Origin of the sequence: Sphingomonas sp. Root710 (assembly GCF_001429065.1) — a bacterium.
In the GTDB taxonomy this organism is placed as follows: domain Bacteria; phylum Pseudomonadota; class Alphaproteobacteria; order Sphingomonadales; family Sphingomonadaceae; genus Rhizorhabdus.
In genome coordinates, this window is the sequence record NZ_LMIB01000016.1 from 128,282 (window position 1) to 185,602 (window position 57,321).

The 57,321-nt window shown below is 64.6% G+C and carries 52 protein-coding genes (2 of these 52 only partly in view); 18 read left to right on the forward strand and 34 right to left on the reverse strand.

Going from position 1 to position 57,321, the window contains the following annotated elements:
* The 3 genes in view from ASE00_RS17925 to ASE00_RS17935 are tightly spaced (at most 51 nt apart) and all read left to right on the forward strand, a layout consistent with a single transcriptional unit that may run on beyond the window.
* Positions 1–588, forward strand: the 3' portion of a protein-coding gene (locus ASE00_RS17925; protein WP_056382874.1) for an MFS transporter. It extends 750 nt beyond the left edge of the window; the window shows 588 of its 1,338 coding nt (coding positions 751–1,338); its start codon lies beyond the left edge, outside the window; its stop codon occupies positions 586–588.
* Positions 578–1,681, forward strand: coding sequence for an o-succinylbenzoate synthase (menC, locus tag ASE00_RS17930; protein WP_056382875.1), 1,104 nt, complete (start codon positions 578–580; stop codon positions 1,679–1,681). Before ASE00_RS17925 ends, menC begins: the two co-directional genes overlap by 11 nt.
* A gap of 51 nt (positions 1,682–1,732) precedes the next feature.
* A complete protein-coding gene (locus ASE00_RS17935) occupies positions 1,733–2,614 on the forward strand; it encodes a VOC family protein (RefSeq protein ID WP_200957964.1) in 882 nt (293 codons plus the stop codon).
* Positions 2,615–2,649: 35 nt separating this feature from the next.
* Here the strand turns inward: ASE00_RS17935 and ASE00_RS17940 are convergent, their stop codons facing one another.
* The 4 genes from ASE00_RS17940 to ASE00_RS17955 all read right to left on the reverse strand — a co-directional run bounded on the left by ASE00_RS17940 (position 2,650) and on the right by ASE00_RS17955 (position 8,437).
* Complete coding sequence (locus tag ASE00_RS17940) at positions 2,650–3,579, reverse strand: LysR family transcriptional regulator (RefSeq protein ID WP_082594830.1); 930 nt, start codon at positions 3,577–3,579, stop codon at positions 2,650–2,652.
* Between the two features lie 53 nt (positions 3,580–3,632).
* The gene (locus ASE00_RS17945; protein ID WP_162256495.1) at positions 3,633–4,874 is read right to left on the reverse strand and encodes an MFS transporter; all 1,242 of its coding nucleotides are present in this window, start codon (positions 4,872–4,874) and stop codon (positions 3,633–3,635) included.
* A gap of 26 nt (positions 4,875–4,900) precedes the next feature.
* A complete protein-coding gene (argE, locus tag ASE00_RS17950) occupies positions 4,901–6,085 on the reverse strand; it encodes an acetylornithine deacetylase (RefSeq protein ID WP_235538731.1) in 1,185 nt (394 codons plus the stop codon).
* A gap of 84 nt (positions 6,086–6,169) precedes the next feature.
* Positions 6,170–8,437 (reverse strand): TonB-dependent receptor, encoded by a 2,268-nt coding sequence (locus tag ASE00_RS17955; RefSeq protein WP_162256496.1) that lies wholly within the window; start codon positions 8,435–8,437, stop codon positions 6,170–6,172.
* 15 nt (positions 8,438–8,452) lie between these two features.
* Here ASE00_RS17955 and ASE00_RS23765 point away from each other — a divergent pair, with 15 nt between their 5' ends.
* From ASE00_RS23765 to ASE00_RS17985, 7 genes are all read left to right on the forward strand, one after another.
* A complete protein-coding gene (locus tag ASE00_RS23765) occupies positions 8,453–8,674 on the forward strand; it encodes a hypothetical protein (protein WP_162256497.1) in 222 nt (73 codons plus the stop codon).
* Between the two features lie 164 nt (positions 8,675–8,838).
* Positions 8,839–10,458 (forward strand): tannase/feruloyl esterase family alpha/beta hydrolase, encoded by a 1,620-nt coding sequence (locus tag ASE00_RS17960; RefSeq protein WP_200957965.1) that lies wholly within the window; start codon positions 8,839–8,841, stop codon positions 10,456–10,458.
* 42 nt (positions 10,459–10,500) lie between these two features.
* The gene (locus ASE00_RS17965) at positions 10,501–11,259 is read left to right on the forward strand and encodes a DJ-1/PfpI family protein (RefSeq protein WP_056382886.1); all 759 of its coding nucleotides are present in this window, start codon (positions 10,501–10,503) and stop codon (positions 11,257–11,259) included.
* A 70-nt stretch (positions 11,260–11,329) separates the two neighbouring features.
* Positions 11,330–12,580 (forward strand): MFS transporter, encoded by a 1,251-nt coding sequence (locus ASE00_RS17970; protein WP_056382888.1) that lies wholly within the window; start codon positions 11,330–11,332, stop codon positions 12,578–12,580.
* Positions 12,577–14,043, forward strand: coding sequence for a mannitol dehydrogenase family protein (locus ASE00_RS17975; protein ID WP_056382890.1), 1,467 nt, complete (start codon positions 12,577–12,579; stop codon positions 14,041–14,043). The genes ASE00_RS17970 and ASE00_RS17975 overlap by 4 nt, the downstream gene beginning before the upstream one ends.
* Positions 14,044–14,153: 110 nt before the next feature.
* The gene (locus tag ASE00_RS17980; protein WP_162256498.1) at positions 14,154–15,692 is read left to right on the forward strand and encodes a tannase/feruloyl esterase family alpha/beta hydrolase; all 1,539 of its coding nucleotides are present in this window, start codon (positions 14,154–14,156) and stop codon (positions 15,690–15,692) included.
* A 6-nt stretch (positions 15,693–15,698) separates the two neighbouring features.
* A complete protein-coding gene (locus ASE00_RS17985; RefSeq protein ID WP_056382895.1) occupies positions 15,699–16,673 on the forward strand; it encodes a carbohydrate kinase family protein in 975 nt (324 codons plus the stop codon).
* 6 nt (positions 16,674–16,679) lie between these two features.
* Here the strand turns inward: ASE00_RS17985 and ASE00_RS17990 are convergent, their stop codons facing one another.
* From ASE00_RS17990 to ASE00_RS18025, 8 genes are all read right to left on the reverse strand, one after another.
* Entirely contained in the window at positions 16,680–17,843 is a 1,164-nt protein-coding gene (locus tag ASE00_RS17990) for a dipeptidase (protein ID WP_162256499.1), read from the reverse strand.
* 35 nt (positions 17,844–17,878) lie between these two features.
* The gene (locus ASE00_RS23770; RefSeq protein WP_056382898.1) at positions 17,879–18,637 is read right to left on the reverse strand and encodes a hypothetical protein; all 759 of its coding nucleotides are present in this window, start codon (positions 18,635–18,637) and stop codon (positions 17,879–17,881) included.
* A gap of 52 nt (positions 18,638–18,689) precedes the next feature.
* Complete coding sequence (locus ASE00_RS18000) at positions 18,690–20,141, reverse strand: tannase/feruloyl esterase family alpha/beta hydrolase (RefSeq protein WP_056382900.1); 1,452 nt, start codon at positions 20,139–20,141, stop codon at positions 18,690–18,692.
* Between the two features lie 106 nt (positions 20,142–20,247).
* Entirely contained in the window at positions 20,248–21,165 is a 918-nt protein-coding gene (locus ASE00_RS18005; RefSeq protein ID WP_082594835.1) for an alpha/beta hydrolase, read from the reverse strand.
* Between the two features lie 530 nt (positions 21,166–21,695).
* Positions 21,696–22,478 carry a 3-oxoadipate enol-lactonase gene (gene pcaD, locus ASE00_RS18010; RefSeq protein WP_056382902.1) on the reverse strand — a complete coding sequence of 261 codons (783 nt, stop codon included), beginning with the start codon at positions 22,476–22,478 and terminating at the stop codon, positions 21,696–21,698.
* Positions 22,479–22,495: 17 nt separating this feature from the next.
* Positions 22,496–23,386 (reverse strand): dioxygenase, encoded by an 891-nt coding sequence (locus ASE00_RS18015; protein WP_056382904.1) that lies wholly within the window; start codon positions 23,384–23,386, stop codon positions 22,496–22,498.
* Between the two features lie 27 nt (positions 23,387–23,413).
* Complete coding sequence (gene catC / locus ASE00_RS18020; protein WP_056382906.1) at positions 23,414–23,704, reverse strand: muconolactone Delta-isomerase; 291 nt, start codon at positions 23,702–23,704, stop codon at positions 23,414–23,416.
* A 4-nt stretch (positions 23,705–23,708) separates the two neighbouring features.
* A complete protein-coding gene (locus ASE00_RS18025) occupies positions 23,709–24,869 on the reverse strand; it encodes a muconate/chloromuconate family cycloisomerase (RefSeq protein ID WP_056382908.1) in 1,161 nt (386 codons plus the stop codon).
* Positions 24,870–24,959: 90 nt separating this feature from the next.
* Between ASE00_RS18025 and ASE00_RS18030 the strand changes: the two genes are divergently transcribed.
* Positions 24,960–25,862 carry a LysR family transcriptional regulator gene (locus tag ASE00_RS18030; RefSeq protein WP_268801363.1) on the forward strand — a complete coding sequence of 301 codons (903 nt, stop codon included), beginning with the start codon at positions 24,960–24,962 and terminating at the stop codon, positions 25,860–25,862.
* A 91-nt stretch (positions 25,863–25,953) separates the two neighbouring features.
* Here the strand turns inward: ASE00_RS18030 and ASE00_RS18035 are convergent, their stop codons facing one another.
* On the reverse strand, positions 25,954–27,222 hold the full coding sequence (locus ASE00_RS18035) for an FAD-dependent oxidoreductase (protein WP_056382910.1): 1,269 nt from the start codon (positions 27,220–27,222) through the stop codon (positions 25,954–25,956).
* Between the two features lie 219 nt (positions 27,223–27,441).
* On the opposite strand from ASE00_RS18035, the gene ASE00_RS18040 reads away from it, so the two are divergent.
* Together ASE00_RS18040 and ASE00_RS18045 are read left to right on the forward strand one after the other, a co-directional pair.
* A complete protein-coding gene (locus tag ASE00_RS18040) occupies positions 27,442–28,587 on the forward strand; it encodes an aminotransferase class I/II-fold pyridoxal phosphate-dependent enzyme (protein ID WP_056382912.1) in 1,146 nt (381 codons plus the stop codon).
* Between the two features lie 91 nt (positions 28,588–28,678).
* Positions 28,679–30,952 (forward strand): NADP-dependent malic enzyme, encoded by a 2,274-nt coding sequence (locus tag ASE00_RS18045; protein ID WP_056382914.1) that lies wholly within the window; start codon positions 28,679–28,681, stop codon positions 30,950–30,952.
* Positions 30,953–31,006: 54 nt separating this feature from the next.
* On the opposite strand, the gene ASE00_RS18050 is transcribed toward ASE00_RS18045, so the two are convergent.
* Positions 31,007–31,795: an IclR family transcriptional regulator gene (locus tag ASE00_RS18050; protein ID WP_082594836.1), complete on the reverse strand. Its 789-nt coding sequence runs from the start codon at positions 31,793–31,795 to the stop codon at positions 31,007–31,009.
* 106 nt (positions 31,796–31,901) lie between these two features.
* Here ASE00_RS18050 and ASE00_RS18055 point away from each other — a divergent pair, with 106 nt between their 5' ends.
* Genes ASE00_RS18055 through dmpG form a run of 3 tightly spaced genes read left to right on the forward strand, consistent with a single transcriptional unit; the run spans position 31,902 to position 34,752 of the window.
* Complete coding sequence (locus tag ASE00_RS18055; RefSeq protein WP_056382919.1) at positions 31,902–32,843, forward strand: acetaldehyde dehydrogenase (acetylating); 942 nt, start codon at positions 31,902–31,904, stop codon at positions 32,841–32,843.
* Positions 32,840–33,697, forward strand: coding sequence for a fumarylacetoacetate hydrolase family protein (locus tag ASE00_RS18060; RefSeq protein ID WP_056382920.1), 858 nt, complete (start codon positions 32,840–32,842; stop codon positions 33,695–33,697). The genes ASE00_RS18055 and ASE00_RS18060 overlap by 4 nt, the downstream gene beginning before the upstream one ends.
* Positions 33,698–33,714: 17 nt before the next feature.
* Positions 33,715–34,752: a 4-hydroxy-2-oxovalerate aldolase gene (gene dmpG, locus ASE00_RS18065; protein ID WP_056382922.1), complete on the forward strand. Its 1,038-nt coding sequence runs from the start codon at positions 33,715–33,717 to the stop codon at positions 34,750–34,752.
* A gap of 132 nt (positions 34,753–34,884) precedes the next feature.
* Here the strand turns inward: dmpG and ASE00_RS18070 are convergent, their stop codons facing one another.
* Together ASE00_RS18070 and hisC are read right to left on the reverse strand one after the other, a co-directional pair.
* Complete coding sequence (locus ASE00_RS18070; RefSeq protein ID WP_056382924.1) at positions 34,885–35,790, reverse strand: prephenate/arogenate dehydrogenase family protein; 906 nt, start codon at positions 35,788–35,790, stop codon at positions 34,885–34,887.
* The gene (gene hisC / locus ASE00_RS18075; RefSeq protein WP_056382926.1) at positions 35,790–36,893 is read right to left on the reverse strand and encodes a histidinol-phosphate transaminase; all 1,104 of its coding nucleotides are present in this window, start codon (positions 36,891–36,893) and stop codon (positions 35,790–35,792) included. The genes ASE00_RS18070 and hisC overlap by 1 nt, the downstream gene beginning before the upstream one ends.
* Before the next feature lie 87 nt (positions 36,894–36,980).
* Here hisC and metX point away from each other — a divergent pair, with 87 nt between their 5' ends.
* Together metX and metW are read left to right on the forward strand one after the other, a co-directional pair.
* Positions 36,981–38,102 (forward strand): homoserine O-acetyltransferase MetX, encoded by a 1,122-nt coding sequence (metX, locus tag ASE00_RS18080; protein WP_056382928.1) that lies wholly within the window; start codon positions 36,981–36,983, stop codon positions 38,100–38,102.
* Complete coding sequence (metW, locus tag ASE00_RS18085; protein WP_056382930.1) at positions 38,099–38,686, forward strand: methionine biosynthesis protein MetW; 588 nt, start codon at positions 38,099–38,101, stop codon at positions 38,684–38,686. The genes metX and metW overlap by 4 nt, the downstream gene beginning before the upstream one ends.
* 204 nt (positions 38,687–38,890) lie before the next feature.
* Here metW and ASE00_RS18090 read toward each other — a convergent pair whose 3' ends face one another.
* The 18 genes from ASE00_RS18090 to ASE00_RS18170 all read right to left on the reverse strand — a co-directional run.
* Positions 38,891–39,688, reverse strand: a complete 798-nt coding sequence (locus tag ASE00_RS18090) for a PEPxxWA-CTERM sorting domain-containing protein (protein WP_056382932.1) — start codon at positions 39,686–39,688, stop codon at positions 38,891–38,893.
* A gap of 173 nt (positions 39,689–39,861) precedes the next feature.
* The gene (locus ASE00_RS18095; protein WP_056382934.1) at positions 39,862–40,128 is read right to left on the reverse strand and encodes a DUF1467 family protein; all 267 of its coding nucleotides are present in this window, start codon (positions 40,126–40,128) and stop codon (positions 39,862–39,864) included.
* 10 nt (positions 40,129–40,138) lie between these two features.
* Positions 40,139–41,719 carry a ribonuclease J gene (locus ASE00_RS18100; protein ID WP_056382937.1) on the reverse strand — a complete coding sequence of 527 codons (1,581 nt, stop codon included), beginning with the start codon at positions 41,717–41,719 and terminating at the stop codon, positions 40,139–40,141.
* 87 nt (positions 41,720–41,806) lie between these two features.
* Entirely contained in the window at positions 41,807–42,589 is a 783-nt protein-coding gene (locus ASE00_RS18105; protein WP_056382938.1) for a type III pantothenate kinase, read from the reverse strand.
* A 30-nt stretch (positions 42,590–42,619) separates the two neighbouring features.
* A complete protein-coding gene (locus tag ASE00_RS18110) occupies positions 42,620–43,279 on the reverse strand; it encodes a biotin--[acetyl-CoA-carboxylase] ligase (protein WP_056383369.1) in 660 nt (219 codons plus the stop codon).
* 171 nt (positions 43,280–43,450) lie between these two features.
* Complete coding sequence (gene nuoN, locus ASE00_RS18115; RefSeq protein ID WP_056382941.1) at positions 43,451–44,890, reverse strand: NADH-quinone oxidoreductase subunit NuoN; 1,440 nt, start codon at positions 44,888–44,890, stop codon at positions 43,451–43,453.
* Positions 44,890–46,524 (reverse strand): NADH-quinone oxidoreductase subunit M, encoded by a 1,635-nt coding sequence (locus tag ASE00_RS18120; protein ID WP_414819864.1) that lies wholly within the window; start codon positions 46,522–46,524, stop codon positions 44,890–44,892. Before ASE00_RS18120 ends, nuoN begins: the two co-directional genes overlap by 1 nt.
* A 4-nt stretch (positions 46,525–46,528) precedes the next feature.
* Positions 46,529–48,607 (reverse strand): NADH-quinone oxidoreductase subunit L, encoded by a 2,079-nt coding sequence (nuoL, locus tag ASE00_RS18125; RefSeq protein ID WP_056382943.1) that lies wholly within the window; start codon positions 48,605–48,607, stop codon positions 46,529–46,531.
* A gap of 49 nt (positions 48,608–48,656) precedes the next feature.
* On the reverse strand, positions 48,657–48,962 hold the full coding sequence (gene nuoK / locus ASE00_RS18130; protein WP_056382945.1) for an NADH-quinone oxidoreductase subunit NuoK: 306 nt from the start codon (positions 48,960–48,962) through the stop codon (positions 48,657–48,659).
* Positions 48,959–49,570: an NADH-quinone oxidoreductase subunit J gene (locus ASE00_RS18135; RefSeq protein WP_056382947.1), complete on the reverse strand. Its 612-nt coding sequence runs from the start codon at positions 49,568–49,570 to the stop codon at positions 48,959–48,961. Before ASE00_RS18135 ends, nuoK begins: the two co-directional genes overlap by 4 nt.
* Before the next feature lie 154 nt (positions 49,571–49,724).
* Positions 49,725–50,210, reverse strand: coding sequence for an NADH-quinone oxidoreductase subunit NuoI (gene nuoI, locus ASE00_RS18140; protein ID WP_056382949.1), 486 nt, complete (start codon positions 50,208–50,210; stop codon positions 49,725–49,727).
* Between the two features lie 5 nt (positions 50,211–50,215).
* Positions 50,216–51,343 (reverse strand): NADH-quinone oxidoreductase subunit NuoH, encoded by a 1,128-nt coding sequence (gene nuoH / locus ASE00_RS18145; protein ID WP_056382951.1) that lies wholly within the window; start codon positions 51,341–51,343, stop codon positions 50,216–50,218.
* Positions 51,340–53,343 carry an NADH-quinone oxidoreductase subunit NuoG gene (gene nuoG / locus ASE00_RS18150; protein WP_056382953.1) on the reverse strand — a complete coding sequence of 668 codons (2,004 nt, stop codon included), beginning with the start codon at positions 53,341–53,343 and terminating at the stop codon, positions 51,340–51,342. Before nuoG ends, nuoH begins: the two co-directional genes overlap by 4 nt.
* 18 nt (positions 53,344–53,361) lie before the next feature.
* A complete protein-coding gene (locus ASE00_RS18155) occupies positions 53,362–54,075 on the reverse strand; it encodes a hypothetical protein (protein ID WP_056382954.1) in 714 nt (237 codons plus the stop codon).
* Positions 54,072–55,373 carry an NADH-quinone oxidoreductase subunit NuoF gene (gene nuoF, locus ASE00_RS18160; RefSeq protein ID WP_056382956.1) on the reverse strand — a complete coding sequence of 434 codons (1,302 nt, stop codon included), beginning with the start codon at positions 55,371–55,373 and terminating at the stop codon, positions 54,072–54,074. The genes ASE00_RS18155 and nuoF overlap by 4 nt, the downstream gene beginning before the upstream one ends.
* Positions 55,373–55,522, reverse strand: a complete 150-nt coding sequence (locus tag ASE00_RS23905) for a hypothetical protein (RefSeq protein WP_200957966.1) — start codon at positions 55,520–55,522, stop codon at positions 55,373–55,375. The genes nuoF and ASE00_RS23905 overlap by 1 nt, the downstream gene beginning before the upstream one ends.
* Positions 55,519–56,196 carry a complex I 24 kDa subunit family protein gene (locus tag ASE00_RS18165; RefSeq protein WP_056382959.1) on the reverse strand — a complete coding sequence of 226 codons (678 nt, stop codon included), beginning with the start codon at positions 56,194–56,196 and terminating at the stop codon, positions 55,519–55,521. The genes ASE00_RS23905 and ASE00_RS18165 overlap by 4 nt, the downstream gene beginning before the upstream one ends.
* Positions 56,196–57,321: the 3' portion of an NADH-quinone oxidoreductase subunit D gene (locus ASE00_RS18170; protein ID WP_056382961.1), read on the reverse strand. Its footprint extends 95 nt past the window's final position; the window shows 1,126 of its 1,221 coding nt (coding positions 96–1,221); the start codon falls outside the window, past its right edge; the stop codon is at positions 56,196–56,198. The genes ASE00_RS18165 and ASE00_RS18170 overlap by 1 nt, the downstream gene beginning before the upstream one ends.

Below are 57,321 nucleotides of genomic sequence, written 5' to 3' on the forward strand. Positions count from 1 at the left end.
TTGGGCATGGTGCTTTTCTGCCTGTTGTGCGGGCTCTACGCGATCAGCTTCTGGATGCCGACCCTTTTGAAGGAGAGCGGTACGCTGACGAACACGCAGATCGGCTGGCTGAGCGTTTTCCCAAATCTGCTGGCGCTGCCGACCATGTATTTTCTCTCGACGAGCTCCGATCGCCGGAATGAGCGTCGGTGGCACGTCGCCACCGCGGCCTTCGTCGCGGCCGGCGGATTGGCGGGCAGCGTGTTGTTCGGCTCGAACGTCCTGCTCTCGCTTCTCTGTCTCTCGATCGCTTCGGCCGGCATCGTCAGCGCCCTGCCCCTGCAATGGACCTTGTTGAATCTCGGCCGTGGCGGGGCTGCTGCGGCGGCCATCGGCCTGGTCAATTCGCTCGGAAACCTGGGCGGTGCCGTCAGCCCGCCATTCGTCGGATGGCTGAAGGACGCCACGCACAGCCTCACCCTCGGCATATATTTCATGGCGGCGCTGCTTGTCGTCGCAGGGTTGCTCGCCCTCATGATGCCGAAGCCGCCCAGCGCACGGACTACCCATCCCGATTCACAAGAAGTGGCGACGGTCGATGCGGATTGAAAAGATCGAACTCTTCCATGTCGCGATGCCGCTGATTTCACCGTGGCGGACGGCCTATGGCGAAGATCATGTCATCGAGTCTGTGCTGGTGGCAATGCACGCGCAAGGTGAGGTCGGCTGGGGGGAGGCAGGGCCGCTTGCGACCCCCACCTACAGTCCCGAATATGCCGCGGGCGTCTTCCACACCATGAAAAGCTGGCTCGCTCCCTGCCTGATCGGAAAGGATATACGGACCGGCCAGGAGCTCGGCGCGCTGCTGGACTGGGTCAAAGGCAATCCCTTCGCCAAGGCGGGCCTTGACATGGCTTGGTGGGATTTGTCCGCCCGGCAGGCAGGACGCCCCCTGTGCACGCATCTCGGCGGGAGCAGCGCCCCGATCAGCGTAGGCGCCGATTTTGGCATTTGCGATTCGATACAGCAGCTCGTGACGAGCGTGGCGGGAGCGGTCGCCGCTGGTTTCCCGCGCGTGAAGCTGAAGATCCGCGAGGGTTGGGATCTCGCGGTCGTGCAGGCGGTGCGGCGCGAATTTCCCTCGCTCACCATGCATGTCGACTGCAACGGTGGCTATCGTCTGGATGATCGAAGGCTGTTCGAAGCGCTGGACGAACTGGGCCTCGAGATGATCGAGCAACCCCTCGCCCACGACGATCTGCTCGATCACGCCCAGCTTCAAAGCGCTCTGCAAACGCCGATCTGCCTCGACGAAAGCATCACCGGCACGAGCAAGGCGCGCAAGGCGATCGAAATCGGCGCATGCCGGTACGTGAACATAAAGCCCGGGCGCGTCGGCGGCATGAGCAACGCGATTGCGATCCATGATCTGTGCCAGGATAAATCCATCCCGTGCTGGGTCGGCAGCATGCTGGAATCGGCTATCGGCGCATCGCAGTGCCTGGCGCTCGGTACCCTTCCGGGATTTACCTATCCCGCCGATATGTTCACGGCGGGTGTCCTCTACGCCGAGGATATCGGCAGCCCGGAGATTGGACTTTCGGCCCCGGGCACGGTCGAGCCATCGTCGCTGCCCGGCATCGGCGTCCGCCCCGACCCGGCACGCCTTGCGGCACGCACGCTGTCGCAGGCGAGCATTTGACGGTCGTCACCCGGTTCGACTGAAATCGATTAGGATGTGAGTGGGTGGCGCATGCCTCCGCTCGAGATGGAGCAAATAGTGGAATCCAGGCTTCGTAATCTTGACCATATCGTGCTGGCAGTCCGCGACCTGGAGGCCGCGGCCAGCTTTTTCGAACGACTGGGCTTTCAGATCGGTGCACGCAATCGCCATCCCTGGGGAACGGAGAACCGGCTTATTCAGTTCGACGGTTCCTTCATCGAGCTCATCACAATTGGGTCCGACCCGTCGAAAATCCCGCCGCATGGCGCAGGGCAATTCAGTTTCGGCGCCTTCGTGCGCGATTATCTTGGCCAGCGCGAGGGTATCGCGATGCTGGTGCTGACCAGTGACGACGCCATCGCCGATGCAGGACGCTTCGACCGAGCCGGAATCGGCAGCTTCGACCCCTTCTACTTCGAACGCATGGGACGCCGTCCCGATGGCAGCGCAGCGCTTGTAGCGTTCACGCTCGCCTTCGCTACGAACGCGAATGCCCCACTCGCGGCATTTTTCGTATGCCAGCATCATTTTCCGAGAAACTTTTGGAATCCCGCCTTCCAGCGGCACTCCAATGGTGGCCGATCGATCCTGTCCGTCGAGATGGCGGTGCCTGACCCGTCGATCCATGCGGCTTTTTTGTCCGATTTCACGGGAAGGCCGGCCGCGCGCGAGGCGCGCGAGTTGCACTTCCAACTGGGCAATGGCTGCTTGCGCGTGGCCGCGGATGCCGTTCGGGGCGCCATTCCGCGCCATCACGCAGTCTCGATCGAAATGCCGGATATCGCTAGCTTCGTTGCCCGCCTCAACGCCGAGGGCATAGCCTATGACGCGATCGAGGATGGCGTGTGCCTGCCGGCGGAAAGGAACTTCGGGACCGAGCTCCGCTTCCGGCGCAAAGCAGCGGATCGCTGACTGGCCCAGGCTTCACTGCCTGAAGCGGGCAAAGGTCATCCGAAAAGATATCGCCCATTCTTGCGGAAGTCGGTGTTGAGAAAATCGAGCAGCATGCGGGTGCGGCGGGAGCTGTTGGTTTCCTCATGCGAAACGACCCAAAGCTCGCCGCGATCGGCGAGTTCCATCGGCATCTCGACCAGATCGGAATAATGGTGGCGATAGAAGGACGGCAGAAGGCCGATGCCGATGCCCGCGCGCACCGCGATCACGTAAACCGAGATCGAACTGGTGCGCAGTTTGATGAGATCCATCGCCTGCACCGCCTCCATCAGCGAAGCACTCCAGCGCTGGATGACATGCGTGTCATATTGCAGAAAATGGTGGCGTCCGATCTCCTCGATATCGCTCAGCATCCCATAGGTCGCGACATATTCCTCGCTGGCGAACAACCGAAAGCTGACAAAGCCCATCCGGCTTCCCACCAGGCGCGGTTCGGTGGGGCGGTGCCATCCGATTGCGACATCGATGCCGCTGGTCAGCAGATCATATTCGCCGTGGCTCGGGATGATTTCCAGATTGATGTCGGGGTTGTCCCGGCAAAATTCTGCCAGGCGGGTGGTCAGCCACAGGTTCGCGAGACCTTCGGTCACGGAGAGTTTGACGGTACCGCTGGGGCGGACATCGAGGGCGCGAACGCGATCGTTTATTTCCTGCGTCAATTGTTCGACCGCGACGGCGCGTTCGAAAATTTCGGAGCCCGGACTCGTCAACCGAAACTCTTGACCGAACCGCTCGAGCAATTTGGTGCCGAGCGTCTCTTCCATTCTTCTAAACCGGCGTGCAACCGTGGTTTGGTTGGTCCTTAGGATACGGGCCGCCCCCTGGAAGTGCCCGCCGCGCACGACGGCCAGGAAAAGCCGAAGATCGTCCCACGCCTTGATCCCGTATTCAGACGGGAGTGGAGGTCTCCGATCGTCTGCCACCAGCTACGTGTCCATCCGCAATGACTGGCCCTTCTCGCCCTGAGGCAGCTAGGCTAAACTCGAGCCATCCCGCGATCAAGCGCGTTCATACGGCGACACAGCAGGAGCGACGCGAGGCTGACCGCGCCGGCAAACACGACATAATAGCTGGGCGCGTGGATCGATCCGGTCATGGTGATCAATAAAACGAAGATCATTTGCGCGAAGCCGCCGCCGGTGGTGACCGCCACATTATAGGAGATGGCGAGACCCAGAGACCGGTTACGCGTATCGAAAAGCTCCGCCAGGATCGCGGGCAAAGGCCCGACATACATCGCCGTGGCAATCGACAGGGCGAGCTGACAAAGCAGGATCGTGCTCTCGTCAGGGCTGGCGATCATCAGCGCGAAGACCGGGTAGGTTATCAGGATCACGGCAGCCGCGGCCAGGATACCGTGGCGTAGCGCGCCGATGCGATCGGCGATCATCCCCGCGATGGGGGCTACGACCAGCAACGTGCCCCCCGAAATCACCGCTGTCGTATAGGCGATTGCGGGCCCTGCGCCGAGCGAAGTTTGGGCGAAGGTCGGCACATAGACGAGAAAGTAGATCGTCACCGTGCATGCCAGCACAGCGCCGGCGCCCATGGCGCATCGCCCGAGAAACGGCGCTAGCCTGAAATGTTCCTTCGTCGACGACTCCGCTTCAGCGGCCAGGAATTCGCTGGTCTCGTCGGCGTTGCGCCGGATGATGTAGACGATGGGGCCCAGCATCGCGCCGATCACGAACGGCACGCGCCAGCCCCATTCGACGAACTCGGCATCCGACATGAGCGAGCTTAGCGTCAGGCCGACCAGCGCGGCCGACAACATGCCGAGCCCCTGGCTGGCGAACTGCAAGCTCGAATAAAGCGCCCGGCGGCCTTCCGACTGTTCGGCCAGATAGGCGGCGGCGCTGCCGAATTCACCGCCTACCGAAAAACCCTGCATCAGGCGCGCGACGAGCAACATGATCGGGGCGATCATGCCGATCGTTTCAAAAGAGGGGAGCAGGGCGATGATGGCCGTGCCGAGGAACATCAGCGCGCTGGCATAGACGAGCGCAGTACGGCGCCCCACGCGATCAGCGATCCTGCCGAGGACGATGGCGCCGAGCGGACGTGCCACGAACGACAAGCCAAATGTGCCATAGGCGAGGAGCAACGAACTGGCGTTGTCCGATGCGGGAAAGAAGTTCGCGGCGATCGCCTTTACGAAATAGGCGTAAACCAGAATGTCGAACCACTCCACGGCATTGCCGAGAATGGCCGCGGCCACATTACGATTTCGCCGCGAGCGCGAATTCATGCGACAGTCGCGGGCTGACGCATCAGCGCGAACAGCCTGTCCAGAAAGCGCATGCATTTCTCAATTTCGGAAATCTCCACGAACTCGTCCGGCTGGTGTCCCTGATCCATCGATCCAGGTCCACAAATAACGGTGGGGAACCCCGCCGCCTGAAACTGTCCGGCTTCCGCACCATAGGACGCCGTCAACATTCCGCCATTGTCGCCATTGGCGGCACGCACCATCCGCTCGGCTTCCCCTGCGCGGATGAACGACAGTGGCGGGACTGAAGCCCCCGCCTTCACGACGATGGTTGCTGTGGGATACGCCTTGCGCAGCGCCTCCACCTCGGCTTGGAAGGGGCGCAGAATCTCGTCGGGTGACTCGCCGGGCAAACAGCGCAGATCGAACACGAAGTCGGCTTCGGTGGCGAGGATGTTTGCGGCCGTCCCCCCTTTCATCGTCCCGACGGTCAATGTCGTGAAAGGTGGCTCGAACGCCGCATCCTGCGGACCATCCTTTGCCAGCGTGTCGGCAATATTCATGAGCACACCCATCAGCCGGATCGCCAGCGCGTTGGCGGAAACCCCCTGATGCACGGCGCTGGAATGGGCGGCAACACCCGTTACGCCAACATTGAACAAATGCATGCTCTTATGGCTTCCGACGATCCGCATCCGTGACGGTTCGCCGATGATCGCCACCGCCGGCGCCTCCACTTTGGAAACGAGCCGCTCGATCAGACGTGGCGCGCCGAGACAGCCGATCTCCTCGTCATAGCTGAACGCCAGATAGATCGGCCGTGCCAGCAAATCGAGGTCGGCATATTCCAGCGCCGCCAGCACGCAGGCGATGAACGATTTCATGTCTGCCGTTCCGCGGCCATAAAGTTTGTCTTCATGACGCGTCAGGGAGAAGGGATCAGTGGTCCACGGCTGGTCTGCGGTCGGAACGACGTCGGTATGCCCCGAAAGGATGACGCCGTCCGGCTTTGCCGGGCCTGTCATCGCGAACAGATTTGCCTTTTCCCCTGTGTCGTCCAGCAGGATCTCAGCTGAAATCCCCCGCTCATTCAGGAGCGTTTCAATATAGCGGATCAACGCAAGGTTACTGTTGCTCGAAACCGTGTCAAAGGCAATCAAGTCAGCCAATATTTCAATGGCGCGTGCAGACGCCTCGGGTGCACTAACGTCGTCTGTCACGTTTGAGCCCTTAATCATCGAATATGGTAAAGTTGTTGTGGGCGGAGCCTATGATCAGGCGCCCGCCCACAACATTGTCCAGCGTCAGAAATTCGAGGCTAGCTGGATGCCGAAGGTCCGCGGCCGTGTGCGGAACTGCGTGCTATAGGAGAAATCGGGGATCGTCGTTCCCTGCCAGTTGGTGATGTTCGTGGCATAGAGCGCGATCGATTGCTGCCGGTTATTGGAGATTTCCAGACGCGTGTTCAGGCTGAACGGCGCACCGCTGCGATAGCAGTGGTTGATGTTCCCGCCTGAGGCGTTGCACTCCTTATAATCGACATCTTTCTCCCTGAGGTTGAGAGCAGCATAATCGCCGGGCGCCAGGATCTGCGTCGATGCAGAGCGATAGGTCGCCGATATCTCATAGCGGGCATTCATGTTTTCACTGAGCGCCCAGGAATAATTGATATAGGCCGAGGCCGTATAGCGTGGCGAGAAAGCCAGGCGATTACCCGCGAAATAGGTGGCGGGAGTGTTACTGCCGGGGCCCCCGGCCAAGATGTCGTCATCCAGCTTCAGATCATTGCTGCTGAGGCTGCCTCCGATATTCAGCCCACGGATCGGGTGCAGGCCAAGCGACAAGTCGAAACCTGCGCCGCTCGCCGACGTACCGTTGATGACCGCGCCGACGGGCACGCATTCGCCCTTCGCGTTGCAGAACTGAACGGTCGCGCCCTGCTGAACGTCCTTCCACTTGATGTAGTACACGGACAGATCATAGGTGATCAGGCCGCTGCCGAGGTTGCCCTTGGCGCCGACTTCATAATTGTGGAGCTTGTCGGGTCCCGCCGGAGGGTAGGTCGGATCGACGGCAATGGACAAGGGCTGCTGGTTCACGCCGCTGCGGAAACCGACCGAATAGGTCGCATAGATGTTGGTATTCTTGTCGGGCAGCCAGGCCAGAACAACGCGGGGCGTCGTCGCCTTCGCGACATTCTTAACATCGACCACCGGCAAGATATTCGTCGGATTTACGCGCGTCTGGGTTCCATATTTATCATGGAAGTAGCGCAAGCCGCCCGTCAGCTCGAAATGGTCGTCGGCAAAAGCATAGGTGGCCTGCCCGAACACCGCGTAGGATTTCGACGTGTCGCGGAACGACGTGTTGTTTCCGGCGCCGAACGCCAAGGGCAGGGTCTGGTAGGTATCGTTCTGCGCGTCACGATAGAAGGCGCCGACCTGCCACCGCAAATTCGTGCTGTTCGAGGAGTTGACCAGGAATTCCTCGGTAAACACGCGAGCGGGCAATCGGCTGAAAAGGCGCCCGTTATCAGGATCCGCCTGAATGAAGATCAGCGCATTGTCCGTGTGGGTAAACACGGTCTGCTTGAATCTCAGAAGGCTTGTGGAACTGGAAATCGACGCGAACGGCAGGTCGTAAGCAATCTTGGCGTTATAAGCGCCGAAGCGAACTTTCGACGGGATCGGCCTGGGAGCAAGCTGCTGAACCCCGTTCTTGCCGAAGGACGGAGCGCCTTCCTTGATCGAGGAAAGCCATGCGCCCAGATCGATCTTCAGATCCTCTGTCGGATGATAAGCCAGCTTGGCGCGGATATAACCATTGTCGGTGTAATTCGCATTGCGCTTGCTCTGAAGCGGCTGGTCGATCCAGCCAGCGTCGTGATTGAAGCCGCCGACGAGGCGGATGGCCAGCACGTCCTGGACCAGCGGCACGTTGATGGCGGCATCACCCTGATAGCTTATCCCACCGCCTTCGGTCGTCGCCGTGCCAACCCGGGCCTTTGCCTCGAATTTCGACGGATCGGCTTGACTGGTTACGATATTCACCACGCCGTTGAGGGCCGATGCGCCATAGAGCGTTCCCTGAGGCCCGCGCAGCACCTCGATACGCGACAAGTCGAAGTCCCCGGCATTCGGGACGCCCGCGGACCGGCCCAAGGCAAAGGGAACGCCGTCGATATAATAGCCTGTGGTGCTCGATGTGAGACCGAACGGAACGGCAGGCGAGACGCCACGGATCGAAATCTGGGTCACGCCGCCAAGATCGCTCGTCTGACCTGATACGCTGGGCGTGGTCTGAAGTGCCTCCAGAACGCCGCCGGCGGACTGCTTGTCGAGCAACTTGCCGTCGAGAACCGACACGTTGATCGGAACCTTCTGCAGCGGCTCTTCACGCTTCTGTGCAGTTACGACGATCTCATCGCCGATGACGGTATTTGGCTGCACCTTCTGCGCCATGGTCGGACATGTCGCGATCGACGACGCAAAGATGGTCGTCGCGAGCAGTAATAAGCGACGATTTTTGAGGTCGGATACGCGGGGACGACAGATTGCGGAAATAGCGTTCATTAGATTTCCCCCCAAATGAGCTTTCCCGAGCGCTTGCCGAATTATCGGGCTTTGCCAGGCGTCATGAAACTGACTTCGAATGCGCCTATCGGTAAATCTGCATTTTCGCAGGGTGCATTTGCTGAAATGTACGCGCCGCCAATTGGCGTCGGCGCCAATGAGGAGCATGCGCCAGCCGACGATGCACGCGCCCATAGTGAAAGCCGCGCCTGGCGGAACCGCATATTTCGCTCATAAGCGCAAAATATCCTTAGCCGCATGTATTCAGCTTCCGCGCGCGTGCGCTATTTGCCGGATGCCGACTATGCGGCATGACGAAGGCACCTTGCAATAATGCAGGTCGCAGCAAGGAAATCCAAAGTCCATCATGTGCCGAAGGCAGGGCACATGGAGGGAGTGGAATGTTGGGTAAAAATGGTCGCGCGGCGCTGATGGGGGCGGGCGGCGTTTGTTTTGCGGCGGGCCTTTCGATCGCCGTGTTTTCCGGATCGACTGCCACCAACGCTGCGACGCAAGGCGCCGCACCAACCAGCGACAAAGCCACGTCGATCACCGCGGAGCAGGCCTGTACGCGCCTGTCCGGCAAGACCGTCGATGGCACCACGCTCAACACCGCTTTGATCGCGCAAAGTGGTGCCACTCCCGCTTATTGCCAGATCACCGGACTGATCGCACCTGCGCTGAACTTCGAACTTCGCCTTCCCGCCGACTGGAACGGCAAATTCTATTATAGTGGCGGTGGCGGCTTCAACGGAGCGATCCGCCGCGTCCCCATTGCGCCGCTGCTTCAGGGATATGCCGTGGCGGCCAGCGATTCGGGCCATCAGGGCGAAGAGGCGTCCGCCGCTTTCATCGAAGGCAATGACCATGCGGCCGAACTTTTCGGCAGCAAGTCCGTGCCGACGGTGACCGCGATGGCCATGAAGATCTTGAAGGCCGCCTATGACAAGCAGCCGGTCCGGCGCTATTTCGAAGGTTGTTCGACGGGCGGCCGCGAAGCTTTGGTTGCGGTGCAACGCAATCCGGATCTGTTCGACGGCGTCATCGTGCGTGCGCCGGCCCATAATCTCGTCGGTCTGTTCGGCCAGTTCAATCTGGTGGCCAAGACTCTCAACATGCCCGGCGCGAGCTTCTCGCCGGCGAAGTCGGCTCTTCTGGCGGGCCATGTCCGGAAGGTTTGCGACGCTCTCGACGGCATTTCCGATGGCGTTGTGTCCAACCCGGCCGCCTGCACCGCGAAGAAATTGAATATCGCGGCGATGCGTTGTGCCGGCGGAAAGGATAGCGGCAATAGCTGCTTCTCCGATCAGCAGCTCGCGGTCATCGATGCCTGGACCAAGGATGTGAGCTTCGCCGGCGGAGCTTATACCAGCCAGGGCTACAACCTGACCGGCAACGAAGATGATGAGATGAACTTCCGCCTCTGGGCCGCGGGCAATGGCGACGTCCGGAAATCGGTGCAGTACGGCATTTCAGACAGCGTGGTAAAATATTACATCGCCGGCGACCCGAAGGTCGATTCGCTGACCTATGCACCATATGACAAGAATCGTGCGGCGCTCGACCGGATGGCGCAGCTCAACGATGCGACCCAGGCCGACATCCGTCCTTTCCTCAACAGGGGGGGCAAGGCGATCTTCTGGCACGGCGGTGCCGACGCCGGTCTCAGCGTCAATGCGACCATCGACTATTTCACCAAGATGCGACGCGCGGTTGGTTCGGCCAAGGCCAATAGTTCCACGCGACTTTACGTCGCGCCTGGCGTGAACCATTGCGCGGGTGGAGCAGGCGCGGACGAAGCCGATCTGTTGACCGCGTTGGACAACTGGTCGACCAGAGGTACCGCGCCGAATGTGCTGACGGCGGTCAAACGCGATACGAACGGCTCGGTGATGTTCAGCCGTCCTTTGTGCCAATATCCGCGCTACCCACGCTATGTCGGGCCGGCCGGCAACTCCACCGCGGCCCGGTCGGCGGCAAGCTATGTTTGCACATTGCCTGCGCAGATGGCGAAGCGCTGAGGGGGGCGGACCGTCGATCGCGTCGGCTGGGAGGGATAGGAAATGAAGCGCGTCGTTTTCGGATATCTTCGCAAGCTGGGTATCGCCCTCCTCGCGATCAGCGGTTCCATGGCGTTGTCCGCTGCCCCGCCCTCGTCACCCGTTGCTGCCCAGCATGTGGAGAATCAGGTGTCGCTCGCACCCCAGCCGTCCCACAAGCCGAAAAAGATCGGAATCGTTCTTTTCGATGGGTTCGAAACCCTCGACGTTTTTGGTCCGGTGGAGATGTGGGGCCGCCTTCCCGATTATGAGATGGTGATGGTTTCGCAACATGGCGGGCCCGTCAAATCCGCCCAGGGCATCGAGACCATCGCCCCGCTATCATTCGCGAACGCGCCTCAGTTCGACATATTGATGGTCCCGGGCGGCGCGGGCACGCGAACCGAGGTCAACAATCCCGAGCTGCTGGCTTTCCTGCGGAAGCAGGATCACGGGACCGAATGGACGACGTCGGTCTGCACAGGCTCGGCGCTGCTGGCCAAGGCCGGCATCCTCGATGGCCGCAAGGCTACATCCAATAAATTGGCGTTCCGATGGGCGGCCAGCCAATCGGATAAGGTGTCGTGGCAGACACATGCGCGCTGGGTGATCGACGGAAAATATATCAGCTCGTCGGGCGTATCGGCAGGCACCGACATGGCGCTCGCCCTGGTCGAGACGCTCTACGGGCGCGAGCTGGCCGAACATACCGCGCATTTCACCGAATATGTCTGGAACGACGATCCTTCCAACGACCCGTTTGCCGTCAACGAAAAGCCCTAGGATTGGCCAGGTCGAACGGGAGACTTACGGTCCTGCCGAGGGATTAGAATAACCGAGGGGAGGGAATTCGATGGAAACGCGGGCTCAGATAACATTGCTCGACAGGATCGGCATACCGACGACTTTTTTCTGGGGTTATCTCGGCCTGCTGCTCTTCATGATCGGCGACGGCGTAGAGACCAGCTTCCTGTCGCGGCTGTTCGTCGACCAGGGCTTCGATCAGTCGCAGGTCGGCGTCATCTTCACCGTCTACGGCATCACCGCTGCGATAGGCGCTTATCTGGCGGGTGCGTTGTCGGACCTTTGGGGCTCACGCAAGGTGATGGCGGCGGGCGCGATCATCTGGCTGGTCCTCCACTTGGTGATGCTGACCATCGCGCTGCCGACACGCAATTACGCGCTGCTGGCCGCGTCATACGGCCTGCGCGGCTTCGGCTATCCGCTTTTTGCCTATGGGTTCATGGTCTGGCTGATCGCCGGGTCGCCCAAGGAACGGCTGAACACCGCGCTGGGCTGGTTCTGGTGCTGCTTCACCGCCGGCTATCCGGTCATTGGGTCGCTCCTGGCGGCGGCGTTCCTGCCGGTCCTGCACCCTGTGGGTCTGCTGTGGCTATCCTGGGCTCTGGTCGGGGCCGGCGCCGCGATCGCCCTGCTCCTGATCGCAGATAGGACCGGGCGCCAACCACTGGCTGCGCCCGAAGCACGCGATCTCAAGTCGATCTTGCTCGGCGGCATCACCATCATGTTCACGGTGCCGGCCGTTGGACGCGGCGCGATCGCGCGGGTCATCAACACCACCTCGCAATTCGGCATGTGGGTGTTCTTCCCCATCTTCTTCACGCAGCAGCTCGGCCTGCCGATCGAACAATGGGCGACGCTGTTGTCGATCATGATGGGGGCGAACATGGCGGCAGTGATCGTGGTCGGCATGATCAGCGACCGCTGGAGCTGGCGGAAGTCCACGGCCCTGTTCGGCGGCGTGTTCTGCGCGGTCGCCTGCGTGGTGCTTTATTACACCTTGCTGGTCGCGTCTTCGAACTTCCTCGCCATCGCCGCTGCCGCCGTCCTCTACGGCGTCGCGGTCGCGGGATATGTCGCCCTGCCCCCGATGATGACGGCTCAGGCGCCCGAGCGGCAAGGTCAGGCCATGTCCGCCTACAGCCTTGGCGCTGGTGCGTCTGCCGCGGTCGGGCCGCTCGTCGGCACGCTGTTCATCGGTTCGCTCGGCCTCCAGGGCGTCGTCTGGATCTACGCCGCGCTCCACCTGGCGTCCGCCTTCCTCTGCCTCTCGATCAGGTCGCCCGGAGACGGCAGGCCGTGAAACTCAACCGGAGCACCCTGAACACGCTCCCAGTGGAGATAGGCCGGCCCGGCTATGGACCGGGCGATCTCCGCGCTGGCATCCTGCATTTTGGCGTCGGCAATTTTCATCGCGCGCACCAGGGCAGCTACCTGGATCGTCTGTTTTCGCAGGGGCTCTCGCGCGACTGGGGAATCGTCGGTGCAGGCGTCATGCCGGCAGAACAACGCATGCGGAACATTCTGATCGAGCAGGACTTTCTGAGCTTGCTGGTCACGCGGTCCGCCGAACGGGACGAGGCGCGGGTCATCGCGCCGATGGTGGATTACCTGCCGATCGGCGATCATGCCTCCATCATCGGGCGGATGACCGATCCCGCGATCCGGATCGTTTCCCTGACGGTCACCGAGGGCGGATATTTCCTGGACGGCGATGGCCGTTTCGATTGCAGTCATCCCGACATCCAAGCCGATGTCGCGCGCGAGGATCGTCCGCACACGGTGTTCGGCATGATCCTGGCGGCACTGGACAGGCGGCGCGCGGCAGGCCTGGCGCCTTTCACGGTGATGAGCTGCGACAATCTGCCGCACAACGGCCGGGTCGTGCGCGGAACGGTGACGGGCATGGCCCGGCTTTCCGATCCCTCGCTTGCAGACTGGATCGACCGCCATGTCGCCTTTCCGAACGGAATGGTCGACCGGATCACCCCCGCAACCACGGATCGTGAGCGCCTCATCGCAGCGGAGAAGCTCGGCTGCGAAGATCAATGGCCGGTCTTCTCCGAAGACTTCATCCAATGGGTGCTCGAGGACGACTTTCCCCAGGGACGGCCGGAACTGGAGGCGGCCGGCGTCACCTTCACGAAGGACGTGACGCGCTACGAGCATATGAAGCTCCGGGTTCTCAATGCCAGCCATGCCATGATCGCCTATCCGGCCGCGCTGATGGGGATCGAATATGCGCATGAGGCCGTGATCCATCCCTTGATCGCGCCCATGCTGGAGAAGGTGCAGCGTGACGAGGTTCTGCCGGCCCTGACGCCAGTGCCCGAAATGGCGCCTGACCGCTATTTCGCGATCGTGCGCAGCCGTTTCGCCAATCCCAAGATCGCCGATACGATCGCACGCCTCTGTCATGACGGCGCCAATCGGCAACCCAAATTCATCGTGCCGGCCATCCGCACGGCGCTCGATGAGGGCCTGCCCGTCAATGGGCTCGCCCTCGCCTCGGCGCTGTGGTGCCGCTATTGCGCCGGCACCCGGGACGATGGCGCAGCGATCCTTTCCGAGGATCCCCGCTGGCCGCAGCTCAACCGGGTCGCTCGAGCCGCCAGGTCCGAGCCCGGTGTCTGGCTCGATCAACGCGACATCTACGGTTCGGTGGGTGAGAATCCTGTTTTTCGCGAGGCCTTCGCGCGCGCGCTCCGCCGGATCTACGGGGCAGGCGTCGCCGCAACCCTCGCCTCCTTCGCGGCAGCATCATGATGTGCCGCGCAAAGCCATTTGGCGAGATTTTCAACCGGCATTGTCGAAGGAAAGGTGCGTCTATGCAGGGGCTGGCAAAACGGTTGGTCCATCTCGTCCTATGCGCGGGAATGTGTTTGATCGCACTGTCGCTGACGACGGAGGCCGAAGCCAGGGCGCCCGCACAAGCGGCGCCCTCCAGTTCCCAGTGCGAGGCATTGATGGCCGCCGACCTGATGGCCGTGCCCGACGCCCCGACGCACGTCACATCGGCGAGACTGGTCGCAGCGGCTGGCGGCAAGCCGGCCTATTGCGAGGCCGAGGGCATGGTAGCGCCACAGGTCGGCATCCTCATGTGGCTGCCGGCACAGTCCTGGAACGGCAAGTTCCTCATGGCCGGTTGCGGCGGCTATTGCGGCATGTTCACCTTCATGGCGATGTGCCAGGAGCCGCTCAAGAGAGGCTATGCCTGCATCACCACCGACATGGGCCATAAGGGCCAGGAGCTCGGTGGCCTGGAATGGGCCTATAACAATCCGCAAGCCGTCACGGACTTCGCCTATCGGGCAACCCACGTCACGGCCCTGGCCGGCAAGGCCATCATACGTCAATTCTACGGAAAATCCGCTGCCCGGTCTTATTTCATCGGCTGCTCGTGCGGCGGACGGCAGGCGCTCATCGAAGCGGAACGTTTCCCTTACGACTTCGACGGCATCGTCGTTGGCGCTCCGGCAATCAGCTATGTCGATATCACGCTCGATTTCGGGATGCGTGCCCAGGCGCTGTATGAAAACGGCAAACCGCTCTTCGACAAGCAGTCGATCGGAATCCTAGGCAATGCGGTGATCGCCAAATGCGACATGAACGACGGCGTGAAGGATGGCCAGATCGGCGACCCGCGGCTGTGCAAGTTCGATCCGAAGGACATCGTCTGCACCGCGGATGCAAGGTCCAATTGCCTCAGCGCGAAGCAAGCCACCGCCGCGGCTGCTTTCTACGCTGAGCAGAAGTCCGCCTCGGGTGTGACCCTGGGCCAGCGCGCCTTCCCGCCCGGGACGGAGACGAGCACGCTGGGGATGGCTGATACGCCGATCCTCAAGCCGACCTTCTACGAGGATTTCTACAAATATCTGGCCTTCGTGCCGAACCCCGGCCCTGCCTGGCGGTTCGAGCAGTTCGATCCCAACGCGGACTATAAGCGAATGGGAATGACAAGGACGCTGATGGATGCGGGGAATCCGGACCTGTCGCGTTTCAAGGCGGCCGGTGGCAAGCTCATATTCCATCATGGTTGGGGCGACGGCGGCTTGTCGCCGTTCAACTCGATCGACCTCTACAACAAGATCGAGCGGACGATGGGGGGCCGCGCCGCAACCCAGGAATTCCTGCGCCTGTTCATGGTTCCCGACGCGGACCATTGCTCGGGTGGCAAGGGCCCCTGGTCGATCGACTTTCTCACCTATATCGAAAATTGGGTGGAACGGGCCGAAGCGCCCGAGCTGCTGATCGGCGCGCACTATGCCGATAGTGCCCCTCTCGGCACTTCATTCGGCAACGCCAAGCCGCAATTCACCCGTCCGATATTCCCCTATCCGATGGCGGCGCGGTACAGCGGCGCGGGCGATCCCAACGACGCAGCCAACTTCAAGGCCGTCCCGATCGAGGATTGACGCACCATGTATCTGATCTGTGGTGAAGCCCTCTACGACGTGTTCGTGGAGCAGAGCGAGGACGCGACCGACGTACCGCTGAAGGCCATTGCCGGCGGCTCTCCGTTCAACGTCGCGATCGGCCTGGCACGCCTTAACATTCCGACGAGCTTCGGCACCGACATCGCCACCGACGTCCTCGGCGAGCGGATGGCCCGGCTGCTCACCGCCGAAGGCGTTGACCTTCGCTTTGCACGTCGCGGCGCGCCGAGTACCCCGCTCGCGCTGGTGGCGACCGATGAAGCCGGCGTGCCGGCCTACCGCTTCCTGGGTCTCGAATATGGGACCTATGCTCCCGACCTGGGAAAGCCTGGCGCATCGGTTTCGGATATCGTCGGCCTGCATGTCGGATCGGTGGCGCTGGTCATGCCCCGCTCCGCTGCAACCCTGCTCGAGCTTTCAGAACGATTTGCGGATCAGGGCCTGGTCAGTCTCGATCCCAATGTTCGCCTGTCGATCGAGCCGGACGTCGCCAAATGGCAGGCCGCGATCGATCGATTCCGGTCGCACGCGCATGTCGTCAAGGTGAGCGACGAGGATATCCGCGCCTTATATGCAGGCTCGGACGCCGATGAAATCTGCGAAAGCTGGTTGAACGAACGCACGGCGATCGTCGTCCTGACGCGCGGGTCGGCGGGTGCATCCATCTTCAGCCGGAAGCATGGCCGCATCGATATTCCCGCGGTCGAGAGCGCCGTCGTCGATACGATCGGCGCCGGCGACAGTTTCATGGCCGCTTTGCTCGCCATACTCTCCCGCTGGCAACTTCGTACGTCGAACGCATTGAGAACGATCGGGCGGGAGGAGTTTCTCTATCTGGGCCAGTTCGCGGCAACCGCCGCCTCGCTGACCTGCTCCCGCCGCGGCCCGTCGCTTCCCGATTTTTCGGAGGTCGATGCCGTTGTCGGGCTGCCCGCATCTTATCTGAGGGCCAGCGCATAGCTCAGGTCAATCGGGCCATATCTGGTCGAACACGCGAAGGAAGTTTCGGCCGAGGATCTTCTCGATCACCTGATCCGAACATCCCGCGCGGGAAAGGTCCCAGGCGATGATCTCCAGGCGTCGCGGACTGTTCAATCCTGGCACCATGAAGGGTTGAACCCCTTCCGAAGGCGACGCGCTGCCATCCCGGCGGCGGCCCGCCACGAAGCTTTCAAGAGCATCGAAATAGCCGGCGTCGAGTTGGAGCGGCGTTATCGAATTGTCGCTGCCGATCCCGACATGGTCTTCGCCGCAGACATTCAGCGCGTGAAGCAGATGGCGGGTCACCAGATCGCGTGACGCCGATCGCGGCTCGCTCCCGAGGAAGGGCATGAGGTAGATACCGAACACGCCGCCCGATCCGGCGACCGCGCGCAGCACCTCGTCGGGGTGGTTGCGGGGGTGGACGTGGAGCGCGTGGCATCCGCTGTGCGACACGATCACCGGCTGTGACGACGCTTCCACCGCATCCAGCGCGGTCTGCGGATGCGAGTGCGAAAGGTCGACGACTGCCTGGCGCCGGTTGACGCCTTCGACCACCGCCTTGCCGAGTGGCTTCAGCCCCGGTGTTGCCGCGGCCGAAAGACAACCGGAGCCCAGGTCGCTTTCCTGATTATAGGTAGGCTGCATGATCCGGACGGAAGATGCCGCGAAATGGTCGATCAAAGACAGGTCCTGCGTCAGGAACTCCATGCCCTGAAAGCCGAGGATTATGCCCAGCTTTCCCGCAGCCTTTGCCGCAAGGATGTCCGAAGGCCGCTCGATAAGCATCAATGTGTCCGGATGCCGGGCGATATCGGCCTTCATCCATCCGATCTTCCTCTCATGATCGGCCACATCGACGGCGAAGATGGTGTGGTTGACGGCGGTGATACCGCTCCGGCGGACATTTTCGAGCTGCTCGCCGCTCAGTTCCGGCGCTGCCGGAGGATAATCGACGTTGAACGTGTTGGGCGTGGCCAGCGCATCGATGACGATGGCGCGGCGATAAAGCTCGAGGATCGCTTCGGGAACAGCCACATGATCGACGAACGGCGAACTATCGCCGGCCGCGGCGCCGAGAAGATTGGCCTCCGCACAGCTTCGGCATCCCATCGTCAATGTGGACGCGAGGCGATCCTCTTCGGCCATTGCGATATCCTTGTGCGACGTTTCGCCCATGCTCGTCATGACGACCTGTTGCGGTCTGCGGTCATCGCCCCTTCGACCACGGCCACGGCGTGGTTCAGTGTCCAGCGCGGAACTGTGCGCATGCGGTCGAGGCCCTCGAAAAGCCCTGCCAGGCCACCATCTGGCGCCATATCTTGCAGCGGTTCGGCAAATAGCGGGCCGAACCCTTCGAAACCATCGGTATCGACCTCGCTCAGATGGATCTGATTCCATTCGACCGTCAGTCGCCGATCATGGTGCAGGACCGCCGCAGTCTCCATGCTCTGAAATGCGCCGATCCTGTCCGTCTGGACGAGACCAGCGGCGGCAGGACCGAAATAGCGCCGCATCAGATCGCGATATTCGCCGAGATGAGACGGCCGCACGTCGATATATTCGATCGACGTCCGCCATTTGGTATCGCGCGGCTCCTGCCGGCAGCATGGCAGAATGAAGCTCGACGGGGTCATCAGCAGGATTTCCGCTCGGAGCAGGTCGGCCCCCTCCAGCCGCGCATCGACGACCAGATCGCGCATGACATCAGCGGGCAGGATCTTGCTGAAATAGGTCAGCTCGAGGTGGCTCCAGACGGCCGCGTCGGAAGAGCCCCGGAAAACGGAATCGTGGCGATACAGCGCCCTGCCGAGGCATGCGTCCCCGAAACGCTTCCAATCGACCGCGTACTGCTCGAGCGATGCCGCCGCCGCAGCGTCATAGGCCTGGATCGTCCGGGCGAGCACGACGACGCGATCGTCCGGCTCAATCCGCGTTACCATGGTGTCAGAAGGGCTTTCCGCCGCAGTTGGTCTCATCGCCTGCTGGCCGTCTCTAATCGACGAACGGTTTGATTTCGCGGGAGAATACCGGCTTCCCATCCGCATCGGGATGGACCGCCCTGACCACATCCGGCGCAACGTCTCTGCTGACCCAGGCATCGAGAATGTCGAGCCAGTCGACGTCATAAGCGCCATCGCCGCCGGTGCAGTGATTCATGCCCGGGATCATGAACAGGCGATAGAAATCCTGCGTGTCCTTACGACCGCCCATCAGACGTTCGACCGTCCGATAATAGTCGATCGTCGCGGCTATGCCGCCGATCGCGTCGCTCCAGCCCATGAACGACAGCAGCTTGCCGCCATTGGCCTTGAAGCGCCGCAGGTCCGGATTGGTCGCCGCGATGATCGCATCCGATGCCCCTGCCCGCCGCACATAGTCCGCGAGCTGGTTCTCGTCCGGCACGAAATCGGGGCCGGCCGGGGGCGTGAAGGTCTGGAACCGCATCACGCTGTCCGAATAGGGTCCTACGATGGAGAAGGTGCTCCACGTGAGTTCCGAACCAGGCATCGCACTCGAAGATGCAATCACTTTCCCCTCGGGCGTCCTCGGCCCGTCATAGATTTCTTGCGCGACCCTGATCTGGTCCTGGGTCAGGCAACCTGATTCGGCCTTGGCCTGGCACGCTATCTTCGCAAGATCGGGACGGCAACGCCTGGGGTCTTCGAGAATAGCGTCGCGCCGCCCGTCCAGATGATCGCATTGCGCGATGACGGCAGCGTGCAAGGTACGGAGCGCCGCGTCGTTCAGGACAGGATTCGGACCGGCAAAGCGCCGGCCTGCCCAGCCCAGCGCAACGAACTGATCGCTCCAGAACAGCGATGGCGCAGCAGCGATGATGCCGTCATATTCGTAAGGATATTTCTGCGCCATCTGAAGAGCTTCGCGCCCTCCATTGGAACAGCCCGAATAATAGACACGCACAGCGGGAGAGTTGAAGGCTCTGCGAACGATCTCGCGTGCGACCAGACCGGCGACATGCGGCGCGCGAAACCCGTAATCGAGCAGCGCGCTTTCATTGTCATAGGACCATTGCGCATCCAGGCCACCGGATAGATGGCCGCCATTATGTTCGGCCGTCGCATAGCCCTTTCGGAGTGCCGCACCTGTCCGTGAATCCCGGATGACGGGGTCGTCCACGTCAATGCTGCCCGCCTGGCCGCCGGTCCCGAATACCACCAGCTTGCCGTTCCACCGCTCGATCGGAAAGCGCACCCGAAACTCGACGTTGCGCCAGCCATAGCCCTTCACTTCGCAATAGTTCGGGACGCCGGCGGCCGGCTTGACCAGCCGGGCGCTCAGGATGATTGCAGGCGCGTCGCGAAGTTTCGAAAGATCGCTGCGGGCAAGTTCCGCGCATCCAGGACGATCGGCCGTCGCGGGAGGTTGGGCGCTTGCGGCAACAGCGACCGGGCTACCCATGATGGCGAAAATCAGAAACGCCATGAGGCCGTGAAGAGCGCCGAGAGCGCTGCGGCATCGTCTGCGGATCGCAATGGACACAGTCACGCCCCCCAAAATACTGTGCGCGGTTTCACGCTTCTTGCGCACCCTATCCCGCGCGTCCAGCCGGGGCCTTCACCAGACCTCGTGCTTCCATCCACCACATGAACTCGTCGAACCAGTGATCGCTCGGCGCGCCCTTCGGCGTCAGGTCGAAACCATGGCCGCCCCGCTCATAGACGTGCAGCTCGGCCGGCACGCCCGCCTTGCGCCATGCGGCATAGAGCAGCATGGGGTCATCGGGCTGAAACTCGTCATCCGCGGCACCGGCGATGAAGGCAGGCGATGCGTCTGCGGGAACCGGCGTGCGCAGCCCGCCGTAGATCAGACCGACGAAGTCAGGCCGCGATGCCTTGTCTCCTATCGCGAGGTCGGCGGCGAGATAGCCGCCGGCGGAAAAGCCGAGGACGCCGACCCGCTTGGGATCGACGCCCCACTCGGCGGCGCGCTGCCGCACGATTGCCATGGCACGAACGCCATCTTCCACCGCGTGCGCCTCTCCGGCGAAGCGGGGCACCTCGACGGGAACGCCGCTCTTTGCCCGCGCCATGATGCCCTCCATTTCCTTCATATGGACGGGGGGCATCACCGCGGGATCGGCGCTCAAGATGGTGCGATATTTGAGCACGAAGGCGGTGACGCCGCGCTGCGCCAGCGCGCGCGCGACGGCGGTTCCTCCCGCCTCATAACCCAGCGCCACGAAGCCGCCACCCGGCGCGACAATGACGGCCGTGCCGTTGGCGCTTCCCGGCGCCGGACGGAAGACCTCCAGCGTGGGCTCGCTCACGTTGAAGATCAGGGTTTCGCCATGGTGGCTGTCCTTGACCTCCGGAACGCCCAGGGATGCGACGGTGCCCTTCGGGTAGAGCATGATGACCGAGCTGCCTGCGGGCGTTTGCGCTACTCCCGCGGTAGCGAAAAGTGCAGCGGCCAGGCCCAGGCTCATCAGTCGAATAGAAGATTTCATCGTTCCGTCCTTACAGCTCGACCCGCTGGTTACCCGTTAGCGTGCGTGGAGCACCAGGCTGGATCCAGTAGAGCGAGAATTGATGCGTGGAGACGTAGTAGCGCTTGTCGAAAAGGTCAGTGGCGATATCGAACCGCCGAAACCGAAGTCGGACGAGACGCCCGCGACGTTGCGCAACGCTTCGCTCAGCGTGATCGCATTCTGGTCCTGCCGTACGTCGCGATAGTTGGCTCATGCCCTTTTTCATACTTCCTTATTCTGGTGGCGAAGCGTGCCGAGACGCCTTCCGTCGCAACGCGAAATAAGGTCATCGAACCGCCCGTTAGAAAATCTGCGTTTTCGCAAGGCGAATTTGCGGAAGTGAGACGGCCAATGGTGAGAGCACAGCAGGAAGGACTGCCCGCGGGCGCAAACTTCGCAGCCCGACGCGAGGTGGACCAGGAAGTCGGGGAAGATGTTCGGGAACTCGACCTGGAAGTCGGTGCCGGCAGACTGACCGGGGGAGCCTGCGGGACGGGATCGGAAAGGAGTCAGCTGAAATCGAGGACCGCCCTGGCGAAGCCCGCAGGTTGCTCGACATTGGAGAGATGCGCCGCGTCGAGGCTGACCAGCCGCGCCCCCGCTATGCCTCGCGCCAGTTGCTCGGCATGCTCGATCGGGGTCGCCGGATCGGCATGGCCGGCGATGACCAGCGTCGGCGCGGCGATCAGCGGCAGAATCGGGCGCTGGTCCATGTCGCGGATCGCGGCGCAGCACCCGGCATAGCCTTGGGGCGGGGTCGCGAGCAGCATCGCGCGGACCGGCGCCACCGCCTCGGGAGCCTCGGCCAGAAAGCCGGGCCGGAACCACCGCTGCAGCACCGGCTCGGTCATCGCCGCCATGCCGCCGGCGGCGACGGCGCCGATGCGCGCGTCCCAGCTCTCTGGCGGCCCCATATAGGCGGAGGTGTTGGCGAGGATCAGCCGGTCGAGCCGCTCGGGCGCGCGCCAGCCCAGCCATTGGCCGATCATGCCGCCCTTCGACAGGCCGCAAAAGGTCACCCGGCCGATGCCGAGCGCATCGAGCAGTTCGATGGCGTCGCGCCCGAGCCGATCGATCGAATAGCTTCCCGCCGGCGCATCGGACCGGCCATGCCCGCGGCTGTCGTAGCGCAGCACCCGGAAACGCTCGGTGAAGGCCGCCATCTGCGGCTCCCACATCGCCATCGCCGTGCCCAGCGAGTTCGACAGCAGCAGCACCGGCGCATCCGCGCGGCCCTCGAGCCGATAGGCGATGCGGCAGCCGTCGCCGGTGATGATCGCGCGCTCGTCCATGTCGCCGTGCAACCTGCTCAGGCGGCAGCGCGGGCGCGCGCGGAGAAGCCTTCGTCCGATGCGGACTGGGCGCGCTGCAGCACGAAATCGAAGGCGATATAGGCGCTGTCGCCCTGGCGGTTCGGGACGGGCAGCAGTCCTTCGCGCGTGCCGAAGGCGAAATCGTCGGCAGCGAAGGGATCGTCGCCAAAATTGATCTGCGTCGTCAGCGTGCGATAGCCCGGCGCCTCGACGAAGAAATGGACATGGGCCGGGCGGTTGCCGTGACGGCCGAGCGCCTGCATCAGCTGATCGGTCGCGCCGCCCGGGGGCACGCTGTAGCCGTTCGGCATCTTCGACTGGAAGGAATAGCGGCCATCGGCCCCCAGCTTGAGCCGGCGGCGATTGTTGAACGGGGTCTGCTCGCCGGTCGGATCGAAATGCGAATAGAAGCCCTTGGAATTGGCGTGCCACACATGAAGGACGGCATTCGGCACCGGCTCTCCATCGGGTCCGGAAATGCTGCCCGACATATAGAGCATGCCGGTGTCGTCGGGATCGGAGGTCAGGCTCGCGCCATTCTCGACGAGCGGTGCATTCTCGACATAGAGCGGCCCTTCGATCGTGCGCGGCGTGCCGCCGTCCCGGCCCGCCTCGGCGTCCTTGGCGTCCATGTAGAGATCGAGGAAATGCTCCAGCCCGATGCCCGGCATGATCAGGCCGAACTCGCCCGCCCCCTTCTGCAGGAAGCTGACCGCCTGCCACACTTCGCTTTCGCTGATGTCGTGCTTGACGATCAGCGCCATCAGCGCTTCGAGCAGGTCGCGCATGATGTGCTTCAACCGCGCATCGCCTCCCTCCCCGTCGCTACCGGCGGCGCGGTCGAGGAGCTTCTGTACGGCGGGGGTGTGGATGAAATCAGGCGTCATTCGACCTCTCCGAAAAAGGGGGCGACCTTAGCGGTCGTCATCGTGCAGCGATGAGGGGTGGCGGCACAGCGCGGCCACCCGAACATCCATGAAGGGATAAAGCGGCAGGCTCATCATGATGTCGTGCAGTTCGGCATTGCTTGCGACGTCGAAGATGCTGACGTTGCTGTACTGGCCGACCACGCGCCAGATATGCCGCCAGGTGCCCGCCCGCTGGAGCTCCTGAAAACGTTCCTTCTCGGCCTGTTTCAGCGCCGCGAAGCGTTCCGGGTCATAGTCTATCGGAACGTTCACATCCATTTCGACCTTGAACAGCATCGGCTCAACCTCCCTGCGCTGCGGCGATGGAAATGGTGGGACGCGAGGCCGCGTCGCGGCGCAGGAACCGGATGCGGTCCTCGTCGAGCGCGATGCCGAGGCCGCGGCCTGCGGGCACATCCAGCATGAAGTCGGAATAGACCGGCGGCGTCTCGAGAATCTCCTCGGTCAGCAGCAGCGGGCCGAACAGCTCGGTGCCGAAGGCCAGGGTCGGAAAGGTCGAGAAAAGATGCGCCGAAGCGATCGTGCCGACTCCCGCCTCGAGCATCGTCCCGCCATAGAGCGCGACGCCCGCCGCATCGGCAATGACCTGAACCGCCTTGGCCGCGAACAGCCCGCCCGACTGCTCGATCTTAACCGCGAACACGTCGGCGGCGGCGGCACGGGCGAAATCATAGGCGTCGTCGGGCCCGCGCAACGCCTCATCGGCCATGATCGGGACGCGCGACGCGGCGCGCAGCCGCGCCATCCCGTCGCGATTGGCACGGTCTATCGGCTGCTCGACGAGATCGCATCCGGCATCGGCCAGCATGGCGACCCCGCGCCGCGCGGTGGTTTCATCCCACGCCATGTTGACGTCGACGCGGACCGAGGCCCTGTCGCCCAGCGCCTTCTTGATCGCGCTCACATGCGCGACGTCGTCGGCAAGCGCCCGCTTGCCGATCTTGAGCTTGAACGCGTCGTGACGGCGGCGATCGAGCATGTCCTCGGCCTCAGCGATGTCCTTGGCGGTATCGCCGCTGGCCAGCGTCCACAGCACCGGCAGCCTGTCGCGCACCCGCCCGCCCAGCAATTCGCTGACCGCCAGCCCGGTGCGCTTGCCCTGCGCGTCGAGCAGCGCGGTCTCGATCGCACATTTGGCGAAGTGATTGCCGACCACCGAACGGCTGATCGCCGCCATGATCTTCGCCGGATGGGTCGCATCGCCCGCCTTGAGCAGTGGCGCGATATAGGTGTCGATGGCAAGCTTGATGCCCTCGGGGCTTTCGTCGCCGTAAGCGAGGCCGCCGATCGTGGTCGCCTCGCCGATGCCGGTGACGCCATCGGCGCAGTGCAGACGGACCAGGCACAGCGTCTGGCGGTACATCGTCGCCATCGCCAGCACATGCGGCCGGATCGTGGGAACGTCGACGATGATCGTCTCTACCTGCTCAATCGCGACCATCTCGGCTCCATACCCAAAGCGTCGCTAGGATAAACGCTCCTTGGAGCAGAATACAAAGACTTGATTGGTCTGTTTCCATACCCTACGAGTATGGATGTGGACTTACGGCACTTGCGCTATTTCATGACGGTCGCCACCGAACGCAATTTCACGCGTGCGGCGGACCGGCTCGGCATGGCCCAGCCGCCGTTGAGCCGGCAGATACGCGAGCTCGAGGAAGAGCTTGGCGCGACCTTGTTCGTCCGCAACAGCCGCCCGGTCGCTTTGACCGATGCGGGCCGCCTCCTGCTCGAACATGCCCAGGACACGCTCAACAGCGCCGACCGTCTCAAACAGGCGATGAAGCGCTTTACCGAACATCAGCGGCGGCGCTTCGTTATCGGGTTCGTCGGCTCCACGATCTACGGGCCGGTGCCCGCCATGATCCGGTCTTTCCGTGCGCGTGCGCCCGAACTCGACGTCGATCTGGTCGAAATGAACACGCTGGCGCAGATGAAGGCGCTGAACGACGGGCGGATCGATGCCGGCATCGGCCGGCTGGTCTTCGACGACGCGGCGATCGGCCGGCTGATCATCCAGCGCGAGCCGCTGGTCGTCGCGCTGCCGGCAGAACATCCCCTGGCGCGGGATTCGGCGCCGGTCTCGCTACAGGCGCTGCTCGACGACACGCTGATCCTTTACCCCAGCGAACCGCGCCCCAGCTATGCCGACCAGGTGCTCGCTCTGTTCCGCCAGCATGGCGCCACGCCCCGCGCCATCAGCGAGGTCCGGGAGCTCCAGACCGCGCTCGGGCTCGTCGCGGCCCAATCGGGCATATCGGTGGTGCCGAACGCCATTCAGCGCCTGCGGCGCGACGACATCGTCTATCGGCCCATCGTGGAAGCGGACGCCGTCTCCCCGATCATCCTGAGCTGGCGCGTCTCGGATCAGACGGCCGGAACCCATCTCCTGCGCGAGATCTGCACCGATCTTCAGACCGCCCGGTCCGGCTGATCCGGACGGCGCTCGGCAGAGGTCCGTCCACCCCTTCCTTGACCCACCGCATCTCGGGCATCCCGGCGATGCCCCTGGAAGCCTCTATGCGTCAGCCGTGCGCCTTGTGCGCCGCCAGCATGAGATCGGGCACCGCCGTGCCGGTGCCGAAGGCGAGATCGGCGAGATAGCGGCCCACCGCCGGGCCATGTTTGAAACCATGGCCGCTGCCGCCGCCCGCCAGCCATGTGTTCGCCCAGGCGGGATGCCGGTCGATCAGCAGATGGCCGTTGTCGCTATTCTCATATTGGCAGACCTCCGACGCTGCGAGGGGCCGCTTCGCCAGCGCCGGGAAACGCCGGGCGAGATAGGCGCGGACGTCGGTCAGCCCCTGGTCGGTGATCCGCCGGTCGGCCGTGTCGGGATCATATTTCGGCCCATGGCGATCGAGAGCGATCTTGAAGCCGCGCGATTCGATGTCGGGAAAGCCATAATGGAGGTCGGGATCCCCGGCATCGACCCAGGCGGGCATGTGCGGCGCGGCGAAGCGGGTATCGCCAGCCTCGGGCGCGAAATAGAAGACCTCCTGCCGCGTCGGCACGATCCGCGCGCCGACGACGTCGGGGAACAGCTTGGGAAGCCACGGCCCGCAGGCGAAGACGAAGCGTTCCGCGCGCAGCGTCTCGCCATCGGCGCCGCTGATCGCCTCCAACGTGTCGCGGCCGGACATCGGCGGCGCCGCAGCGAAGCTGCGGAAGCTGCCGCCCGCCTCGAGAAAGTCGGCTACGAGCAGCTGGACGCTGCGCCGGGCCATCAGCGCACCCATCGTCGGCTGCAGCACCCCGACGCTCACACCGTCCAGGCCGAGCTGCGGCCAGCGCGCGGCCATGCCGGCGGCGTCCAGCTTTTCGATGGGGATACCAAGCGAGCGCTGGAGCGCGATGCTCCCGTCGATCCTGGCGCTGTCCTGCGGATAGAGATAGAGCGCGCCGACCTCCTGAAAGATCGGGATGTCGTGCCGCCGCCCCAGCGCATGCCACTCGGCGAGCGATTGCCAGGCCCAGCGTGTATAGAGCTCGTTGCCGGCATATTCGGTGCGGATCAGCCGCGTCTCCCCGCCCGAGGAGCCGCGCACATGGCCGGCGCCCCAGGCATCGACCAGCAACACCTTCTGGCCACGCTGCTGCAGGGTCCACGCCGTCCACGCGCCGAACACGCCCGCACCGACGACGATGACGTCCCAACCGCCGGGCTTTGCCGCTCGCACCGGCGTGGCGGCGGCGCCGGCCAGTGCGCCCGCCGTCGCCAGCCCCTTGAGAATATGGCGTCGCGAAAGCGATGCTTCCGGCCGTCCGCCGCCCTTGTTCACCCGATCTGCCATCGCGAAAGGAATATTTGCGGCCCCCACGGCCAACAAGGCGGTTTCGGGGTAAGGCACGGGCGGCGATGGGTATGGCACGGATCGGCTCGGTTGCTTGTGCCCCGACGAGCACTTACCCGCTTTCCCGCTGATCCCATGCTCGCTTGACGGAAGCGGTCCTCACTCGGCAAATGCGCGCACCCGGCCGATCCGCGCCGGGTCAGGGAGTTTTCACAAGCCATGGTCGCGCAGGTCGAGCCTTTCCACGCCATCGCGATCAGCCGGCTCGCCCATCAGCTGCGCAGCGAGGGGCGGTCGATCATCCATATGGAGTTCGGCCAGCCGTCGACCGGCGCCCCCGCCGCCGCCATCGCCGCCGCGCATGACGTGCTCGACAATGACGCGATGGGTTACTGGGAAAGCGTCCCGCTCAAGCAGCGGATCGCGCGCCATTATCTCGAAACCTATGGCGTAACGGTCGATCCCGAGCAGATCATCCTGACCTGCGGCGCGTCCCCGGCGCTGGTGCTGGCGCTGTCCTGCCTGTTCGAGCCCGGCGCGCGCGTCGCCTTCGCCCGGCCGGGCTATGTCGCCTATCGCAATACGCTGAAGGCGCTCTATCTCGATCCGGTCGAGCTGGCCTGCGGGCCCGAGGATCGGTTCCAGATCACTGCGGCGGCGCTCGCCGCGATCGACCCCGCGCCGCAAGGGGTGATCATCGCCTCGCCCGCCAACCCGACCGGCACGATCATCCCGCCCGACGAGATGCGCGCGATCGCCGAGGTCTGTAGCGCCCGCAACATCCGCATCGTCTCCGACGAGATATACCACGGCCTCTGCTATGAAGGCCGCGCGCGATCGATGATCGAGGACGCGCCCCGCGCGCTGATCGTCAACAGCTTCTCCAAATATTTCAGCATGGCGGGCTGGCGGCTCGGCTGGCTGCTGGTCCCGCCAGAGCTGATCGACGTGGCGCGCGCGCGGATGGGCAATCTCTTCCTGACCCCGCCCTCGCTCGCCCAGCATGCCGGGCTCATCGCCTTCGACAGCCGCGACGAGCTCGAACGCCATGTCCAGAGCTATGCGCGCAACCGCCGGATGCTGCTCGATGCGCTGCCCGCGCTCGGCCTGGGCAGTATCGCGCCGCCCGACGGCGCCTTCTACATCTATGCCGATGTCCGTCATCTGACCGGCGACAGCATGGCCTTCTGCAAGCAGCTGCTGCTCGACACCGGGGTCGCGATCGCGCCGGGGATCGATTTCGATCCCGTCGACGGGCAGGGCTATATCCGCTTCAGCTTCGCGGTCTCGACCGAGCTGGTCGCGGAAGCCTTGCGCCGGATCACGCCCTGGTTCGCCGAGCGGCAGCACATGGCAGCGCCCTGAGCCGCGCAAGACGCTTCCCCCCGCGACGATAGCATAATAGGAGGCAGTCCGGTCCCGTCCGGGGCCGTCCCTTGCTTTGACAGGTATCGCCATGGACGACACGCTGCGCCGCGCCGCGCTCGACTATCACCGCTTTCCGCAGCCCGGAAAGATGCGGATCGAGCCGACCAAGCGGATGATCAACCAGCGCGACCTCGCGCTCGCCTATTCGCCGGGCGTCGCCGCCCCGTGCGAGGAAATCGCCGCCGATCCCGACAAGGCGCTCGACTATACCGCGCGCGGCAATCTGGTTGCGGTGATCACCAACGGCACCGCCGTCCTCGGCCTTGGCGCGATCGGCGCGCTGGCGTCAAAGCCAGTAATGGAGGGCAAGGCGGTCCTGTTCCGCAAATTCGCCGGGATCGATGTGTTCGACATTGAGGTCGACACCACCGATCCCGAGAAATTCGTCGAGGTGGTCGCGCATCTCGAACCGACCTTCGGCGGCATCAACCTCGAGGACATCAAGGCCCCCGAATGCTTCGCGATCGAGGCCGCGCTCAAGGCGCGGATGAACATCCCCGTCTTCCACGACGACCAGCATGGCACCGCCATCGTCGTCGCGGCGGCGGTGCGCAATGCGCTGGTGCTGCAGGGCCGCACCCTGGCCGATGCGCGGCTGGTGACCTCGGGCGCGGGCGCGGCGGCGCTCGCCTGCGTCGATCTTCTCGTCTCGATGGGGCTCCGGCCGGACAATGTGACGCTCACCGACAAGGACGGCGTCGTCCATAGCGGGCGCACCGGCATGGCGCCGAACATGGCGCGCTATGCCCGCGACACCAACGCCCGCACCCTGCCCGAGGTGCTGCCGGGGGCCAGCGTCTTCCTCGGCCTATCGGCGCCGGGGGTGCTCAAGCCCGAATGGCTGCCGCTGCTCGCCGACAAGCCGCTGATCTTCGCGCTCGCCAATCCGGAGCCGGAGATATTGCCCGAGGTCGCCCGCGCCGCTCGCCCCGACGCGATCGTCGCGACCGGACGTTCGGACTATCCGAATCAGGTCAACAACGTTCTGTGCTTCCCCTATATCTTCCGCGGCGCGCTCGATGTCGGCGCGACCGCGATCAACGAGGCGATGAAAGTCGCCGCCGCCGAGGCGATCGCCTCGCTCGCCCGTCTTCCCGCGCATGACAGCGTCGCCCAGGCCTATGGCGGCCGCAAGCTGGTGTTCGGCCCCGACTATATCATCCCGACTCCCTTCGACCCCCGGCTGATCGTCGAGATCGCGCCCGCCGTGGCCAAGGCCGCGATCGACAGCGGGGTCGCCCGCCGCCCGCGCGAAATCCCCGCCTATCGCCGCGAGCTCGAACAGGCGAACACCCGCTCGACCCAGTTGATGATGCCGGTGTTCGAGGCGGTGCGCCATTCGCGCACCCGGATCGTCTATGGCGAGGGCGAGGACGAGCGCGTCCTCCGCGCGATCCAGGACGCGCTCGACGAGGGCATCGTCCAGCCGGTGATCGTCGCGCGCCGCCGTATCCTGGCGGATCGCCTTCCCGCGCTCGATCTGCGCTTCGACATCGACAAGGATATCGAGGTGATCGATCCCGAAACCGATCACGCGCTGCTCGCCCCGCTGGTCGAAGCCTATCAGGCGATCGCCGCGCGCAAGGGCGTGCCCGCGGCGGAGATCGTCCGCCACGTCTATCGCCGCCCCACCGTCACTGCCGCGATGCTGTTGCGGACCGGCCATGTCGACGCCGCGGTGGTCGGCGGCAATTCCGAATATTGGGGGCAGATGAAGCATGTCCTGCGGATCATCGATCGCGCGCCGGGCATCAGCCGCGTCTATGCGCTGTCCGGACTGATCCTCGAAGCCGGCGCGCTGTTCATCACCGACAGCCATATGGTCCCCGACCCGACCCCCGAGCAGATCGCCGAGGCGACGATCCTAGCCGCCGCCGAGATGCGGCAGTTCGGGCAGGAGCCGCGCATCGGCCTGCTGTCTCATTCGAATTTCGGGGCGTCGAACAGCCCGAGCGCGCGCAAGATGCGCGCCGCCGCCGCACTGGTGCGGGCGAAGGCCCCCGAACTGCTCGTCGACGGCGAAATGCACGCCGACGTGGCGCTGTCGCAGCGGCTGCGCGAGCGGCTGGTTCCCGACAGCCGCTTCGAGGGATCGGCGAATCTGCTGGTCATGCCCAATCTCGATGCCGCCAACATCACCCTGACCGCGCTCGCCGCGTCGTCGAGTTCGCCGACCGTCGGGCCGATGCTGATGGGCCTGTCGAAGCCGATCCACGTCCTGACCCCGGGCGTCACCGCGCGCGGCATCCTCAACCTGACCGCGATCGCCGCCGCCGAGGCTGCGCAGCGGAATGGGCGATAACGATAAGCAACTGCCCGCTCATCCTGAGGAGGGACTGAGCCTGGCGAACGAGCGCTACTCCGCCCCGAACAGCCTGGCCGCGATCCGCGCGCCCGCCGCTCGCAGTTCGGGCAGCGCGGGAGTCAGCGCGTCCTCCCCGATTCCCGCTCCCGAGAAGCTGACCGACAACGCGGCGATCCCCCTGCCGTCCCTGTCGCGCAGCGGCACCGCGATGCAGCTGAGGTTTGGCATCACCTCCTCGACGTCGGTCGCCCAGCCCTGCACGCGGATGCGGTCGAGCTGGGCGAGCAGCACCGCCGGATCGGTGATGGTGTTCGCGGTCAGCGGCACGAACGCGCCCTGGCCCATATAGCGGTCCAGCTCGGCAGGCTCGAGGTCGGCCAGCAGCATCTTTCCGATCCCCGAGCAATAGGCCTCTAGCTGGGCGCCTTCCGACGACGGGGTCCTGCCCCGGCCATAGCGGACCTTGGTCAGATAGGTGACCATGTCATTCTCGAAGATGCCGAGATGCGCGTGCGCCTTGCAACGGCGGCTGAGCGCCTTGAGTTCATCCAGACTCGCCCGGTGGAGCATCTCGTGCAGCGACAGCCCCGCCCCCAGCGCGAGCGCGGCAGGCCCCAACCCGAAGGCGCCGCGCCGATAGGCGACGAGATAGCCGCGCGCGGCGAGCGACTGGATCAGGCGATGGACCGTCGCCACCGGCAGCCCGCACCGCTCGGCGATCTCTGGCATCGAGCAAATGGCTCCGCCGCGCACCGCCTCCAATATGTCGAGCATGCGATCGACCAGCCGCGTCGAACCTTGCGCACCGCCATCAGGGGGCAACTGTCCATTTATTTTCATCCAGTGGAAATATCCCGGGCTCGCCGATTCGGGAAGTCGGCCGGCCTGGGATAGATTGTCGCCAATCCCGGGTCAGGACGATGGCCTATTTGATGGAGAGCATGTCGTGAGCAAGGTGAAAGTGGCGATCATCGGATCGGGCAACATCGGTACCGATCTCATGATCAAGATCATGCGGCTGTCGGATGTGCTGGAGATGGGCGCGTTCGTCGGCATCGACCCCGAATCGGACGGGCTGAAGCGCGCGGCGCGGCTCGGCGTGCCGACCACGGCGGAGGGTCTCGACGGCCTGCTCGCCATGCCCGAGTTCAAGGATATCGGCATCGTCTTCGACGCGACCTCGGCGGGCGCGCACCACCGGCATAGCGAAGTCCTGCTGGCGCATGGCAAGCGGGTGATCGACCTCACCCCCGCCGCGATCGGCCCCTTCACCATCCCGCCGGTCAATGGCGACGCCAATCTCGACGCGCCCAATGTCAACATGGTGACCTGCGGCGGCCAGGCGACGATCCCGATCGTCGCGGCGGTGAACCGCGTCGCCAAGGTCCGCTATGGCGAGATCGTCGCGTCGATCTCGTCCAAGTCGGCGGGCCCCGGCACCCGCGCCAATATCGACGAGTTCACCGAGACGACCAGCCAGGCGATCGTCGATGTCGGCGGCGCGGATCGCGGCAAGGCGATCATCATCCTCAATCCCGCCGAGCCGCCATTGATCATGCGCGACACCGTCTATTGCCTGACGGACGACGGCGACCAGGAAGCGATCGCCAAATCGGTCGAGGACATGGTGCGCGAGGTCCAGAGTTACGTCCCCGGCTATCGCCTCAAGCAAGCGGTGCAGTTCGAGCATATCGGGTCGAACCGTCCGCTGCGCATCCCCGAAATGGGCGGCGAGTTCACGGGCCTGAAGGTCACCGTCTTCCTCGAGGTCGAGGGCGCGGCGCATTATCTGCCCGCCTATGCCGGCAATCTCGACATCATGACGTCGGCCGCCTTCAAGACCGCCGAGAAGATCGCGTTGCGCGATCAGGAGAAGGTGGCGGCGTGAAGCTCGCGCGGATCGGCAGCAAGGGCGCCGAGCGGCCTGCGCTCGTCGACGGCGACGGGCGGCTGCGTTCGCTCGACGGCGTCGTCAGCGACATAAGCGGCGCGGTGCTGAGCCCCGACGGTCTCGCTGCACTGGCGGCGCTTGACGTCGCGGCGCTGCCGCTGGTCGAAGGGCCGGTGCGCTATGGCCCGCCGGTCGCGGGCATCGGCAAGTTCATCGCGATCGGGCTCAACTATCGCGATCATGCCGAGGAATCGGGCAATCCGGTTCCCGCCGAGCCGGTGGTGTTCATGAAGGCGACCAGCTGCATCGCCGGGCCCGACGACGACGTGCCGATGCCGCGCGGATCGACCAAGATGGACTGGGAGATCGAGCTCGGCGTCGTGATCGGCACCCGCGCCCGCTATGTCGAGCGCGCCGACGCGATGGCGCATGTCGCGGGCTATGCGATCGTCAACGACATCTCCGAACGCTTCGACCAGATCGAGCGCGGCGGCACCTGGGACAAGGGCAAGGGCCATGACGGCTTCGGCCCGATCGGCCCCTGGCTGGTGACGCCCGACGACCTTGGGGACGAACTGCGCGAGGCGAACGCGCTCGACATGACGCTCGACGTCTCGGGCGAGCGGCGGCAGACCGGCAACACCGCATCGATGATCTTCGATGTCCCCACCATCGTCGCCTATGTCAGCCGGTTCATGACGCTCGAGCCGGGCGACGTGATCTGCACCGGCACGCCCGCTGGCGTCGGCCTCGGCATGAAGCCGCAACGCTGGCTATCGATCGGCGATGAAATGACCCTCAGCATCACGGGCCTTGGCGAACAGCGCCAGCGCGTGATCGCACCCCTTTGACGGCAGGAGTGACCGCCATGGCTTTCGACCCCACCAAGAACAAGCTCTACATCCAGGACGTAACGCTGCGCGACGGCATGCATGCCATCCGTCACCAATATGGCCTCGACCATGTCCAGGCGATCGCCAAGGCGCTCGACCGCGCCAAGGTCGATGCGATCGAGGTCGCGCATGGCGACGGCCTGCAGGGCTCGAGCTTCAACTATGGCTTCGGCGCGCACACCGACTGGGAGTGGATCGAGGCGGTCGCCGATGTGCTCGAGCATAGCGTGCTCACCACGCTGCTCCTGCCGGGCATCGGCACGGTCCATGACCTCAAGCATGCCTATGACCTCGGCGTCCGCTCGGTTCGCATCGCCACCCATTGCACCGAGGCCGACGTTTCCAAGCAGCATATCGAAGCTGCCCGCAATCTCGGCATGGACGTGTCGGGCTTCCTGATGATGAGCCATATGTCCGAGCCCGACGCGCTCGCCCAGCAGGCCAAGCTGATGGAAAGCTATGGCGCGCATTGCGTCTATGTCACCGACAGCGGCGGCGCGCTGACGATGGACGGTTATGCCGCCCGCTGCCAGGCCTATGACCGCGTGCTCAAGCCCGAGACCCAGCGCGGCGTCCACGCCCACCACAATCTCTCGCTCGGCGTCGCCAATTCGATCGTCGCGGTCCAGAACGGCGTCGTCCGCGTCGACGCGAGCCTCGCCGGCATGGGCGCGGGCGCGGGCAACGCCCCGCTCGAAGTCTTCATCGCCGCCGCGGACGTCCATGGCTGGAACCATGGCTGCGATCTCTATGCGCTGATGGACGCCGCCGAGGAGCTGGTCCGCCCGCTGCAGGACCGCCCGGTCCGCGTCGACCGCGAGACGCTGACGCTCGGCTATGCCGGGGTCTATTCATCCTTCCTCCGCCACGCCGAAAAGGCCGCCGCCGAACATGGCCTCGACACCCGCGCGATCCTGGCCGAGCTCGGGCGGCGCAAGATGGTCGGTGGCCAGGAAGACATGATCGTCGACGTCGCGCTCGACATGGTGAAGGCGCAGAAGGAAGGGGTGTAATGTTTGTGTTTCAGCTTTGCTGAAACATGCGGTTCCGGCCCGCTCCCCCGCCCAACCTCCGATATCATATCCTGGATCGGGAGGTTGGGCGGGGGAGCGGGCCGGAACCGCCTATCCGCGCGAGCGGATCAACTAATGACTCCGCCCGAAGTCGGGCGCCGCATCATCCTGGCCCTGCTCGATGATCGAACGGCGGACCGCGCGGGTGCGGGTGAACAGGTCGAACAGCGCGTCGCCATCACCCCAGCGGATCGCGCGCTGGAGCGCGGTCAGGTCCTCGCTGAAGCGCTGGAGCATTTCCAGCACCGCTTCCTTGTTGTTGAGGAAGACGTCGCGCCACATCGTCGGGTCCGACGCGGCTATGCGGGTGAAGTCGCGGAAGCCGCCCGCCGAATATTTGATCACCTCGCTCTGGGTAACCTCCTCCATGTCGGACGCGGTGCCGACGATGGTGTAGGCGATCAGGTGCGGCAGATGGCTGGTGACCGCGAGCACCAGATCGTGATGCTTGGGGTCCATCGTTTCGACATTGGCGCCCAGCCGTTCCCAGAAGCTCGCCACCCGCTGCGCCGCCGCCGGATCGGCGCCCTCGGGCGGGGTGACGATGCACCAGCGCCCCTGGAACAGCGTCGCGAAGCCCGCATCGGGGCCGCTCTTCTCGGTACCCGCAACCGGGTGAGCGGGGATCACGGTCACACCCGGCAGCGCCTCGCCCAGCGCCGCGAGCACGCTCGCCTTCGATGACCCAACGTCGCTGACGATCGCGTCGGCGGGCAGGTCGGCGGCGATCTCCGCACCGACCGCGCCCATCGCGCCGACCGGCACGCACAGGATGACGAAATCGGCGTCGGTCACCGCGGCCCCCGCGGTGTCGGTGACATCGTCGACGAAGCCGAGCTGGCGAACGCGCTCGCGCACCTGCGGATCTGCATCATGGCCGGTCAGCCGCACCGTGGGCATCGTCGCCTGAACCGCGCGCGCGATCGAGGAGCCGATCAGCCCCAGCCCGATGATGGTGACGCGGGCGAAGGGCAGCATCAGCCCGCCGCCTCGACCAGCTTGCGCAAGCTCGCGGTCAGGCCCGTGATCTCCGCCTCGGTGCCGATGGTGATGCGCAAGGCCTGGGGCAGGCCCTGCCCCGGCAGCCAACGGACGATATAGCCGGCGTCCATCAGGCCATGATAGGCAGCCTCGGCGGTCAGCGCGCCTTCGAACAGCACCAGCGAGAAATTGGCCTTGCTCGGCACCGCGCGCAGGCCCTTATTGCCCAGGCTGGCGATCTCGCCCTCGAACCAGGCGCGCCATTTCAGATTATGCGCGCGGCTGCTCTCGACGAAGCCGGTGTCGCCGAGCGCGGCGATTGCCGCCAGCTGCCCGGCGGTGGTGATGTTGAACGGCGCGCGGATCTTGTGAAGCGCCTCGATCACCGGGGCGCTCGCATAGCCCCAGCCGATCCGCTCGGCGGCCAGACCGAAGATCTTCGAGAAGGTGCGGGTAACGAGAACGTTCGGCGCACTCTGCGCCAGCGCGAAGGCGCCGTCGTCATCGGCGGGCTCGAGATATTCGGCATAGGCCTGATCGATCACCAGCAGGCAATCGGCCGGGGTCGCGGCGTGAAGGCGCGCGATGTCAGCGGCGGGCGAATAGGTGCCGGTCGGATTGTTCGGATTGGCGACGAAGATCACCCGCGTCTTCGGGGTGATGGCGGCGATCAGCGCGTCGATGTCGGTGGCATAGTCGCGGTCGGGCGCGACCACCGGGGTGGCGCCGACGCGCTCGGCCGCGATCGGATATACCGAGAAGCCGTAGCGCACGAACAACACCTCGTCGCCCAGCCCGGCATAGGCCCCGGCGGCGAGGTGGAGGATCTCGTCCGATCCGGTGCCATAGATGACCCGCGCCGGATCGAGCCCGTTGGCCGCCGCAATCGCCTCGCGAAGCGCCGCCGCGGAGGCGTCGGGGTAGCGGTCGAGCGACAGCGCGCCTTTGGCGAAGGCGGCACGCGCCGCTTCGCTGGTGCCGAGCGGATTCTCGTTCGACGACAGCTTGGCGACCTTGCGGCCGTCATCGGTCGTCGACCGCCCCGGCACATAGGGGGCGATCGCGTCGATCCAGGGCTTAGGGGCAAGCGTCTTCGTCATGGGCGAGCGCTTTAGGGGGGATGCTGCTTCGCTGCAACATTACGCCGCCATTGCGGGCGGCCCGCGCAAGCCCTATTCCGCACCGCGATGACCGACGACAGCCTCTTTGGCCTTGCCCGCACCGTTTCGCTTCCCGGCCCGCTGCGGCTGGACGGCGGCGCGCGGCTGGGGCCGGTCGAGATCGCCTATGAGACCTATGGAGCGCTGAACGCCGACGGATCGAACGCGATCCTGATCTGCCACGCCCTGACCGGCGACCAGCATGTCGCCTCGACCCACCCGCGGACCGGCAAGCCGGGCTGGTGGACCCGCATGGTCGGCGCCGGCAAGCCGATCGATCCGGCCCGGCACTTCATCGTCTGCGCCAATGTACTGGGCAGCTGCCTCGGCAGCTCGGGCCCGGCCACGATCGATCCGAAGAGCAGCGCGCCCTATGCGATGCGCTTCCCGGTGATCACCATTCGCGACATGGTCCGCGCGCAGGCGATGCTGCTCGACCATCTCGGCGTCGGCACGCTCAGCGCGGTCGTCGGCGGGTCGATGGGGGGAATGCAGGTGCTCGAATGGGCGGCGACCTATCCCGATCGTGTCCGCTCGGCGGTGGCGATCGCGACGGCGGCGCGGCATTCGGCGCAGAACATCGCCTTCCATGAGGTCGGCCGCCAGGCGATCATGGCCGATCCGAAATGGAATGGCGGCGACTATTACGCGACCAACGATCCCCCCGCCGCTGGCCTCGCCGTCGCGCGGATGGCGGCGCACATCACCTATCTGTCCGAAGCGGGGCTGACCGAGAAATTCGGCCGCCGCCTCCAGAAAAGGAATGCCAAAAGCTTCGGCTTCGACGCCGATTTCCAGATCGAGAGCTATCTGCGCCATCAGGGGATCAGCTTCGTCGACCGGTTCGACGCCAACTCCTATCTCTACATCACCCGCGCGATGGACTATTTCGACCTCGCCGAGGAGCATGGCGGGCTGCTCGCCAACGCCTTCAACAAGGCGACGCGCTTCTGCCTGGTCAGCTTCGACACCGACTGGCTCTACCCGACCGCCGAATCGCGCGCGATCGTCCACGCGCTCAACGCCGCGGGCGCGCCGGTCAGCTTCGTCGAACTGTCATCGCCCTTCGGTCATGATGCTTTCCTGCTCGACGTGCCCGAGCTCAACCGCGTCGTCGACGGCTTCCTGCGCGCGGGAGAAAACGCATGAGCGAATTGCGTCCCGATCTCGCGATCATCGCCGACCATGTCGTGCAAGGGTCGCGCGTGCTCGACGTCGGCTGCGGCGACGGCGAGCTGATGGACGTGCTGCGCGGCAAGGGTTGCGACGCGCGGGGGATCGAGATCGATCCGGCCAATGTCAGCCTGGCGGTGGGGCGCGGCCTGTCGGTGGTGCAGGGTGATGCCGACACCGATCTGGTCAACTATCCCGACAACGCCTTCGACTATGCGATCCTCAGCCAGACGCTGCAGACCGCCCGCGCGCCCGATCAGGTGCTGACCGAACTGATGCGGATCGGCCGCCACGCCTTCGTGTCCTTTCCCAACTTCGCCTATTGGCGGGTGCGGCTCAGCCTCGCCTGGGGCGGACGGATGCCGGTGACGGCGGCCTTGCCGGTGAGCTGGTACGCGACCCAGAACATCCACCAGCTGACGATCGACGATTTCCGCGCCTTCGTTAAGGAACGCGGCATCACGGTGGAACAGGCCTGGTTCCTGACCGGCGCCCGACGCTGCGGCGATGCCGCCGCAAATCTGCGTGCCGAACATGCGGTGTTCTTGTTGCGGCGGTAGAATAAATCCTCCCTGGCGACGGTGAGGAGGATCCTCATGCTGTCCCACCGTCCTGGACTCCCACCACCGACGGCCTTTGGGTCAATCCGGCATTTGCAAAGGCCTCCGGAGGCCAATCAGCGGATCATGCGCGCGATGGCGACGCCGACGCGCTGACGATCTCTTATGCAGGGGACGTCTCCGGCTGCATCGCAGGGGTGGCGATCAGGCCTGCGCCAGCCGGTCCCCCGACGGGCTGCCCCGCCGGTTCCGCAGCATATGGCCCACCAACCCAAAGCCCAGGATCAGCATCATCCAGGTCGCCGGCTCGGGCGCGGTGCTGACCACCTGTCCGATGAAGTCCTGGTTGCCGTTGACGGTAAGCGCGGTCAGCCCCTGCGCCTGCGGCGCGGAGGACCCGGCAGTGCTGACATAGTTGAGATAGCTCTGCGCCAGGTCCATCACCTGCGTCGTGTTCGCGCCTCCGGGGGTGCTGAAATAGGTATTGCCGGCGGTCACGCTGAACGGATTGGTCGGCAGTTCGCTGACGATCTCCCACAGCGCGACCTGCAGCGCCGAAGCCTGGATCGCGGTCATCGGCGCGGACAGGTCGGGCGCGTAATTCCCGAACAGCTGGGCGATCTGCAGCGCCTTGGCCGCGCCGATTCCGCCCGCGATGCTGCTCTTGGCGGCCTGGGCCACCGGGTCGACGGTGAAGCTGTAGCTCGCGTTCAGCGCAGCGTCTTCATAGGGTTCGACGCAAAAGGCGAAGAAGGTGGTCGCGGTCGGGCCGACAAGATCGATCGTCGACGTGCCGCCGGTCTGGGTGAAGGTGGACATGCCGTTCAGCACCTGCGCCGCGAAGGAGCTGCCGTTAGGCCGCACCGCATGCAGCGTGATCGTATCGCCCGATCCGACGCTGTTCAGCGTGCCGATGATGGTCGCCGCCGTCGCGCCGGTCGAAGACCAGGCGGCCATCGCGATCAATGCGGCCCGGATAAGGCCCTTCGTCAGATTGAACATTGCATATCCCCAACACAGTCTGCGGCTCCCCCTGAACCGCCGGCCGACAGGCCACTGTACCGGAAAGATGTTAAGCAAGACTTGGGCCAGATGGCGATTTTCGCAATTTCCGACGATCGCCCAACTCTGTGCCGCCGACCGTTGTAATTTTTTCCGACACTATTCGCGCGTTTCTAACCCCGCAGCCGGGTCAGGTCGAAAGCGTCGACCGTCACCCAGCCGTTGACGTAATTCACATAAAAGATCGCGAACACCGCCGCCGAGACGATCGTCGTCCACAGCATCGTCCGCCCCACGGAGAAGCGCGGCGGCGCGCTTTCCGCCTGGCCAGGAACATGCACGTCAGGCTCGGCGCTGCTCCGCAGACGGAAGGGCAGCACAAGAAAAAGGCAGCCCCACCAGAACAGCAAGTAGATCGCGATCATCGAAGTGAGTTTCATCGGCGCGTCCTCAAATCCGGATGATCGACACGTCGACCACCGGCTTCTTGCCTGTCCAGGCAGTGGCGCGACGGCGCACGGCGAGGCGGATCGATTCGCGCAGCTTCGTCTGATCCTTTCCGCCCTTGGCAACCGCATCGGCCGCGGCGTCGCGCGCTTCGTCGAGGAAATCCTCGCGATCCTCCTCGACCGGCAGGCCCTGGAGCAGGATCGCGGGCTCGCCACGCAGCTGGCCCTTGCCGTCGATCGCCACGGTGACGCCGATCACGCCATATTGCGCGGCACGGCGGCGTTCGTTGATCGTCGTACCATCGGCAGGCAGGATCACGTCACCATCGAGCACGAGGCGGCCGACCCGTTCATGGCCGATCGCGCGCGGCCCGTCAGGGGCCAGACGCACCACCGTGCCGTTGGTCTGGACGATGCCATGCGGCACGCCCAGCCCCTTGGCGAAGCGCGCCTGCTCGGCCATGTGGCGCAACTCGCCATGGACCGGCAGGATCGTGTCGGGCCGGATCCAGCCATACATCGCCTTGAGGTCGGGCCGCCCGGGATGGCCCGAGACATGGACCTCGGCCTGACGCTCGGTGACCATCTCGATCCCCTTGGCGGCAAGCGCGTTCTGGATACGGCCGATCGCCAGCTCGTTGCCAGGAATCTGCTTCGACGAGAAGACGACGGTGTCGCCGTCCGACAGCTTGATCGGATGGCTGTCGAAGGCGATGCGCGACAGCGCGGCGCGCGCCTCCCCCTGCCCGCCGGTGGCGATGATCATCACCTCGCGGCGGGGCAGCTTCATCGCCTCGTCTACGTCGATCGTCGGCGGGAAATCCTTCAGATAGCCGCTCGCCTTGGCGACGCGGATGATCCGGTCGAGCGAGCGGCCCGCGACGCACAGCTTGCGCCCCGTGTCCTTCGCCACCTCGCCGAGCGTTTGGAGGCGCGCCGCGTTCGACGCGAAGGTCGTCACCAGCACGCGCGCCTCGCACGCTCCGATCACTTCGTCCAGCCCGCGGCGGACATCAGCTTCGGAGCCCGAGGCCTCTTCATTGAACACATTGGTGGAATCGCAGACCAGCGCGAGGACGCCTTTGTCGCCGATTGCGGTCAGCTCCTCGGCGGTGGAGGGCACCCCAAGCAGAGGCTGTTCGTCAATCTTCCAATCGCCGGTGTGGAAGATGTTACCATAGGGCGTCTCGATCAGCAGCGCATTGCCCTCGGGAATCGAATGCGCGAGCGGCACATAGGTGAAGCCGAACGGGCCGAGCTGGAAGCTGCCCTCATTGTCGATGATGTTGAGCTCGACCTTGTCGGCGATGCCCTCTTCCTCGAGCTTGAGGCGGATCAGCTCGGCGGTGAATGGCGTCGCGTAGAGCGGCACGCCGAGGTCACCAGCGAGATAGGGGATCGCGCCGATATGATCCTCATGGCCATGGGTCAGCACGATGCCGAGGAGATCGTCGGCGCGTTCCTCGATAAAGGCGAGATCGGGCAGGATCAGTTCGACCCCGGGATAGCCGGGATCAGCGAAGGTCAGGCCGAGATCGACCATCACCCATTTGCCCTGGGTGCCGTAGAGATTGACGTTCATCCCGATCTCCCCGGAGCCGCCAAGCGCCAGGAAGAGGAGTTCGTTACCAGGTTTTGTCACGTATTTATTTGTCCTAATTCTATATTCTTACTTCGCGCCCTCGTGGCGGCGATAGAGAATGCCGAGCCCCTGGATCGTCAGATCGGGTTCGATGGCGTCGAATGCGTCGCTATGGCGTTCGAACAATGTCGCGAGGCCCCCGGTGGCGACCACCTTCACGGGGCGGCCGACCTCGGCCTTCATCCGCGCGACCAGTCCTTCGATCATCGCGACATAGCCGAAATAGATGCCGATTAGCATCTGGTCCTGCGTGGTCCGTCCGACGACGCTGCCGCTCTCGGGTGCTTCGATCGCGATACGGGGCAGTTTTGCCGCCGCTGCAACCAGCGCGTCGAGCGACAGGTTGATTCCCGGGGCGATGATCCCGCCCTTATAGGCCCCCGAATAGTCGACCACGTCGAAGGTCGTCGCAGTGCCGAAGTCGATCACGATCAGGTCGCCGGGATAGAGCTTGTGCGCCGCGATCACGTTGACCGCGCGATCCGCGCCTACGCTGCGCGGCTCGTCGACGTCGAGGGTGATCCCCCATTCGACCGGCGCGCGCCCGGCAACCAGAGCCTCGACCCCGAAATATTTCGACGCGAGCACCTCCAGATTATGAAGCGCGCGTGGAACCACGGTGGCGATGATCACCGCGTCGACATCCTTGCGATCATAGCCTTCGAGCAGCAGCAGCTGGTGCAGCCAGACAGCATATTCGTCGGCGGTGCGGCGCGCGTCGGTGGCGATCCGCCAACGCGTCTTGATCGCGCCGCCATCCACTAGCGCGAACACGATATTGGTATTCCCTGCGTCGATCGCAAGCAGCATGGTCGGTCGATTCCCGTTCAGTCGCGCGCGCTATAGCAGGAAAACATCGCCTGCGTGCACAAGATGGAGACGGCCATCGGCGGTCTTGAGACGAAGCGCGCCCGTACCGTCGAGCCCGTCATAGAGTCCGTCGAGCACGCCTTCGGGCGCGCGCACGCTCAGCGCGGTGCCGACGGGATGCGCCCGCGCCTGCCAGCGCGCCAGCACCACCCCCAGCCCTTCGCCGCGCCAGCGCGCCAGCCAGGCGGCGAAACTCGCCGCCAGTTCCTCGGCGAAATCGCCCGGATCCGGCGCGGACAGGCCGAGCGCGGCGAGGCTGGTCGCCAGGCGATCGATATTCGCGGGATGATGCGCCAGATTGACGCCGATCCCGACGACCACCGCATCGTCGACGCCTTCGAGCAATATCCCCGAAATCTTCGCGCCGTCGACGAGCAGGTCGTTGGGCCATTTGATCATCAACCGGTCGGCGCCGAGCCAGCCCTGGAGCAGCGCGTCGAGCGCCACCGCGGCAACCAGCGCGAGGCTGGGCGCGGGCGGATCGCCGGCCATCCGGCGCACCAGCGTCGATGCATAGAGATTGCCCGGCGGCGACACCCAGGCCCGCCCCTGCCGCCCGCGCCCGCCTTCTTGCCGGTCGGCGCGCAGCCATGTCCCCTCGGCCACGCCGTCGCGCGCGAGCGCCGCCATGTCGTCATTGGTCGACGCGGTGCTGGCAACGTGGCGGATCGGGCTCAACCGTTTCTCCTTCAACCGTCATCCTGAACTTGTTTCAGGATCCACCCCGGATCTTGGGACATGCTCTTGTGGAGGAGTGGATGCTGAAACAAGTTCAGCATGACGGTCGGGATATCGTCGAACCTAGAACAAAGACCGCGCCGCATTCATGCTGGCGACATCGAGCAGCGGGATGGCGAGATAGCCGAGCGGCGAGACCGCCAGCGCCGACAGCGTGATCAGCCCGCCTTCGAGCTTGGACGCGGCCGGAGCATATTCGGGGGCGGGATCGTCGAAATACATCGTCTTGACGATCTTCAGATAATAGAAGGCGCCGATCACCGATGTCGCGATGCCGACCATTGCCAGCGGCCAGAAGCCGTTGCGGACGAGCGCGTCGAACACCAGGAATTTCGGCCAGAAGCCGAACAGCGGCGGGATGCCGGCAAGGCTGAACATGAAGATCGCCAGCGCCGCGGCCAGACCCGGGCGGCTGCGCGACAGGCCCGACAGGCTCGCGATCGTCTCGACCGGCTCGCCGCTCGCGTCGCGCATCTGCAGCACGCACAGGAAGCTGCCCAGCGTCATCGCGACATAGACGGCCATATAGGTCATCGTCGCGGCGACGCCCTCGGGCGTTCCGGCGGCGAGGCCGAACAGCGCGAAGCCGACATTGTTGATCGACGAATAGGCGAGCAGCCGCTTGATGTTCGACTGGCCGATCGCGGCGACGCCGCCGAGGATCGTCGAGGCGAGCGCCGAGAAGATCACGATCTGCCGCCAAGCATCGGTGCCAGACCCCAGCGCATCGACCGAGACGCGCATCAGGAGCGCCATGCCCGCCACCTTGGGGGCCGAGGCGAAGAAGGCGGTGACGGGGGTCGGCGCGCCTTCATAGACGTCGGGGGTCCACATGTGGAACGGCACCGCCGATATCTTGAAGGCGAGACCCGCGAGGATGAACACCATGCCGAACAGCTGGCCGGTCGTGATGCCCTTGGCGAGCGAGTCCGAAATGCCTGCGAACATCGTCGTGCCGGTGAAACCGTAGAGCAGCGAGATGCCGTAGAGCAGGATGCCCGAGGCGAGCGCGCCGAGGACGAAATATTTGAGGCCCGCTTCGGCCGAGCGGCTGTCGCGGCGCATGAAGCTGGCGAGCACATAGGCCGACAGCGACTGCAGCTCGAGCCCGACATAGAGGGTGAGCAGGTCGCCCGCCGACACCATCATCCCCATGCCGACCGCGGAAAAGAGGATCAGGATCGGATATTCCGCGCGCAGAGCACCCGCGCGGGCGAAGAAGCCCGGCGCGATGATCACCGATACCGCCGCGGCGATATAGATGAGCAGCTTGGCGAAGGAGCCGAAATTGTCGGCGATATAGAGGCCGTCGAAGCCCGGGCCACCATTGCCGGCCGGGCCGAGCAGCGCGAAGCCCGCCGCGGCGAACAGCGCGACCGCACCCCAGCCGATCGCGCGGGCGAGGCCGTCGCCGCCAAAGGCCGCGACCATGAGGAGCGCCATCGCGCCGATCGACAGGATCAGCTCGGGCATGGTGAGCGCGAGGGAAGCGGTCATCGACATCAGTGGTGCGCCTCCGCGCTGGATTCATGGGATTGCAGTAGACCCAGCACCGATCCTGGCTTTGCCGCGACTGCCTCGCTTGGGGGCTGCATCTTTCCATCAACGGTGGTGCTGCCGTCGGCATAAAGAAGCTTGTCTTTAAACCTGATGCCTACTTCCGAGACCTTGGCGTCGCCCTGTGGCGCGTTGGGCGCGAGCCGGGCGAGGATCGCGCCGACATCGTTGCGCATCGGCGCCAGGAAACTTTCGGGATACACACCCATCCACAGCACGCCCGCCGCAATCGGCACGAGCAGCGCCAGTTCGCGCGGCGTCAGATCGGGCATCGCCGCCGCATCGGCGTTGCGCGATGCGCCATAGCAGACCCGGGCGTAGAGATAGAGCATATAGGCCGCGCCGGTGATGATGCCGGTGGTCGCGACCAGCGCGACCCAGCTCGACGCCTCATAGGCACCGACCAGCGACAGGAACTCGCCGACGAAATTGCTGGTGCCGGGCAGGCCGACAGAGGCCATGGTGAACAGCAGGAACAGCATCGCATATTTGGGCATGTTGTTCGACAGACCGCCATAGCGGGCGATCTCACGCGTGTGCAGCCGGTCGTAGATCACGCCGACGCACAGGAACAGCGCGCCCGAGACGAGGCCATGGCCCAGCATCACCATCAGCGCGCCTTCGATCCCCTGGCGGTTGAAGGCGAACAGGCCGATCGTCACGAAGGCCATGTGCGCGACCGACGAATAGGCGATCAGCTTCTTCATGTCCTCCTGGACCAGCGCGATCAGCGAGGTGACGACCACCGCGACCATCGACAGGCCCATCACCAGCCACATCAGCTCGGCCGAGGCGATCGGGAACATCGGCAGCGAGAAGCGGATGAAACCGTAGCCGCCCATCTTCAGCAGCACGCCCGCCAGGATCACCGAGCCCGCGGTGGGCGCCTGAACGTGCGCGTCGGGCAGCCAGGTATGGACCGGCCACATCGGCATCTTCACCGCGAAGCTCGCGAAGAAGGCGAGGAACAGCCAGGTCTGCGCCTGTGCCGGGAAGTCATAGGCCATCAACGTCGGAATGTCGGTCGACCCGGCCTCGTTCGCCATCCACAGCATCGCGATCAGCATCAGCACCGATCCGAGCAGCGTGTAGAGGAAGAATTTATAGCTGGCGTAGATCCGGTCCGCGCCCCCCCAGATGCCGATGATCAGGTACATCGGGATCAGGCCGGCCTCGAAGAATATGTAGAAGAGGAACAGATCCTGCGCCGCGAAGACGCCGATCATCAGCGCCTCCATCAGCAGGAACGCCGCCATATATTCGGGAACGCGCTTCTCGATCGCCTCCCAGGACGCGGCGATGCAGATCGGCATCAGGAACACCGACAGCACGATCAGCAGCAGCGCGATGCCGTCGATGCCCAGCGCCCAGGCGAAGCGCCCGAACAGGTCGACATGCTCGACGAACTGCCACTGCGCGCCGCCGATCTCATAGCGATTCCACAGCAGCACGCCGAGCGCGAGATCGAGCAGGGTCGCGAGCAGCGCGATCCAGCGCGCGCCCTTCGCTCCCGCGAACAGGCTGGCCAGCGCCGCCAGCAGCGGCAGCGCGATCATCACGGTAAGGATCGGAAAGCCCATTGCGTCAGCCCACCATCGCCCAGGTCGCCGCGGCGGCGAGGCCGAGCAGCATCACCAGGGCATAAGTATAGAGATATCCCGACTGCGCCGCCCGCGCCGCCGTGCCCGCGCGAACGACCACATGGGCGATGCCGTTGGGGCCGAAGCGGTCAATCGTGCCCTGGTCGCCCTTCTTCCAGAAGACGCGGCCGAGCCAGAAGGCCGGAACGACGAACAGATAATGATAGAGTTCGTCGAAATACCATTTGTGCAGCAGGAAGTCGTACAGCACCCGGAACTGTGCGGTGAAGCGCGCCGGGATCGTCGTATCGACGATGTACGCCCATAGCGCGATCAGGAAACCGGTGACCATCACGATCGTCGCCGACCATTTCACCCACCATGGCACTTCGTGCATCGCGTGCATCAGATGCTCGTTGAAGGCGATGCTGCCCGCCCAGAAGGCGCCGCCATGGTGCGAATCGATGAAATAGGGCGCCCAGATGAAGCCCGCGAAGATCGCGCCGAGCGACAGCACGACGAGCGGGATCAGCATCGGCAGCGGGCTCTCATGCGGATGATAGCCGGCATCGCCCTCGACAGCATGCCCGTGGCCGTGGCCATGATCATGGCCATGCGCGTGCGGATCATGCCCGGCATCTTCCTCGGCGGGGGCGTCATGATCATGGCCGTGGCCATGGGCATCGTGCACCGCATGCTGGATATGCTCGGAACCCGCCCAGCGCGGCTTGCCGAAGAAGGTGAGAAAGACGAGCCGCCACGAATAGAAGCTGGTCAGCAGCGCGGCGAACACCGCGACCGCATAGGCGATGCCGCCCGAGGTCGATCCGTTGGCGAAGGCCGCCTCGATGATCGCATCCTTCGAATGGAAGCCCGCGAAGCCCGCGACGCCGACGATGCCGACGCCGGTGATCGCGAGGGTGCCCGCCATCATCGCCCAATAGGTGAGCGGGATGTGCTTACGCAGGCCGCCATAATAGCGCATGTCCTGCTCATGGTGCATCGCGTGGATCACCGAGCCTGCGCCCAGGAACAGCAACGCCTTGAAAAAGGCGTGGGTGAACAGGTGGAACATCGCCGCGCCATAGGCACCGACGCCCGCCGCCATGAACATATAGCCAAGCTGCGAACAGGTCGAATAGGCAATGACGCGCTTGATGTCTGTCTGGGTCGTGCCCACCGTCGCGGCGAACAGCGCGGTCGCGGCGCCGACGAAGGCGACGACGTGCATCGCGGTCGGGCTGACCTCGAACATCGGCGACAGGCGGCACACCATGAAGACGCCCGCGGTCACCATCGTCGCGGCGTGGATCAGCGCCGACACCGGGGTCGGGCCTTCCATCGCGTCGGGGAGCCAGGTGTGGAGGCCGAGCTGCGCCGACTTGCCCATCGCGCCGACGAACAGCAGCAGGCAGAGCAGCGTCATCAGGTCGACGCGCTGGCCGAGGAAACCGATCGACGCATCGGCATAGGCCGGGGCAGCGGCCAGGATCGCGGGGATCGAGACGGTGCCGAACACCAGGAAGGTGCCGAAGATGCCGAGCGAGAAGCCGAAATCGCCGACTCGGTTGACCACGAAAGCCTTGATCGCGGCGGCATTGGCGCTGGGCTTGTGATACCAGAAGCCGATCAGCAGATAGGAGGCGAGGCCGACGCCTTCCCAGCCGAAGAACATCTGGACCAGGCTGTCCGACGTCACCAGCATCAGCATCGCGAAGGTGAACAGCGACAGATAGGCGAAGAAGCGGGGCTGGCTCGGATCCTCGGCCATGTAACCCCAGCTATAGAGGTGGACGAGGCTCGACACGCTCGTCACCACCACCAGCATCACCGCGGTCAGCGTGTCGACGCGCAGTGCCCAATCGACGGCGAGATCGCCCGACTGGATGAAGGTGAGCACTGGATGGACATGCGCGGTCAGCGAACCGCTCATGAAGCCGATGAAGATCGGCCAGCTCATCGCGCAGGACGCGAACAGCGCACCGGTGGTGACCAGCTTGGCCGGTACATTGCCGATCAGGCGGTTGCCCAGCCCTGCGACGATCGCCGCAAGCAGCGGCAGGAAGACGATTGCAGTGATCACCGCCGGCCCTCCAGCCTGCTGGAGGGAGTCGCGTAGCGAGAAATAACCATTACCCCTTCATCCGGTTGATGTCGTCGACCGAGATGGTGCCGCGGCCGCGGAAGTAGATGACGAGGATCGCCAGGCCGATCGCCGCCTCGCCCGCCGCGACGGTCAGCACGAACATCGCGAAGACCTGGCCGACCAGATCGCCGAGATAGGCGGAAAAGGCGACGAGGTTGATGTTCACCGACAGCAGGATCAGCTCGATCGCCATGAGAATGATGATCACGTTCTTCCGGTTCAGGAAGATGCCGAACACCCCCATCACGAACAGGATCGCCGAAACGACCAGATAATGTTGCAAGCCGATCACAGCTCCACCCCCTGGCCGACGGCCGGCTTGACGTTGCGGGTCGCATCTTCGGGGCGGCGCTTGTTCTGCGCCACGATGTTCTGCGCCTTGACCCCGCCGCGTACGCGGTGGGTGAGGACGATCGCGCCGATCAGCGCGACCAGCAGGACCAGGCCTGCGCCTTCGAAGATGTAGAGATAGCGCGTGTAGATCAGCGTGCCGAGCGCTTCGATGTTGGATACGCCCTCGGGCGTCGGGGCGATGCGGGTCGCCATGTCGATCCCGCCAGCCTGCCACGCGCCGACCGCGAAGATCATCTCGGCGGCGAGCACGATCACCAGCAGCACGCCGAACGGCAGATATTGGGCGAAGCCCGCGCGCAGTTCGGCGAAGTCGATGTCGAGCATCATCACCACGAACAGGAACAGCACCGCGACCGCGCCGACATAGACGATGACGAGCAGCATCGCGATGAACTCGGCCCCGACGAGGATCATCAGGCCCGCCGCGTTGAAGAAGGCGAGGATCAGCCACAGCACGCTGTGGACCGGATTGCGCGCGAGGATGGTGAGCACCGCGGAGGCGATCACCAGCGTGGCGAACAGATAGAAGGCGATGGTCTGGATCATCAGGCGCGCCGATCCTGCATAAACAAAGTCCGCTCACCCTGAGGAGCCACTGAGCTTGCCGAAGTGGCGTCTCGAAGGGCGTCCTTCGATACAGGTCCTCGCCAGGCTCGGCCCCTACTCAGGATGAGCGGGGAATGGGAGATGGAGCGCGCCATTACCGGTACGGCGCATCGGCGGCAAGGTTGGCGGCGATCGCGGGTTCCCAGCGGTCGCCGTTCGAGAGCAGCTTGGCCTTGTCGTAGAGCAGCTCTTCGCGCGTCTCGGTCGAATATTCGAAGTTAGGCCCCTCGACGATCGCATCGACCGGGCACGCTTCCTGGCAGAAGCCGCAGAAGATGCACTTTGTCATGTCGATGTCGTAGCGGGTCGTGCGGCGTGACCCGTCGTCGCGCGGCTCGGCCTCGATGGTGATCGCCTGCGCCGGGCACACCGCCTCGCACAGCTTGCATGCGATGCAGCGTTCTTCGCCATTGGGATAGCGGCGCAGCGCATGTTCGCCGCGGAAGCGCGGGGACAGCGGGTTCTTCTCGAACGGATAATTGATCGTCGCCTTGGCCTTGAAGAAATATTTCAAGGTCAACCAGTGCGCCTTCACGAATTCCCAGAGGGTGAAGGACTTGACGATATGGCCGAGGCTCATCGCGCTCAGACTCCATAGCGGGTGAGCATCAGCCACCCGGACACGAGGAACACCCAGAACAGCGACAGCGGCAGGAAGACCTTCCAGCCCAGCCGCATCAGCTGGTCATAGCGGTAGCGAGGCACCGTCGCCTTCACCCAGGAGAAGACGAAGAAGAAGAACATCAGCTTGGCGAAGAACCAGATGATGCCCGGCACCAGATCGAGCAAGCCGACAAGCCATATGAGGCCACGAAGGACGACGTCCTGAGGACCGCCCATCCACGAGGTCAGGCAGGCGATGGTCGCGCTCACATCGACCGGGGGCAGCCAGCCGCCCCAGAACAGGATCGCGTTCAATCCGCACATCAGGATGACATTGGCATATTCGCCAAGCCAGTAGAGCGCGAAGGACATCGACGAATATTCGGTCTGGTAACCCGCGACGAGCTCAGACTCCGCCTCGGTGAGATCGAACGGCGCGCGCGCCGTCTCCGCCATCGCCGAAATCAGGAAGACCACCGCCATCGGGAACAGCAGCGGGTTGAAGCCGAAGCCGTTGAGGAAGCCGAAAACGTGGGCGCGTTGCGCCTCGACGATCGCCGACATGTTGAAGCTGCCCGCCCACAGCACGACCGAGATCAGCACGAAGCCGATTGAGACTTCATAGCTGACCATCTGCGCGGCGGCGCGCAGCGCCGAGTAGAAGGGATATTTGGAGTTGGACGCCCAGCCCGCGATGATCACGCCATAGACGCCGATCGACGAGGCCGCGAGGATGTAGAGCAGGCCGACATTGATGTCGGCGAGCACGACACCCGGCGCGAAGGGGATCACCGCCCAGACGATCAGCGCCACCGTGAAGGTGATGATCGGCGCGAGCAGGAACAGCCCCTTGTTCGCTGCCGATGGGATGATCGTTTCCTGCAGGAAGACCTTCAGGCCGTCGGCGAAGCTCTGCAGCAGGCCGAACGGGCCGACGACGTTCGGGCCGCGGCGCAGCGCCATCGCCGCCCAGATCTTGCGATCGGCATAGATTATCATCGCCACCGCGAGCATCAGCGGCAGTGCGATGACGAGGATGCCGATGATCGTCGAGGCGAACCAGGCCCAGTCGTAGGTCAGGCCGAGATGCTGCTGGAAGAAAGCGGTCATTCGGCAGCCTCCGCGAAGCTCTGGCCGTGAATCAGTTCGGCCGAGCAACGCTGCATCGTGTCGCTGGCGCGCGCGATCGGGTTGGTCAGGTAGAAATCCTTGATCGGATAGCCGACCGGGCCCGAGACAGCGGCAGCGAGCTTGGGCGGGGCCCAGCCATAGTCAGCCAGCCCTTCCTGACCCAGCGCCGGGACGTCGGCGGCCATGGCGGCGCGCAGGCCGTCGAGGCTGTCGAACGGCAGCGTGTGGCCGAGCACTTCGCTCAGCGCGCGCAGGATCGTCCAGTCCTCACGCGCATCGCCGGGCGGGAAGACCGCGCGGTCGCCGCGCTGGACGCGCCCTTCGGTGTTCACATAGGTGCCGGGCTTCTCGGTATAGGCCGCGCCCGGCAGGATCACATCCGCCGCCGCCGCGCCCGCGTCGCCATGATGGCCGACATAGACCTTGAAGCTTTTGGCGAACTTGGTCGCGTCGACATCGTCCGCGCCGAGCAGGAAGAGCAGCTTCGGCGCGGCGGCCACGAGGTCGGCGATGCCGCCCTTCTGGCCATAACCGAGCATCAGCCCGCCCATCCGCGCGGCGGCGAGATGGACGACATTATAGCCGTTCCAACCCTGCTTCACGAGGCCGAGCGTCTCGACCAGCGCCAGCGTCGCACCCTGAGCGCCCGCCTTCAGCCCGCCGCCGCCGAGGATCAGCGCCGGACGCTGGGCGCTGGCGAAGGCGTCGAGGACGGTCTGCGGCAGTGTGCCGAGCATGCCGAGATCGTTGCCGAGCCACTGGACCTTGTAAGTCAGGTCGAGCTCTTCGCCGATCGCGAAGATCGCCGCACCGCGCTTTGCCGCCTTGCGGACCCGCGTGTTGATCAGCGGCGCTTCCCAGCGCAGGTTGGTGCCGACCAGCAGGATCGCGTCGGCGGTCTCGATGCCCGCGATCGTGCTGTTGAAGTTGACCGACGCCAGATCGCTGACGTCATAGTCCATGCCGGTCTGACGGCCTTCGAGCAGGGTCGAACCCATCTTCGCCAGCAGCGCCTTGGCGGCGTACATCGTTTCGCAGTCGAGCTGGTCGCCCGCGACCGCGGCGACCGACGAACCCGCCTTCACCGCCTTGATCGCGGCGAACGCCTCGGCCCAGCTCGCCTCGACCGGCTTGCCGCCCTTGCGGACATAGGGCTTGTCGAGACGGCGGCGGACCAGGCCATCGACAGCATGGCGCGTCTTGTCCGACGCCCATTCCTCGTTCACGTCCTCGTTGATGCGCGGCAGCACGCGCAGCACCTGACGGCCGCGGCTGTCGAAGCGGACATTGGTGCCGACCGCGTCCATCACGTCGATGCCGTAGCTCTTCTTGAGCTCCCACGGCCGCGCCTCGAAGGCATAGGGCTTGCTGGTCAGCGCGCCGACCGGGCAGAGATCGACGACATTGCCCGACAGCTCGCTCGTCACCGCCTGTTCGAGATAGGAGGTGATCTGCATATTCTCGCCGCGATAGATCGCGCCGATCTCCTCGACGCCCGAGACTTCCTCGGCGAAGCGGACGCAACGGGTGCACTGGATGCAGCGGGTCATCGTCGTCTTGACGATCGGGCCCATATATTTGTCGGTGACGGCGCGCTTGTTCTCGGCGAAGCGGCTCTGCCCCTTGCCATAGGCGACCGACTGGTCCTGCAAATCGCATTCGCCGCCCTGGTCGCAGATCGGGCAATCGAGCGGGTGGTTGATGAGCAGGAACTCCATCACCCCCTCGCGCGCCTTCTTCACCATCGGCGACTGGGTGAACACCTCCTGATTGTCGGCGGCGGGCAGCGCGCAGGACGCCTGCGGCTTGGGCGGCCCGGGCTTCACCTCGACAAGGCACATCCGGCAATTGCCGGCGATCGACAGCCGCTCATGGTAACAGAAGCGCGGAATCTCCTTGCCCGCGGCTTCGCAGGCCTGGAGCACCGTGGCGCCGGCGGGGACCTCGACTTCGATCCCGTCTACGGTCAGCTTAGGCATGGAGAGTCCTGACAGTCATCAATTGGTCGCCGCGAGCGCAGGCGCGGTCGCACGATGGAAAAGCGCCTCGGCTAGCGCGGCGCGAAGCCCCTGGCGATTGGCCTTGAGCGTTGCGCCCTGCGGCAGGCACGGGCCGAGCGACGGCGCCAGAGCCCGCGCGGCGGCGAGCTCTTCGGGGGTTTCCGCCGACGTGGCGAGGAGCGCCCGGATGCCTGCGGGATTCTGGTCGGCAACGCACACCGCCATCTCGTCGACGATCGGGTCCCGGCCTGTGATGGCGAACCATTCGCGTGTGTAAGAGGCCTGCGAGGGCGCTGGTTGAAGCGCCTCGTCGTCCTTGATCGTATCGAGGATCGCTTCGGCATACATGCCACGCATCACATCGGGCGAAGAGGTGATCTGCAAGCCCTCGGCGACTGCCCCATCGCTCAGCGTGACGCTGTTGTTGCAATCCACTTGGCGGGAAAGGCTTCGCTCGTAGCGTTCCTGATCCGCTGGGGCCAGCGACGTCATCAAACCCCGGACCGACGCCCCGCGCTTCAAATAAAGACAGGCAGCAAAGCGGTGAGCGGCCCTGACGGCGCTGCCATTATCCCGTGCACGCGTCGTGTCGCGTGTCTCACGCTGGATCAGGCGCGATCCCAGCTTAGGCTCCGCCTGCGCCATGGTCGCCAGCAGCATCGGAGCGAGCACCGCTCCGGCTAAAGTGGTAGCGAGCAAATTCCGGTTCATTCGGCCGCCTCCATCATCGCGCCGCCATCATTGCCCCGTTCCCGGATCCGGCGCTCGACTTCGGGACGGAAATGCCGCAGCAGCCCCTGGATCGGCCAGGCGGCCGCATCGCCCAGGGCGCAGATGGTATGACCTTCGACCTGCTTGGTGACGTCGAGCAGCGTGTCGATCTCGTCGACCCGGGCTTCTCCGGTGCGCAGCCGCTCCATCACCCGCCACATCCAGCCGGTGCCCTCGCGGCACGGCGTGCACTGGCCGCAGCTCTCATGCTTGTAGAAATAGGACAGCCGGCTGATCGCGCGGACGATGTCGGTCGACTTGTCCATGACGATCACGGCGGCGGTGCCGAGGCCCGAGCCGAGCGCCTTCAAACCGTCGAAGTCCATCGGCGCGTCCATGATCTGCGCGGCGGGCACCAGCGGCACCGAGGAGCCGCCCGGGATCACCGCGAGCAGATTGTCCCAGCCGCCGCGAATACCGCCGGCATGGGTGTCGATCAGGTCGCGGAACGAGATGCCCATCTCCTCCTCGACCACGCAAGGCTTGTTCACATGGCCCGAGATCTGGAAGAGCTTGGTGCCCTTGTTGCCCTCGCGCCCGATGCCCGCGAACCAGGCCGCGCCGCGCCGCAGGATCGTCGGGGCGACCGCGATCGATTCGACGTTATTGACCGTGGTCGGGCAGCCATAGAGGCCCGCGCCTGCCGGGAAAGGCGGCTTCAGGCGCGGCTGGCCCTTCTTGCCCTCGAGGCTCTCGATCTGCGCGGTTTCCTCACCGCAGATATAGGCGCCCGCGCCGCGATGGACGAAGACGTCGAAATCATAGCCCGAACCGGCGGCGTTCTTGCCGAGTAGCCCGGCGGCATAGGCCTCTTCCACGGCGGCGAAGAGAACCTTGGCCTCATAGATGAACTCGCCGCGGATATAGATATAGGCTGCCCGCGCGCGCATCGCATAGCCCGCGATCAGCGCGCCTTCGATCAGCTTGTGCGGATCGTGGCGGATGATCTCGCGGTCCTTGCACGAGCCGGGCTCGGACTCGTCGGCATTGATCACCAGGAAGCTCGGCTTGCCGGGCTTGGGCTCCTTGGGCATGAAGCTCCACTTCATGCCGGTCGGGAAGCCTGCGCCGCCGCGGCCGCGCAGGCCCGACGCCTTGATGTCCTCGATGATCTGGTCCTGGCCGCGCGCCATCAGCGCCTTGGTGTCGTCCCAGTCGCCGCGCTTGCGCGCGGCATCGAGGTTCCAGGGCTGGAACCCGTAGAGATTGGTGAAGATGCGGTCCTTGTCGTCGAGCATCAGACCGTTTTCCCGAAGAATTTGGCTGCGATGAAATAGACGGCCAGCCCGATCGCGATGGCGATCGCGATGCCGAGCAGCTTGAAGGTCAGCTTGATGAGGATGACCGCCACGACGATCGTGACGATGATCGAGATCAGCGCGCTCATGCGGGGGTGTTCCAGCGATTGCGGTAATCGTGGTTCTCGCCGACCATCTCCTTGAGCGTGGTCGGACCGCCCTCGGCGCAGCTCGTCTGGCGGTCGATCTGCGGGCCGATCTTGGGCTGCTCGCCCTTCGCCAGCGCATCGAGGATCGCGGTGGTCGTCTCGAAGGTCAGGTCTTCATAATTATCGTCGTTGATCTGGACCATCGGCGCGTTGGCGCAGGCGCCCAGGCACTCGACCTCGGTCAGCGTGAACAGCCCGTCGGCAGTCGTCGCGCCCTTCTTCAGGCCCTTCTTGTAGCAGGCGTCGAGCACGTCGTCCGATCCGCGCAGCATGCACGGCGTCGTCCCGCACACCTGGACATGATAGCGGCCGACCGGCGCGAGATTGTACATCGTGTAGAAGCTGGCGACCTCGAACACGCGGATATAGGCCATGCCGAGCTGGCGGCCGATATATTCCATCACCGGCACCGGCAGCCAGCCCTGGGTCCGCGTCTCCGCACCCACCTGGCGCTGCGCGAGGTCAAGCAGCGGCATCACCGCCGACTGCTGGCGGCCCGGCGGGTAGCGCGCGATGATCTTCTCGGCCTGCGCCGCGTTCTCGGGCGTCCAGGCGAAATCGCCCCAACGCGCGCGGGTCTCGGCCTCGTCAGGGATATGGGCTGCGTCAGACATTAGCGGTCGCACTCCCCGAACACGACGTCGATCGCCGACAGGACGGCAGTGGTGTCGGCCAGCATGTGGCCCTTCATCATGAAATCCATCGCCTGGAGATGGCTGAACGCGGTCGGCCGGATCTTGCAGCGATAGGGTTTGTTGGTGCCGTCGGAGACCAGATAGACGCCGAACTCGCCCTTGGGGCTCTCGGTCGCGACGTAAACGTCGCCGGCGGGCACGTGGAAGCCTTCGGTGTAGAGCTTGAAATGGTGGATCAACGCTTCCATCGAGCGCTTCATCTCGCCACGCTTGGGCGGAACCACCTTGCGGTCGAGGCTGGCGATCGGCCCCTCGGGCATCTCGTTGAGGCACTGCCGCATGATGCGCGCCGACTGGCGGACCTCCTCGACACGGACCATGAAACGGTCATAGCAATCGCCCTTGGTGCCAACCGGAATCTCGAAATCCATCCGGTCATAGACGTCATAGGGCTGCGCCTTGCGGATGTCCCAGGGGATGCCCGCCGCACGGATCATCGGCCCAGAGAATCCCCAGGCGATCGCATCGTCCTTGCTGACGGTGCCGATGTCGACATTGCGCTGCTTGAAGATGCGGTTGTCGGCGACCAGGCTGATCGCATCCTCGAACAGGCGCGGCAGCCGCCTGTCGAGCCAGTCGCCGATGTCGGCGAGCAGCTTGAGCGGAGCGTCCTGGTGGACGCCGCCGGGCCGGAAATAGGCCGAGTGCATCCGCGCGCCCGACACGCGCTCGAAGAAGTTGAGGCAATCCTCGCGGATCTCGAACAGCCACAGGTTCGGCGTCATCGCGCCGACGTCCATGACGTGCGACCCGAGGTTGAGCATATGGTTGCAGATGCGGGTCAGCTCAGCAAAGAACACCCGCAGATATTGCGCGCGCAGCGGCACTTCGAGCTGGAGCAGCTTCTCGATCGCCAGCACATAGCTGTGCTCCATCGCCAGAGGCGAGCAATAGTCGAGCCGGTCGAAATAGGGCAGCGCCTGCAGGTAGGTCTTGTACTCGATCAGCTTTTCGGTGCCGCGGTGGAGCAACCCGACATGCGGATCGACGCGCTCTACGATCTCGCCGTCGAGCTCCATCACCATGCGCAGCACGCCGTGCGCC

Excerpts from the sequence above, each read along its gene's own strand:
- pcaD (WP_056382902.1), bottom strand. The coding sequence starts at position 22,478 with ATGGACGAGCGCGCGATCATCACCGGCGACGGCTGCCGCATCGCCTAT.
- ASE00_RS23905 (WP_200957966.1), bottom strand. The coding sequence starts at position 55,522 with ATGAGCGCGCTGATCTCGATCATCGTCACGATCGTCGTGGCGGTCATC.
- ASE00_RS18165 (WP_056382959.1), bottom strand. The coding sequence starts at position 56,196 with ATGTCTGACGCAGCCCATATCCCTGACGAGGCCGAGACCCGCGCGCGT.
- ASE00_RS18100 (WP_056382937.1), bottom strand. The coding sequence starts at position 41,719 with ATGAACGTCAATCTCTACGGCACCCAGGGCAAATGGGTGATGGTCGAT.
- hisC (WP_056382926.1), bottom strand. The coding sequence starts at position 36,893 with ATGACGAAGACGCTTGCCCCTAAGCCCTGGATCGACGCGATCGCCCCC.
- ASE00_RS18090 (WP_056382932.1), bottom strand. The coding sequence starts at position 39,688 with ATGTTCAATCTGACGAAGGGCCTTATCCGGGCCGCATTGATCGCGATG.
- ASE00_RS18050 (WP_082594836.1), bottom strand. The coding sequence starts at position 31,795 with ATGAAAATAAATGGACAGTTGCCCCCTGATGGCGGTGCGCAAGGTTCG.
- ASE00_RS17990 (WP_162256499.1), bottom strand. The coding sequence starts at position 17,843 with ATGGCCGAAGAGGATCGCCTCGCGTCCACATTGACGATGGGATGCCGA.
- menC (WP_056382875.1), top strand. The coding sequence starts at position 578 with ATGCGGATTGAAAAGATCGAACTCTTCCATGTCGCGATGCCGCTGATT.
- ASE00_RS18120 (WP_414819864.1), bottom strand. The coding sequence starts at position 46,524 with ATGGGCTTTCCGATCCTTACCGTGATGATCGCGCTGCCGCTGCTGGCG.
- ASE00_RS18025 (WP_056382908.1), bottom strand. The coding sequence starts at position 24,869 with ATGGTCGCGATTGAGCAGGTAGAGACGATCATCGTCGACGTTCCCACG.
- nuoG (WP_056382953.1), bottom strand. The coding sequence starts at position 53,343 with ATGCCTAAGCTGACCGTAGACGGGATCGAAGTCGAGGTCCCCGCCGGC.
- ASE00_RS18045 (WP_056382914.1), top strand. The coding sequence starts at position 28,679 with ATGGACGACACGCTGCGCCGCGCCGCGCTCGACTATCACCGCTTTCCG.
- ASE00_RS23770 (WP_056382898.1), bottom strand. The coding sequence starts at position 18,637 with ATGGTAACGCGGATTGAGCCGGACGATCGCGTCGTCGTGCTCGCCCGG.
- ASE00_RS18105 (WP_056382938.1), bottom strand. The coding sequence starts at position 42,589 with ATGCTGCTTGCGATCGACGCAGGGAATACCAATATCGTGTTCGCGCTA.
- ASE00_RS18095 (WP_056382934.1), bottom strand. The coding sequence starts at position 40,128 with ATGAAACTCACTTCGATGATCGCGATCTACTTGCTGTTCTGGTGGGGC.
- metX (WP_056382928.1), top strand. The coding sequence starts at position 36,981 with ATGACCGACGACAGCCTCTTTGGCCTTGCCCGCACCGTTTCGCTTCCC.
- ASE00_RS17960 (WP_200957965.1), top strand. The coding sequence starts at position 8,839 with ATGTTGGGTAAAAATGGTCGCGCGGCGCTGATGGGGGCGGGCGGCGTT.
- ASE00_RS18135 (WP_056382947.1), bottom strand. The coding sequence starts at position 49,570 with ATGATCCAGACCATCGCCTTCTATCTGTTCGCCACGCTGGTGATCGCC.
- ASE00_RS18155 (WP_056382954.1), bottom strand. The coding sequence starts at position 54,075 with ATGAACCGGAATTTGCTCGCTACCACTTTAGCCGGAGCGGTGCTCGCT.
- ASE00_RS18000 (WP_056382900.1), bottom strand. The coding sequence starts at position 20,141 with ATGGCGTTTCTGATTTTCGCCATCATGGGTAGCCCGGTCGCTGTTGCC.
- ASE00_RS17970 (WP_056382888.1), top strand. The coding sequence starts at position 11,330 with ATGGAAACGCGGGCTCAGATAACATTGCTCGACAGGATCGGCATACCG.
- ASE00_RS17955 (WP_162256496.1), bottom strand. The coding sequence starts at position 8,437 with ATGAACGCTATTTCCGCAATCTGTCGTCCCCGCGTATCCGACCTCAAA.
- ASE00_RS23765 (WP_162256497.1), top strand. The coding sequence starts at position 8,453 with ATGAGCTTTCCCGAGCGCTTGCCGAATTATCGGGCTTTGCCAGGCGTC.
- metW (WP_056382930.1), top strand. The coding sequence starts at position 38,099 with ATGAGCGAATTGCGTCCCGATCTCGCGATCATCGCCGACCATGTCGTG.
- ASE00_RS18015 (WP_056382904.1), bottom strand. The coding sequence starts at position 23,386 with ATGACGCCTGATTTCATCCACACCCCCGCCGTACAGAAGCTCCTCGAC.
- ASE00_RS17980 (WP_162256498.1), top strand. The coding sequence starts at position 14,154 with ATGTGTTTGATCGCACTGTCGCTGACGACGGAGGCCGAAGCCAGGGCG.
- ASE00_RS18110 (WP_056383369.1), bottom strand. The coding sequence starts at position 43,279 with ATGGCGGCGCTCGCGCGCGACGGCGTGGCCGAGGGGACATGGCTGCGC.
- ASE00_RS18005 (WP_082594835.1), bottom strand. The coding sequence starts at position 21,165 with ATGAAATCTTCTATTCGACTGATGAGCCTGGGCCTGGCCGCTGCACTT.
- catC (WP_056382906.1), bottom strand. The coding sequence starts at position 23,704 with ATGCTGTTCAAGGTCGAAATGGATGTGAACGTTCCGATAGACTATGAC.
- nuoH (WP_056382951.1), bottom strand. The coding sequence starts at position 51,343 with ATGACCGCTTTCTTCCAGCAGCATCTCGGCCTGACCTACGACTGGGCC.
- ASE00_RS17985 (WP_056382895.1), top strand. The coding sequence starts at position 15,699 with ATGTATCTGATCTGTGGTGAAGCCCTCTACGACGTGTTCGTGGAGCAG.
- nuoI (WP_056382949.1), bottom strand. The coding sequence starts at position 50,210 with ATGAGCCTCGGCCATATCGTCAAGTCCTTCACCCTCTGGGAATTCGTG.
- ASE00_RS17965 (WP_056382886.1), top strand. The coding sequence starts at position 10,501 with ATGAAGCGCGTCGTTTTCGGATATCTTCGCAAGCTGGGTATCGCCCTC.
- ASE00_RS17935 (WP_200957964.1), top strand. The coding sequence starts at position 1,733 with ATGCCTCCGCTCGAGATGGAGCAAATAGTGGAATCCAGGCTTCGTAAT.
- ASE00_RS18040 (WP_056382912.1), top strand. The coding sequence starts at position 27,442 with ATGGTCGCGCAGGTCGAGCCTTTCCACGCCATCGCGATCAGCCGGCTC.
- ASE00_RS18035 (WP_056382910.1), bottom strand. The coding sequence starts at position 27,222 with ATGGCAGATCGGGTGAACAAGGGCGGCGGACGGCCGGAAGCATCGCTT.
- dmpG (WP_056382922.1), top strand. The coding sequence starts at position 33,715 with ATGGCTTTCGACCCCACCAAGAACAAGCTCTACATCCAGGACGTAACG.
- ASE00_RS18070 (WP_056382924.1), bottom strand. The coding sequence starts at position 35,790 with ATGCTGCCCTTCGCCCGCGTCACCATCATCGGGCTGGGGCTGATCGGC.
- nuoN (WP_056382941.1), bottom strand. The coding sequence starts at position 44,890 with ATGTCGATGACCGCTTCCCTCGCGCTCACCATGCCCGAGCTGATCCTG.
- ASE00_RS18030 (WP_268801363.1), top strand. The coding sequence starts at position 24,960 with ATGGATGTGGACTTACGGCACTTGCGCTATTTCATGACGGTCGCCACC.
- nuoF (WP_056382956.1), bottom strand. The coding sequence starts at position 55,373 with ATGCTCGACGACAAGGACCGCATCTTCACCAATCTCTACGGGTTCCAG.